We start from the raw sequence: 55,741 nt of genomic DNA, 5'->3' as shown, positions 1-55,741 counted from the left end.
GCTTCCCATTCCGGCTTCATTTGAAAATAAACCGCGCTTGGCACCGATGATGATGAGCGATCCCAAGGTACCCCCTGCGATCTGTTCGATGCCAAACGCATCCTTCACGATCATGGCAAAGACAGCCGGCAGCTGCGAAATGTTCGTCAGTACGACGTAAAGAGCCAAGGCAAGATAAATGATGGCCATGACGGGAACAATTAATTGCGTGACTGTTACAACCCGTTTCAAGCCGCCGAAAATAATAAATCCGGTCAATACCGCAAGAACAATTCCGACCGTTGTTTTATCAAGGTTGAAAGCCCCTTCCATGGAGCCGACGATCGTATTGGCTTGCACCGCATTAAAGATCAAGCCGAATGTAATCGTAATTAAAACGGCAAAGATAATGCCCATCCATCTGGCGCCGAGCGCTTTTTCCATGTAATAAGCCGGACCGCCGCGGAAATGATCGCCGTCCTTTACTTTATAGACTTGGGCCAATGTGCTCTCGACAAAGCTTGATGCCATCCCTACAAGAGCGACAACCCACATCCAAAAGACCGCTCCGGGTCCGCCGGTCGCAACAGCCAGCGCCACACCGGTCAGGTTTCCCGTTCCTACCCGCGAAGCTGCTGAGATAAAGAAAGCCTGCAAAGACGAAACGCCTTGCCCTTTCTCTTCCTTTTGGCCGACAATACGAAACATCTCAAAGAAATAACGAAATTGGACAAATCTCAGTTTAAAAGTAAAATACAGTCCTATACCTATTAATATATAGACTAAATAAGTCCAAATAAAACCGCTTGGGACATTAATAATTTCGCTTAAAATTTCTTCCATAGCACCCTCCTGCAACAAACTGATTTTGATGTTAAGTTTCCTAACATGATAGGATTATATCATAATCATGACGCAAGCAAAACTAGATAGAATTTTCTGTTTTTTAATCCTGTATATTTATGGCGTCATCATTACTTTAGTCCCGATTCTCATTATAACAGAGATACACGTGTAATCATATATAAAAAAGCGCTTTCATTGTGATGGTCCTCGAAAAACCAAGGAATTTGTCAACAAATAAAGCAAAACTGTCACAAAAAAATCATCTTTTATTATCTAATAAAATATGTTAAGATTATGAGACGTTAAGGGGATGAGATCTGATGAAAAAGACATTGTTACTGCAATTGTCTATGTTCTTTTTAGTCATTGCGAGCCTTCATTCGTTCTCAATGCCCCAGATGCCGGCAAATCATCATGTACAAAAAGCCGCAGTTTCAGGCGATGAGCTTCACGAACTGTCAATCGGCAAGCATGGTGAGGAAAAGGCTAAATCATTATGGAATTCACTCGGGTTTCGAATTGAATTCATACTGCTCTTAATCTTAGCTGCCGCTACCAGTCAAGTTTACATTCTGAACCGGCGGAAAGAACATCTGAAGGCATTTATGCTCGCAGTTTTCTATCACTCTTCTTATTTCGATAAAGCGCATGTTCTAAAACCATAACCATACTAAAACAGGAGGTTTTTAAACATGTTATTTATCATAAGAATGGTGATTATCGGGCTCTTTTCATTGACAGCTTTAAACTTGTTTGTATTTCAAGGAATTGAATTCATGCACGCGATTACAGATCTGTTTAATCGCCAGGACAGCTGAATGATATTTGCAGTGCCCCAAAAAGTTAGACAATAAAATTTCATGAAACAGTTTGATTGGCATGAGTCCGGCATTGCACGGATTCATGCCTTTTCATTTGCTCTTCATCCGTTTAGTGATTGAACTGAATCGCTGTTTTATAGTGGAACATCCCTTTTATAGTCTGACACACAGTTTTTCGCCTCCTTTAAAAACTATTAAATTTTTTCGAAAAATTTTAAACATCTTTTCGACAAATGCCGCGGCTTTACTTCAAATCTACACATATAAGATATAATACTCCTGTACCAATTACTTATAGAAAGAAGATGTTCATATGAGTAAAGTATCTGAAAAAATTGCTTTTGTTACCGGCGGCGGCCAAGGAATTGGTGAAGCAATCTGCAAACGCTTGGCAGAGGACGGATTCGCTGTTGCAGTTGCTGATTATAATGAAGAAACTGCAACACAAGTTGCTGAGGACATTAACAAGCTTAACGGCAAAGCAATCGCGGTTAAAGTAGATGTTGCTGATCGTGATGATGTTTTTAAAGCTGTCGATGAAACAGTAAAACGTCTTGGCGGTCTTGATGTGGTGATCAATAATGCAGGTCTTGGACCAACCACCCCTATTGAAAGCATTACATATGAAGATTATCGGAAAGTCTATGATGTTAATGTTGGCGGTACTTATTGGGGAATACAAGCAGCTGTAAAAGCCTTCAAAGAACTTGGACACGGCGGGAAAATCATTAATGCTTCTTCTCAAGCCGGTCAAGTCGGCAATCCGGGCTTAGCCGTTTACGGCGGAACAAAGTTCGCTGTTCGCGGTATCACCCAAACGGCAGCAAAAGATCTAGCTGAATTAGGCATTACTGTAAACGCCTTTTGTCCGGGTATCGTAAAAACGCCGATGATGATGGACATTGCACAGCAAACCGCTCATGAAGCAGGCAAGCCATTTGAATGGGGATTGGAGCAATTCTCTCAAAATATTGCATTAAAACGCTTATCCAAACCGGAAGATGTAGCGGCATGCGTTTCCTACCTTGCAGGACCAGATTCAGATTATATGACTGGTCAAGCACTTATCATCGATGGCGGGATGGTGTTCAATTAAGGTTAAAACAACCTGCACGGATCAGCTGAACGAATGTCTTCACTCTGAACCATATATTAAGTAATAACGTAAAAAGAGGCTGGGACATAACCAGCCTGAAATACTCAAAAAGAGTCGGATGATCAAAAAACGATCTCCGGCTCTTTTTGATGGTTGATTTTATTTTTTAAATTCCTCACTAAAATGCCAAGGAGGCAATGTTGTAAATCCGCGTTTTGCTGGTGATCCCCCTAGACCTTGTCTGACAATTGGAGTGCAGTTTTATCTCACTCCTGTTCATGTTTGCTAAGCCAGACATCTGTTACTTTTCCGGCTTCATCTTCGTCGATGATGAATGAACCGTTGCTGTACCGGTCATGCAGTTTGATTTCTTTGACAAGCATCTCCTCTGCGGAGCCTTTTTCAGTTTGAATCATGATCTGGTCATGATATGAGCAGGCAAGCAGTCCGGCGATGCGGTGAGGTTTTTTCTTCAGTTCCCGCAGCATGAGAACGCCTCGTTTGGCCCGCGAGGTTTTTTCGAATTCGCTGCGGTTCATTCGCTTGACTGAGCCGCGCTGTGTGACGAGGACGAGCACATCTGATTCCTCTAAAATCTGTCCTGAGACGACAAAATCGCCTTCTTTTAAGTTCACGCCTTTAACACCGGCCGCTCTGGCGCCGACAACACTGATTTCTTCCTCTGTGAACCATAAGCCATAGCCTGTATGTGTAGCGATGAATACGTCTTTCGTCCCGTCTGTGACATGGACATCGACCACTTCGTCATCGCCTTTTAAATTAAGCGCGACCAAGGCTTTTGAATAACGCTGTGCTTTATATTGAAGAAGCTGCGTTCTTTTCGTCATTCCGTTTTTCGTGAAAAACAGAAGATATTCCGACTCGGTAAATTCCCTGACAGGAATCGCTTTGACGACAGACTCATCACTGTCAATGGAAATGATGTTCGTAATATGCTGACCAAGGTCTTTCCACCTGATATCCGGCAGCTGGTGAACCGGACAATACACATAGCTTCCTTTGTTCGTAAACAAAAGCAGCACATCTGTCGTGTTCATTTCCAGTTGGCAAAGCAGACGGTCGGTATCCTTCATGCCGAAATCCTGTCCGTTTGAAGCGGCAAACGATCTTTGGCTTGTACGTTTGATATAGCCGTCTTTCGTTACGGTTACATAGACGTCCTCTGAGGCTACCATTACTTCAAGGTTGATTTTGATCTCTTCGATCTTTTCTTCGATCACAGAGAGCCTCTCGCCTGCATAGGTTTTTTTCAACTTTTGCAAGTTGTCTTTGATGACCTTCAAAAGCTTCCGATCATTAGAAAGGATCGCTTCCAGCTCCTGTATTTTCCGATTCAGCTCTTTCGCTTCTTCCTGCAAAGCGGTTATATCGGTGTTTGTCAATCTGTACAGCTGCAAGGAAACGATGGCTTCCGCCTGCGGTTCTGTGAATGCGAACTTTGCAATCAAGTTGTTTTTGGCGTCCCGCTTATCATTTGAAGAGCGGATCGTCGAGATGACTTCATCGAGGATCGACAGTGCTTTCATCAATCCTTCGACGATATGATGCCTTTCCTTCGCCTTTCTCAGCTCATACTGAGAACGATTGGTGATCACTTCTTTCTGATGCTCGATATAGGCATCTAAAATAGAAGTGAGATTCATCAGCATCGGTCTTCTGTTATGGATGGCGACCATGTTGAAGTTGTATGGAATTTGCAGATCCGCATTTTTATACAAGAAATTCAAAATACCTTGTGCATCCGCTTCTTTTTTCAGTTCGATCACGATTCTGAGACCTGTGCGATCGGTCTCATCGCGGACTTCGGAAATTCCTTCAACTTTGCGCTCAATCCGGAATTCGTCGATTTTTTTCACTAAATTTGCTTTATTGACTTCAAACGGAATTTCCGTGATAACAATTTGCTGGCGGCCGCCTCTAATCGTTTCGATCTCGGCTTTTCCTCTGATGATGATTTTGCCTTTTCCGGTTTCATAGGCCTTTTTAATGCCTTCTTTCCCCTGGATGATGCCGCCTGTCGGAAAATCGGGCCCTTTGACAAGCTCCATGAGTTCATCAACACTGCAGTTGGGCGAATCGATTCGTTTAATGACGGCGTCGATCACTTCTCCTAGGTTGTGAGGCGGGATGTCTGTCGCATATCCCGCGGATATTCCCGTCGATCCGTTCACAAGCAAATTCGGGAACATCGCCGGCAGAACAACAGGCTCCTTGCTTGTATCATCAAAGTTCGGCACAAACTCGACCGTTTCTTTATCGATGTCCCGCAAAAGCTCTGAAGCAATCGCCGAAAGCCTCGCTTCTGTATAACGCATCGCAGCGGGCGGATCGCCGTCGATGCTTCCGTTGTTTCCGTGCATTTCAATCAGCACGTTGCGAACCTTCCAATCCTGGCTCATCCTCACCATCGCTTCGTACACGGAACTGTCCCCATGCGGATGGTAGTTCCCGATCACATTCCCGACCGTTTTCGCGGCTTTGCGGAAGTTTTTGTCATGCGTGTTTCCTTCCGCGTGCATGGCGTACAGAATTCTCCTTTGCACCGGCTTCAGTCCATCGCGCGCATCAGGAAGCGCCCGGTCTTGAATGATGTATTTGCTGTATCGGCCGAAACGGTCGCCGATCACGTCTTCCAATGGTAAATCATGAAAAATCTCTGGCTGTGCCATTTATTTAAACCTCCTCAGCGACCGATAAGTTCTCATTTTCCAAAATATTGCTTTCTTCATCAAGTCCGAAAGCGACATTTTTCTCAATCCACTTTCTCCTCGGTTCAACTTTGTCCCCCATCAATGTCGTTACGCGCCGTTCAACGCGGGCCGCATCATCGATTTTGACCCTGACGAGCGTCCTTGATTCAGGGTTCATCGTCGTTTCCCAAAGCTGATCTGCATTCATTTCTCCGAGACCTTTATAGCGCTGTATCGTATATCCTTTTCCGACTTTTTTCAGAACATCGTCCATTTCTTCATCAGACCAGGCGTACTCAACGATTTCTTTTTTGCCTGAGCCCTTGCTGACCTTATAGAGCGGCGGCAGCGCGATAAACACTTTTCCGTGCTCGATCAGCGGTTTCATATAGCGGTAGAAAAAGGTTAACAGAAGCACCTGGATATGCGCACCGTCTGTATCGGCATCCGTCATGATGATGACTTTGTCATAGTTGATGTCTTCAATATCAAAATCGACGCCGACGCCCCCGCCTATCGCATGAATGATCGTATTAATTTCTTCATTTTTGAAGATATCGGCAAGCTTTGCTTTTTCTGTATTGATGACCTTTCCGCGGAGCGGCAGAACCGCCTGGAATTTCCGGTCTCTTCCCTGCTTGGCTGAACCGCCTGCAGAATCACCCTCAACAAGATACAGTTCGTTTTTAGCCGGGTTTCTTGATTGGGCAGGCGTCAGTTTACCGCTTAATGTCGCTTCCGATTTTTTTCTCTTTTTGCCGCTTCTCGCTTCTTCTCTTGCTTTTCGGGCTGCTTCCCTTGCCTGTGAAGCTTTGATGGCCTTTTTCACAAGCAAAGTCGCGGTTTCTCTATTTTCTTCAAGGAAATAGGCGAGCTGCTCGGAAACGATAGCGTCAACCGCTGATCTTGCTTCACTTGTGCCGAGCTTGCCTTTTGTCTGTCCTTCAAACTGAAGAAGCTCTTCCGGTATGCGCACAGAAACGATCGCAGACAATCCTTCTCTGATATCCGTTCCTTCCAGATTTTTGTCCTTTTCTTTTAACAGCGCAACCTTTCTCGCATACTCGTTGAATGCTCTCGTCATCGCTGTTTTGGCTCCGGACTCATGGGTCCCGCCGTCCTTCGTCCTGACATTGTTGACAAAGGACAGTATGTTTTCGGAATAGCCGTCATTAAACTGGAACGCGAAATCGACTTCGATCCCGTTATGTTCGCCTTCAAAGGAAACCACTTCGCAAAGCGCGTCTTTTTCTTCGTTCAAATAAGCGACGAAAGCTTCGATGCCGGTTTCATACAAAAAAGTTTCTTTCGTTTGATGGCGTTCATCAATCAGCTCAATTTTTAATCCTTTTAATAAAAAGGCTGATTCTCTCAGCCGTTCTGAAAGCGTTTCAAAGTTATAGGTCGTCGTGCTGAACATCTTGGGGTCCGGCTTAAAATGAATCAGGGTGCCGGTTTTTTTAGTCGTTCCGATTTTCTCAAGGGATGTTACCGGTTTACCGCCGTTTTCAAACCGCTGTTTGTAGACATTTCCGTCCCGTTCGATCGTCACCGTCAGCCATTCGGACAGAGCGTTGACGACGGATGCACCGACACCGTGCAGACCTCCGCTCGTTTTATAGCCGCCTTGGCCGAATTTACCTCCTGCGTGAAGGACGGTTAAAATAATTTCCGGAGTCGGTTTGCCGAGCTTATGCATTCCTGTTGGCATTCCCCGGCCTCTGTCTTGCACCGATATGCTGTTATCTTTATGTATTTTCACTATAATGTGATCCCCGTGGCCCGCCAGAACTTCGTCAACGGAATTATCGACGATTTCATAAACGAGATGGTGCAAGCCGCGGCTGTCCGTTGAACCGATGTACATGCCGGGGCGTTTTCTGACCGCTTCAAGGCCTTCGAGCACCTGTATGGAATCATCATTATAGTCAACCTGCTGTTTTTTAACCAAATGCATAAACCCCTTTCAAAAATCAAACATTGCTTATAAAGAATAATACACACTCTGACATGCAAATCAAAGCGATATCCGATTTTCTTTCGACCGCTTCAAAGATTTGTCATGATTTCGTTAACCTTTAGCCGATTGAATGACAGACGTCATTTTACACGAATCTTTCGGCACAATACAAGGCTGTTTAAAAGTATTTGGAAAATCATTCTTAAAAAAACTGTCCAAGACTTATTGTATCTGTTTCACAATAAATCGCAAACATAATCTCGTATAAAAAAGACAAAAACCCTTGTTTTTTCAAGGATTTTTGTCTTTTTTATGCCGATTTGGTCAGCGCATGGGCCACTTTTATGCACAAATCCATAACGACTGTATAGCCCTTTTCACTCAGCAGCTGATATGCGTCTTCATTGACAAGTCCCTGCTGCGCCCAAAACACGTCGGCATCGATCTCCAAAAACTCCTCAGCGACATCTAAAAGATGCTCAGATCTTCTAAACACATTAACGATATCCACATGTCCTTCAATATCCTTTAAAGACGCCACAGCCTTCACTCCGAGCGCTTCATCGATAGTCGGATTGACGGGGATAATATCATAGCCCGCTTCCTGCATCGCTTTTGAAACCATGTACGACGTTCTCTCCGGATTGTTTGAGAGGCCGACGACCGCGATTCGCTTGCTGTTTTCAAGAATCTTTTTAATTTCCTGTTTAGATGGGTTTTCCATACCGCTCACTCCTTTATTTATTAGTTTACACGAAAACAATCGCCGCAATCAAAATTTTCATATGATTGCATCGCATTATCCTGTATGATATATACGGGTACATACCAATAAAAATCCTCAGAGAAGGTGCCTCTCATGTTAAAATAAAGAGAAGGGATCATCTAAAAAGGAGAAATGAAATGTTTATTGCTTTATTATTTTTGTTAGCCTATCTACTCGGCAGCATTCCGTCCGGCTTGATTGTCGGAAAAGCTGCCAAAGGAATTGATATCAGAGAACACGGCAGCGGCAATCTCGGAGCCACCAACGCATTCAGGACGCTCGGCGTTAAAGCGGGCTCGATTGTCATCGCCGCGGATATCTTAAAAGGGACGCTTGCCGCTTTTTTGCCGGCCATCCTGCACGTCGGCGTTCACCCTTTATTTGCGGGAGTGGCCGCGGTGATCGGGCACATGTTCCCTGTTTTCGCAAAGTTTAAAGGCGGAAAAGCTGTCGCTACCTCAGGAGGCGTATTATTGTGCTATCAGCCTCTATTGTTTCTTACCATGGTCGCTGTGTTTTTCCTGTTTTTGTATATGACAAAGTATGTATCGCTTTCATCCATTTTAACCGGCCTGTATACCACCATCTACAGCCTGTTCACAAAAGACCTCTTTTTGGTGGCGGTCGTCGTCGTTCTTACGGTGTTTGTCATATACAGACACAGAATGAACATTAAGCGGATTATCGATAAAACCGAACCGAAAATAAAATGGATGTCCGGTAAAAGGTAGATGCCTTTCATCAATCGGTTCAATCATTATATACTATAAAGGCAGCACATATTTGAAATGAATGATAAAGGAGAGTGCTTGCTCGTGAATTTGAAAATTAATGAAGATGCGCTGATTTGGTATAAGGACGAGCTTGATTTGAAAAAAGGGGATCAGGTTCGCTTCTTTGTCCGTTACGGCGGTTGCAGCAATGTTCAAAAAGGCTTCTCCCTCGGTGTTTCAAAAGATGAGCCTCAGCAAATCGGGGCGAGCGCAGAAGCAGATGGGATTACGTTTTTTATCGAAGAAAGCGATGTCTGGTATTTCGACGGCCACGATTTGCTCGTCACGTACAATGAATCATCTGAAGAACCGGTTTTTGAATATCAGTAAAAAAAGAACGCTTAAATGCGTTCTTTTTTTATCGTTTTTCAAGCCGAAAGCGTTCGATATGGCTGAAGAGCTGTTCTTTTTTTAAAATGTCGATTTGCTTTTTCCCCAGCAAATCAAAATGGGGAAATTCGCCTCTTTTGTGAATCCACTCTTCTTTCAAACCGTACTTTTTGCCCCATGCGGCAAGCTTTTCAATGTTTTGGCAGCCCGCTTTTGTCACGGTGCGGGCCTCAGGAAACCTGTCATCGATCCAATAATGCGTCAGAAAGGCGATTTCCCCGTTTAATACCGCTTGTTTCCATTTGTTCAGCTCGCGCCTGGTGATTCCAAAGGCCATTTATTTTTTCGCCTCTTCGTACGCCTGATGCCATTTTGGATAAAGTTTACGGAATTGAAGCGGCTTGAAGCTGTCCTGGTCGACGCAAATATGGGAAGACGTTCCTTTCACAGCCGTTTCTCCGGCAGAGTTTAAAATCTCATACCCATAGACCGTTTTAAATCCATTGTAATCTTCAATCCATGTATGTACCATCGCGGTTTCTCCATAGCGCAGCGGTTTGACGTAGCGGACATTGACATCCACGACAGGAGAAAGCACACCGTCTTTTTCCATTTCGGCATAGGAAAAACCGAGTTCTTTTATTAAAGCCGTCCGGCCCACCTCCATCCAAATCAGGTAGTTGGCGTGATACACAATACCCATTTGATCTGTTTCAGCATAGCGTACTTCTATTTCTTTTTTTGAGACGTACAAATTCCTTCTACTCCCTTATCAGCAATGTATAACTCTATTTTAGCATAAGGTATAACCAAACACACGGCAGGCGGCTTATGTATGAGCCGTGCAAAAAAACCAGGTTGCCCTGGTTTATTGATCATATTCTTGTTTTTGGCTTTTAGCCTCGTCATGAATTTCATTGCGCATAGCTTCAATGCTTTCATTTCGGCGTTCGTTTTTCTCACGGATTTGCTGCTTCTCTTCACCGCTTGCAAAAGACAGCTGTTCTTCGGATTCCTCGATGTTTTCAATCGTATTCTGTACCATGTCTTGAAGCTTTTCCACGTTGTCTGATCTGTCATCCGGATGATGCTGCTGTTTTTCCATCATGCTGTATACGCCTCCTTTTCCAACATTATTCGCCTTTTGTCTGCATAATAATCGGCGTTTCTCCCGATTTATCATGCATTTTTTTGCCTTTGTTCCGCTTGTATTCAACCGGCTTTGTCCCGAGGTGGCTCGGGGCAAATTTCGCCTGTTTGTCATGCTCTCTCGGCATGTCCATCCCTCCTTTTAAGAATTAGGATTCTCAAAAAGAAGAAAAAACATGAACGTTTTCTATCGTCACTTCAGCTTGAATTTCTCTTCAAGCCTGTCCTCCAGCCGATCGAGGAACTCCTGGTTGCTTAAAAGCTCCTTCTTATTTTCTGAGACAAGTTCTTCAAATGTCCGACGTTTTGTTTTTTTCATCAGAATCACCTCCAGCTTGTATTCATTTTCGCCATTTTTAGCCCAATATAAGCAAAAAAAGCCGGGATTTTTTATAAACCCAGCTTTTCTTTCATTATTTTTTTTGTCATGGTTCCTAAAACGATGTCTTGGATGATGCCGTTTTCATCAATAATGTAGGTCGTCGGATAGGAAAAAATCTCGTACTTGGCATTGATGCCCTCTCGATCTAGAACGATCGGAAACGTTAAGCCAAGCTTTTCGGCAAATGATTCAACCGTCTCGCGGTTTTTCTCGGCTGATGTGAAATTGACGGCTAAAACGGTGATGTCTTGATGTTCGTTTTGAAGCTCTTCCATCGCAGGCATTTCCGTCTGACAAGGTTTGCACCATGTCGCCCAAAAATTGAGGATCACTTTCCGACCCTTGAAATCGGACAATGAGACGTTTTTTTCGCCTTTTAACGATGGAAGTGTAAAATCCGGTGCTTGATCCCCTTTTTCAATCCCGATTTCCGCTTTTTTTTGCATTGTGAAATTCCAGATGGCAGCACCGGCCAAGACAAGCAGGATCAGTACAGCAAGCGTTTTTTTAACCATCGACATCCTCCACATTTCCGCGTTTTACTGACAAAAAGAAGAGAAGCGCTAAGGTGCGCTCTCTTCCCCGGATATCTACTGTTTCATTTTATCGCGAAGCACCATTTGCAGAATTCCGCCGTGGCGGTAGTAGTCGATTTCCACTTCGCTGTCAAAACGGACAACGGCTTCAAACGATTTGACTGTGCCATCTTCGCCAATCGCTCTCACTTGAACAAGATCGCGAGGACGGACGGATTCGCTGACGTCGACTTCAATCGTTTCTTTGCCAGTCAAGCCCAGCGTTTCGGCGTTTTCTCCTTCTTTGAATTGCAGCGGAAGAACACCCATCAGCACAAGGTTGCTTCTGTGAATCCGTTCAAAGCTTTCGGCAATGACCGTTTTAATGCCGAGCAGGTTGGTCCCTTTGGCCGCCCAGTCACGTGAAGATCCCATTCCGTAGTCTTTTCCGGCAATGACGATGAGGCCTGTGCCGTTTTCTTTGTATTTCATGCAGGCATCATAGATCGACATGACCTCTCCGGTTGGCCAGTAGGTTGTATAGCCGCCTTCTGTGTCAGGAGCGATTTGGTTCTTGATTCTGATGTTGGCGAATGTTCCTCTCATCATGACTTCATGATTTCCGCGTCTTGAACCGTATGAGTTGAAGTCTCTTGGAGAAACGCCTTTTTCCTGAAGATATTTTCCGGCCGGTGTATCTTTGCCGATCGCTCCCGCTGGAGAAATATGGTCTGTTGTGACAGAATCTCCGAATTTGCCGACAACGCGCAAGCCTTTTAACGGTTCAACGGTTCCAGGCTCCACCGACATGTTCTCAAAGAACGGCGGATTTTGGATGTAAGTTGACTCCTCATCCCATTTATAAAGAGCTTCATCTGTTGTTTCGATCGCATTCCAGCGCTCGTTGTCATCAAAGACGCGCTCGTATTCTTTTCTGAACAGCTCAGGTGTCACCGTTTGCTTCACGACGGAGTTGATTTCGTCCATAGACGGCCAAATGTCGTTAAAGTATACGTTTTGTCCGTCTTTGCCGACACCGATCGGTTCGTTTTTCAAGTCGATGTCGACCGTACCAGCCAATGCATATGCAACGACAAGCGGCGGAGACGCCAGATAGTTTCCTTTAACAAGCGGGTGAATCCGGCCTTCAAAGTTACGGTTTCCTGAAAGGACAGACGTAATCAGGAGATCGTTTTCAGCAACCGCTTTTTCGATTTCAGGCGCAAGCGGGCCGGAGTTTCCGATACAAGTGGTACATCCGTAGCCGACAATGTTGAAGCCAAGCTTGCGCATATATGGAAGCAGTCCGGAATTGACCAGGTAGCCTGTTACGACTTTGGAACCCGGCGCCAGTGATGTTTTCACATAGTTCGGCACTTTCAAGCCCAGTTCCACCGCTTTTTTCGCGACGAGACCTGCTCCGATCAAGACATACGGATTTGATGTGTTCGTACAGCTTGTAATGGCAGCGATCGCGATCGCACCTGTTTTCATAACCGCTTCTTCGCCGTTTTCAAGTTTAAACTTGATTTCTTTGTCAGCTTCGGAGGCGTCCATGCCAAATCCCTGGTTGCCTGCAGGGCTTGTCAAATGCTTATGGAACGTATCTTTCATTTCCGTCAGCGGAATCAAGTCCTGTGGACGCTTCGGTCCGGAAAGATTCGCTTCAACTTTTGACAAGTCGATTTCAACGATATCCGTAAATACAGGATCATCCTGATCAGGCGTGTAGAACAGTCCGTTTTGACGGCAATATTCTTTGACAACCGCGATTTGCTCATCATCACGGCCTGTTAAGCGCATGTATTCCAATGCTTCTTCATCTACAGGGAAGAAGCCGCAAGTCGCACCGTATTCCGGAGCCATGTTGGCGATTGTCGCCCGGTCGGCCAGTGGAAGCTCGGCAACACCAGGTCCGAAGAATTCAACAAATTTGCCGACAACGCCTTTTTCGCGAAGCACCTGTGTCACTTTCAGCGCAAGGTCTGTCGCTGTCGTCCCGTTCGGAAGCTTTCCGACAAGCTTGGCGCCGATGACTTCCGGAACCGGGAAGTAAGAAGGCTGTCCGAGCATTCCCGCTTCAGCTTCAATTCCTCCGACACCCCAGCCGAGAACGCCGATGCCGTTGATCATCGTTGTATGAGAGTCTGTTCCGACAAGCGTATCCGGATATGTGACGATCTCGCCGTCTTCTTCAACGGCATGAACGACATTAGCCAAATACTCAAGGTTTACCTGGTGGACAATTCCGGTTGCAGGCGGAACAGCCTGGTAGTTATTAAACGCTTTCTTTGCCCAGCTTAAAAATTTATAACGCTCTGCGTTTCGTTGGAATTCAAGGTCCATGTTAACGGTCAGCGCATCTTCTGTTCCGGCTTTATCAACCTGTACGGAGTGGTCGATGACAAGGTCAACCGGAATTTCAGGATTGATTTTATCTGGATCACCGCCGACTGAAGCCATCGCTTTTCTTAATGAAGCAAGGTCGACGACGGCAGGAACACCGGTGAAATCCTGCAAAATAACTCGGGAAGGTTTAAAAGGAACATCGATATCTTTTAATTCAGCAGTGCCCCATTTTGCCAAATTTTCGACATGCTCCTCTGTAATGACTCTTCCGTCGACTTGACGAAGTACGGATTCCAGCAGGACTTTAATGGAATAAGGCAGCTTTGACACTTTTCCGATTCCTTGATCCTCTAATGCTTTTAAAGAATAATAGCTGTACGTTTTGCCTTGTACAGTAAACGTTTTTCTTGATTGAAAAGCGTCTTTTTTTGCGACTTGTTGCTGTTTCGCCATTTCTCCAAAATCCCCCTTTAAAGATCAAGATCATACGCCTGAAAATCCGGCATATTTCACCACAATTTTCTCACAATTTAATCTTAAAACAATTTTAAACATAAGTAAATATCAATGTTTTTATTAAATTCAATAAGAATGGCTTATGCACGAAAAAAAGTTTATTTTACTGGAAATACATTTTTTTATACAACTCACTGACCGGGGATATACTACAGTCTGAGGTGATCGAGATTGGCAAAACAAAAAGCAAATCATGTGATAAACGGAATGAACAATGCGAAGCGCCAAGGGAATGGAGCGGGCTATATCGAAGATGATCAACACATTCTTACAGAAGCGGAACGTCAAAACAACAAAAAACGCAAAACGAATCAATAATCCTGCTTGACAATAAGGAGGGCTTAACTTTGACAAATAAAAATGATGGCAAAGATATGCGCAAAAATGCGCCGAAGGGTGCTCAGCCTGGACAGCCTGAACCCTTAAGCGGAAGCAAAAAAGTGAAAAACCGAAACCATACAAGACAAAAGCATAATTCAAATCACGATATGTAAAGCATTGGAGCCTGCGTTCTTTGACGCAGGTTTTTCTCATTGCCCCCCCTTCCTGTCAGCGGAATCTCTTCACACGTCTTCAAAGCCTTGCATAACTTATCGTAAGGCTAAAGGTATGGAGGAATGCTTCAATGACAAATGCCAAACGGTCCGATTACCCGGAGTTCGACGAGGAATGGATGAAGCAGTTTTTTGATGATCCTTTTGCCCTTTATGACGAGACAATTCCGATTGATTTATACGAGACGAGCACCGACTATATAATTGAAGCAGATTTATCCCATTTAAATTGCGAACATCTGCACATGACATTTTCGGGCTATGATTTCAAGCTGAAAGTGAGAACCGATGAACAGCATTACGAAAAAACGCTGATGCTTCCTTTTTTTCTGAATGACAAACAGATTGAAACCAAATGCCAAAATAAAATCCTTTCCGTTAAAATAAACAAGGAAGCTAATCAAGATGAAGCTTCTGTTTCTCTCAACATTCCTTTCCTGTAATTCTTAAAGCCTTAACGAGAAACCCGGGTAAAAGCTTGCAGTCATAAGCCAATACCCGGGTTTTTTCCGTTCATTCGTCAAATATCCTCTAGCATTTCTCCATGGCCGAATAGAGAATTGCTATACGATAGAATATGTTCTAGCATCTCTTTTGACCAGGTGAATGTCCTTACCATTTCATATTATTTTTTCTATGTTCTTCTAATACGGCTTCATGTACAATAGTCTGTAGACAAAGGAGTGATGAGAGATGCTGGAAGGATGGTTTTTATGGCTGATAATCGCTTGGATCATGATCATGATCGTCCTTTTATCCATCGGCGGCTTTTTCATGTTCCGCAAATTTTTGAAGCGCCTTCCGAAAGAGGATGGAAAATCAGAGCTTGACTGGCAGGATTATTATATCGAACAGACTAAGCATTTATGGAAAGAAGAAGAAAAAGCTTTGCTAGAAGAGCTTGTTTCTCCCGTTCCCGAGCTGTTTCGCGACACAGCCAAAGCCAAAATAGCCGGAAAGATCGGCGAGCTGGCACTACAGGAAAAAGCCCGCACAATCGATCAGGATTTAATCGTCAGAGGCTACATTATGGCCACGCCGAAAAAAGATTATAAATTTCTCCTCAAGCGCCTGAGAGAAAAAAACATTGACCACTCCCCATACCAGGAGCTTTTTAAATAAAACAAAACCTTTCCGGAATGATGGAAAGGTTTTGTTTTAATTCACCTGAATATGATTTGACGCATCAAGCTGATTGGAAAGCTTTCTGAAAGAGAGATACATGGCGATTCGCCAAGGAACAATCATTCCAAAAGCCAGAATCCAAAACATTCCGCTCAAAGCTCCATAATCAATCGTTGTGCTCAATATACTCTTCATCACGATGCGAATGATGAGAAGAGCGATTAAAATAAACACAAAAGATTTCGAACGTTTAATGTAAATTTTATCATCTTTAATTTCAAATTTTGATGTTTTAATCAAGAAAATGGAAAAGATCATTCCGACCGTAATCGCTTCTAAAAATTCTGCTCCAGTCACATGGAACGCCGGAAATAGAAACATTAAGGCGCCGGTGCTCATAAAGATCGGCGGCAGTATAATTTTTTTTGCCGTAGCCGGTTTTTCCGATGACTTAATTCTGACAGCCATGACAATGACGGCCATCACAACGGCAAGTATAGATGAAATGATAATCATCATACGTATCATCCCTTTATTCAGCGAATTTTCTCTATATGTTACTATACTCTAAAACGGAGAAAAAAACCATTCTTCCGGGTTTTTGCTTCTGTTTATGCGTTTCCGAGAACGATCCGAACCGCTTCAACCACCTTGGTTTCTTCAAATGGCTTGACGATAAAGTCTTTGGCTCCGGCTTCAATTGCCTCGACGACGATCCGCTGCTGGCGCATAGCCGTGCACATGATGACCTTCACCTTTGGATCGGCCGCAATCATTTCCTTTAAAGCCTCTATCCCGTTTTTCACTGGCATTGTAATATCCATGATCACCAAATCCGGTTTCAGCTTTTGATATAAGGAGACGGCCTCTTCACCATTCTCGGCTTCCCCTGCGACTTGAACATTCTCCGTTTCAAGTATTTCCCTCAATTTATCTCTCATAAATTTTGCATCATCAACAATTAAAACCCTTGCCATACTCCCCTCCAACATCACGATTCAATTTAGCTGTGAATAAGTTCTATTTTAACAAAAAACTGAACAGAGCAGATCAAAAGTTTTTAAAAACCTTTGAAATCACCAAACAGCCCTGATAGAACGATAATGATCTTCGTCATCCAGTCAAAGAACAGGAGGATGCCGACTACAATCATGACAGCGCCGCCGATTTTCATGATCAGCAGCTGATGTTTCCGGAACCATTTCATCTTGGAAATGAAAAAAGACAGCAGCAGAAACGGCAGGCTGAACCCAAGCGCATACAGCAGCATATACGGGACAGCGGACATCGGATTGGTCCCCGCCAGTGCAATGACCGCCGCTAAAATCGGCCCGGTGCACGGCGTCCAGCCTGCAGCAAACGCCATTCCGATCCCGACAGACCCGAGCAAACCGCCCGGCCGGCTTTTCAATTGGAGGCGCCTTTCCTTCATTAGAAATTCGGGTTTAAAAACACCTAAAGTGACAAACCCGAAAAAGACAATGAAGATCGCTCCGAGCTGTCTGATGAGATTGTGGTAATCCTTAAAAAACGTGCCGATCAGCGATGTGCTGTAGCCTAAGGCGATAAAGATAATCGAAAAGCCGATCAGGAAAAAAACCGTGTGCAGCAGGCTTCTCTTTTGAAGCAGCAGTCTGTCCGAATTGATTTCACTCATACTGACGCCTGTAATGTAGGATAAAAAAGCCGGATACAGCGGAAGACAACAGGGTGAAATAAAAGATAGAAATCCGGCGCCGAAAGCCAGAATATAATTAATATCCGTCATTCTCTCTTTCTCCCTTCTATTTTTTGGGATGATATGAAGAAAATTCATCGGTTATGACAATGGCATTTCAATTTCCTTACATATCACCAAAAAAAGTGTTGGTTTCCCGAATTTCTTTATATAATCAATTTTGACAATTTCCCCTTATCACCTTCACAATTGAAAAGAAACCTATATATGGATATAATAGCATTTAGTAGGCAACAAAAAGATGATTTTTACAGAAGAAAGGATAAATTCCTGTGATGAAAGAGAACCTGCTTCATGAAATTGAGGAAAAAAGAAAAGAGCTGGTGAAAATCGTCATGACAAACGGCATGACCTCCCATGTCACGTTACAGCACAGCCAGCAGCTGGACATCCTTCTCTTGGAATATCAAAAACGATCTCTCGGCGGCAGCACACAATAATCATAAATCAAAATAAAAAACCCAGAAAACGGGTTTTTTATTTATAACCATGTTCCTTCTATGTCATAATCGCATTCGTATTATTTCGTTTGATTTTCCATGGCTTTCATCATTTGGTTGATTTTCTTTTGGGATGGTTTCATTCCCATCTGCATCATCATCATGCGTAACATTTGTTCATTAATTGGCGGATTTTTTTTCAGATAGTTCATCATATATTTACGAGCAATAAAAAATCCGAGTGCAACACCTGCGAGCAATGCCAAAATGCCCACTAGGATGACAACCCATAAATCCATTTAATTTCCTCCTTCATGTTGTCTCGTAATAAAGTGTACTAAACCAAACGCTATTATACAACATTTACACTCTAAATTCTTTTTTTTATACAAAATTTCTTTCTTTCACAGGGTTCAGCCAGCCGTACCGCTCCATGCCGAAGTCCATCGCAAGAAAACAAGGACTTACCTTCCGCAAGACTTCAAAGAAGACGGTTTCCGCATCAAATTGCCCGTTTGCTAAAATTTCGATATAGCGGTCTTTGATAATGAAAGAAGCGCTTCCCTTTGGAACGTATAATCTGTATATGCAGTCTACCTGTGTGTAATCCTCACGGTTCAGGTTCGTTTTCAGCCTGTTGTGTATATGGGCAACCGGAATCGGCTTCGTAATATATTCGATTTGTCTGGCCGCTAATTGAGACTTTTTGTTTTCGGGGCTTGTCCAATGGTAATCGTAAAAAAGCTTGAACATGACAGATTCTCTTCCAAAATAATGACTGGCAAATTCCTCTTCTATCAGATACGTATAATAATGACGTTCCATCACTGTCTCATCCCCCTTAGGATATCGATTCTGATGAATGTATGCTTTCAATTATACAAAAGGGGAATAGAAATAATTGTCTGATGGTGATAAAAGAAGCGACTAATTTTGTCGAAACGAAAAAAAGAGAATGATTCAAAGATCATTCTCTTAGATTGTTGATAAAATCCTATGACATCTTTATTGATTTAAAAGCTTTTTCACACGGGCAGCTACATTCTCAGCTGTAAAGCCGTATTCTTTCATAATTTTTTCTCCAGGAGCGGAGGCGCCAAATTGGTCGATTGCGAGAATGTCGCCTTCTGTTCCTGTATATCTGTCCCATCCCAGCGGTGAACCCATTTCAATGGCAAGGCGCTTCGTCACATCTGAAGGCAGGACGGCGTTTTTATATTCGGCCGGCTGCTTTTCAAAGCGGTCCCAAGACGGAACGCTGACGACTGATACGTCAATGCCTTCTTTCGCGAGTTCACTCTGTGCGTCGATCGCAAGTCCGACCTCTGATCCGCTTGCGAGAAGAAGCGCGGCCGGCTTTTCGCTTTGGCTCTTGGACACGACGTATGCACCTTTTTCAACACCTTCATACGCCGCCTCAGCAGACTGGTCAATTGTCGGCAAGTTTTGGCGCGTCAGTACAAGCGCTGTCGGCTGGTTTGTCGATTGAAGGGCAAGTTTCCAAGCGGCAGCCGTTTCATTTCCGTCGGCAGGTCTGATGACAGACAGGTTTGGAAGGGCGCGCAGCGATGCGAGCTGTTCAATCGGCTCATGTGTCGGTCCGTCTTCTCCCACTGCGATGCTGTCATGTGTAAACACATATGTGACCGGAAGCCCCATTAAGGCTGCAAGACGGATCGCAGGTCTCAAATAGTCAGAAAAGACGAAGAATGTGCCGCCAAATACGCGAAGGCCGCCGTGAAGAGCCATTCCGTTTAAAGCCGCTCCCATCGCAAATTCGCGGACTCCGAACCAGATGTTTCTGCCGGCATAGTCTTTCGCAGAAAAGTCTCCGCCGTCTTTGATCGTCGTCTTATTGGAACCGGCCAAATCAGCTGATCCGCCAAAGAAATATGGCACTTTTTTGGCGATTCCGTTCAGGACTTCGCCGGAAGATGCGCGTGAAGCCAGGCTGCTTCCTTTCTCATAAACGGGAACTTCCTTATCCCAACCTGCAGGAAGCTCTCCTTTCATTGCCAGTTCAAGCTGTTCTGCAAGATCCGGATGGGCTTTCTTGTATGCGGCGAACAGCTCGTTCCATTCCTGTTCTTTGCGTTTGCCGGCTTCCTTGACCGTTTCTTTAAAATGATCGTAGACTTCGGAAGGAACGTAGAAATCCTCTTCATATGTCCACTTATATGCTTCTTTTGTCAGACCGGCTTCTTCTGCACCGAGAGGAGCGCCGTGAACACCGGAAGTTCCAGCCCGGTTTGGAGAACCGTAACCGATCGTTGTTTTGACTTCAATTAGTGTCGGCTGATCTACATTCTGCTTTGCTTTTTCGATCGCAGCTGTAATTTCTTCAATGTTATTCCCGTCCTCAACATACAGCACTTCCCATTTCATCGCTTCAAAGCGCTGTTTCACATTTTCAGAGAAGGAACGGTCCAGATCTCCGTCAAGAGAAATATCGTTGGAATCATAAAGAACGATTAAACGGCCAAGCTTCAGATGTCCGGCAAGTGAAGCCGCTTCTGAGGAAATTCCTTCCATTAAATCTCCGTCACCGCAAATACTGTATGTATAATGGTCAACGACACGATATTCGTTACGGTTGTAGGTTTCCGCAAGATGGCGTTCTGCAAGCGCCATACCGACAGCCATTGCGATTCCTTGGCCAAGCGGCCCTGTCGTCGCGTCGACCCCTGGAGTATGACCGAATTCAGGATGTCCGGGAGTTTTGCTTCCCCATTGGCGGAAATTCTTCAGATCTTCCATTGATACGTCATATCCGCTTAAATGCAGCATGCTGTAAAGCAGCATTGAACCGTGTCCGGCAGATAACACAAACCGGTCTCTGTTAAACCAATTTGGGTTTTCCGGGTTCACGTTCATCATTTTTGTCCAAAGCGTATAAGCCATCGGAGCTGTACCCATTGGCATGCCCGGGTGGCCGGATTTTGCTTTTTCAATCGCATCTATGGATAGAGTCCGGATCGTTGCGACAGATTTTGATTCAATCGTTTTCATTTTAATCCCCTTCCTGTATGTACTCTACTTCCTTATCATAAATCTACCCATCAGTTTTCACAACCATTTCGTCTCAAAAGACGGCTGAAAAATGATGATTTGCAGTTATTTTAAACAACAGTAGTATATACAAAAAAGGAATACGATATTGACGTATTCCCTAAAATTAATGGAGCCCGCGCTTGTTTTTTTCTTGTTTGAGTTTTTCCGGCGTCACATCGTTGCCTTCCGGGTCAACAATGGTTACATTTTTCAGCGTGTTTTTCATAGAAGCGCGGACACCTTGCAGGTATTCCTGGCGGAGCTTCTGCTGTTCCGCTTTTTCTTTGTCTGTTAAAGAGCCGGTTTTTGATTTTTTCGCAAGCTCATTAATCCTGGCTATTTTTTCTTTGGAAATCATAACATGCTCCTTTGGTTTATTTCTCATTCATACTACTAAATTCGCTTCCATTTGACAACAAATGAACCTGTCCCTCTTTATACTCCTGATAGCGGCGGTGCACTGTTGCCTTTGAAATGCTGTAGCCGAAGCCTCTCAGCACGGCTGCAATCTCTGCAAACGTCAGCTTGTTTTCCCTGAGCCGGATGATTTCCGAAAGCGGTGCTTCGATCCGTTCTCTTCCGCTTCCCTCATGCCGGTTTTTCAAATTTCTTTCCGGACGGTAGCCGTTTTCGACCGCCTTTTTCATGCCTCTTTTAATTTTCAGGTTATGTATTTTCCGCTGATATTCCTCAACGATGCTGACAATTTCCAACACCATCGAGTCCGCCTCGGAAAGTTCCAGCCGGCCCCTGTGAGCAAGCGTATAAATTTGAACGCCTTCTTTATATAAGCAGTGAAGGAGGGCAATTTTTGCATTTCCCCTGCCAAGCCTTGTGTCATCCTGGATTAAGACCGCATCTACTCTTGAGCTTTTGAGTTCTTCCAGCAGTTCGAATACGCCGTCGCGGTCCATCTCATATCCGCTCGCCTGTTCTGAAATGACCTTTACAACGGTCATGCCGTGTTCGGCGGCAAGCGCTGCAAGCTCCTCTTCCTGCCGTTTTAAGGAGGTTTCCTGCTGCTCTTTTGACGTGCTCACCCTGGTGTATATAATCGCGTTCATAGAAATCCCCTCATCCTTATTATTCTACGACTGCAAGCTGATACCGGTGGGAGTGCTGCTTGGTTACCGGAAGGATCAAAACGTCGCCCGGCCTGATGACGGACGTCGAAAGGCCGTTTTTGTCGGCAACCCACTCAATGAACTTTTGTTTATCAGCGTTTTTCCCGCCTTCGATGCGATCGGCAAGCTCCCATAACGTATCGCCTTCCTGCACCTCTATTTTAACATATTGCTTGTTTTCCTCCATTTTCCCGGCAAGAGACAAAAACAGAATACAGCAGCTGATCACAGCAGTAAGCAGACCGACGAAAACCAACGATTCCCTTTTCAAATCCATCACCCCAAACAGAATATTTGTTCGCTTTTTGTGTTTTCAGTATACATACGAACACACGTTTCTGTCAAACGTTTTTTCGAACCTATGTTTGTACTTGGAGGTAAAACATGCTATAATCTACCTAAAATCGACGTTTTGAGGTGCAGAACATGACGAAGCTATCAAAAAGACAACTTGATATTTTGCGTTTCATTAAGGAAGAAGTGAAACGCAAAGGTTACCCGCCTTCCGTCAGGGAAATCGGCGAAGCGGTCGGCCTTGCATCAAGTTCAACCGTACACGGCCACTTGGCAAGGCTTGAAACAAAGGGACTGATCAGAAGAGACCCGACAAAGCCGAGAGCCATCGAAATACTGGATACCGAAGAAGACATTCACATTCCGCAAAACCAGGTGGTCAACGTTCCCGTTATTGGAAAGGTGACAGCCGGGACGCCGATTACAGCTGTGGAAAATATCGAGGAGTACTTTCCCCTTCCCGACCGCCTGGCACCGCCGGACGAGCATGTTTTCATGCTTGAGATCATGGGGGAAAGCATGATTGATGCGGGAATACTTGATAAAGACTATGTGATTGTCAAACAGCAGAACACAGCCAACAACGGGGATATCGTCGTGGCCATGACCGAAGAAGATGAAGCGACCGTCAAGCGGTTTTTCAAAGAAAAGACTCACATCCGCCTGCAGCCTGAAAATCCCACGATGGAGCCTATCATTCTGCAAAATGTGACCATTCTCGGAAAAGTGATCGGCGTCTTCAGAACCGTTCACTAATGATGCAGCGGCTGCCGGTTTACCGGCGGCCTTTTTGATATCAAAAAAAATCAGGTTCATCCCTTCCCGCTGTTTTGGGGGGCGAACCTGAAAAAGAGGAATTCATAATATGCTTACAAGTCCATTATCTATGATGATTTATTGATAGTCAACAAAATTTTTGCACACAGGAAACTTTCATGCATCTTCATGTTTAAAATGTTTTTCTCCTGACCGTTTTTATGGCGCCCGCTATTTGATCAAGGCGAGAGCGATTCCGTATCCTTTTTCAGGAGTGTACGGAGAAGTTATTTTGATCACCTTCCAAGAACCTTCAGTTGCTTTTGTCCCTATGCCGTCAATCGCTCCTAAATAATCTCCTTGCCGCACTGTGCCGTCAATACGTACATACTGTCTGCCCAAAAGCCCGACGACATGCCATTCATCTCTGACATCGCGTGACAGATAGCTCCCTTCCAAAGACTCGTTATAGTCCGGATTTTGTTTCGGGAGGCGAATCAGCTCCCCTGTCTCATGATCGGTTACCTCTTCATCAATCAATCCGCCGAACTCATTTGTCAAATAGCGGCGCTGCCAGACAAAGCTGGATGCCCCAGAAACAAAAGCTGTCGTTTCTGACACAACCCCCAGCAAATCATTTCCGCTTTGGGCAGGGGCTATTTTTTCTCCTTTTAAAGTGACGATGGTGCCTGTATCGATCAACTGCCCGCTTTCACTCTCAAAATACTCTCCATAGCCGGTTAATGAAGAGGTTACCGCCCCCGCAAATGCTCCATTTCCATAACGGGAGTCAAGGAGCCATTTGATTGACTGGTGACCTCCGGCCACAGTGTACGGCTCTTCAAGTGTAATGCTTTCTGATGAAAGTATCGTTCTGGATACGCCGTTGCCTGTAATATGAGAGTTGTTTGAAGCTGTGACAAATGCGCGGGAGCCCTCTGTGCTGGAACCGCCCGAAGCTCCGATGACCGCATTTCTTTCACCTTTTGCCGTAATATCCCCGGTTCCGGCAATAACGGCGCTTGTTTGATTAAATGCAAAACCGGAGGTGGTTGCAATCTGGGCTCCGCCCTTTAAATTGACGGGCATCTGCTGGTAGGTTTGACCTTTAATGGATGCAGCGGCGCTGTACCCTTCCGCCAAAACGCCGATGATGACAGCCTGACTATTCGGAGACTGGATCCCTGCTGTCCCGCCTTCTGTTATCATGGTTCCGTTCATAATATTCACGTTATAGAGTCCGCCTCCGATCGATATTCCGATTGGAGCTGAATGATAAAAATCAAAGTTTGATATTTTGATATGATCGGTTTGATTTGCCCCTCCCAATAAACGAATATCGATGCCGGCCTTTTTAAATCCGCGAATCTTAATCCCATTGATCGTAATGTTTTGACTTCGGTACTGCAATGCTACTACAGGATAGCCGCCATAGTCGTAATCCGGATTTCCGATCGCTGTGAATCCGCTTATATAAACATTTTTATAGGCTGAAACAACGAGTGCTCTTGGGGTCACACTCTCATACAGAGAATTGAAGACTGGCTCGACCGCTGTACAATCAATAAGCGTTACATCGTATGCTGTGGTGCTTTCCGGATCTGATGCCTGGTGGTGGCCGATATGCCGAAGGTCAAACGCGCGGACATCCCGGTAGGATATATGGCCGATAATATGGACATTTTGAGAAGCCGGCCACATTTCATGGGCTTTCACTTCTACCCCGCGAATGTTTCCGCTTGTCACGTTGTTTAAAAGCCAGACATGCTTTGACCCATCATCAATCTCGATACCGTTGGAGTTGGCCATGCCTTCGGCGTGCTCTGTGCCGCGAGGGGCTGCAGAATAGCAGTTTGAAATAAAGATGTATTCGCTGTAATGCGTAGTGATGCCGTCATCGCCGGCGCCATATGCGACACAGTTATCAATCCAAATATATTTGGAGCCGTCTTTTGTCCAGTCTGTATCAGGCAAATGATCATATGTCGGGGATGTAATATCAATTCCGTGGAGACCTGCATTGACGGCTTCAATATCTTTGATCCAGCCAAATTCGACTTTTGCAAACGTTAAACAGCTGGAAAACTGCCCTCCAGGATTTCTCACCCCGCATTGTCTGTCAGGATTCCAGTCTAAAGTCATTCCCTGGACAAAAATATGACGGTTTCCATTTTCATAATCGTCATTCGTGATGACCCACTCATGTGCCGGGGTATCCTCATGAAGTTTAATGACAGTGACGCCTTTGCCTTGTCCGACAAGATATGTCCAAGACGGAAGCTTGATTCCTTGAACAAAATATTCGCCCGCCGGAATGTTCACTTTAACTCGTCCATTTCCGATCGCATTGCGGAAAGCTTCAGTATTATCCCTTCCATCAGGAACAGCCCCGAAATCTGCAACATTCACTTCGCGAGTGATTTTGCCAAGCAATTTGTGATACTCCTTATCAAGCCGCTCCTTCAACAGTGAGGCCGCCTCTCCTTCGGCCGTCACCCTTGCATCTGTCACCTCAACGCTTTGAGAGGTTTCGACATGCTGAATGAGATTTTGCATCCTTGCTTTCAGTTGCTCGATTTCCGTCAAACGGTTTTGATGCTTTAAAAATTGACCTTTAGCGGTGGATCTCAATTCGGCATTTAGAGACACATCAGAAGGTTTTTGTGAATGAACCATTCTAAGGACACCTCTTTCTTTTTAATATGGGCGTTGAAATGCGGATGGGAAGGCCTGTCTCAAATTTCGAAAACGGAGCGGCCAAATCATCCATTTTACATCTATGTTATAAATTGGATATACATCACTGTAATCCTTCTAACCCCTGCAAAAAAAGGACGGATGATCAGTATTTCCGATCCCTCCATCCTTTTAAAGCCGGCTTATTATAGCTTTGTATTTTCTGCGATCAAGTGCCGCCTCTCTAATTGCAGCAAAGCTGCCACATGGCGCTCTAGCGGTTCGAGCGGATTGATGATCATTTCAGATGATGAACTTTCCGCTGCTTCAGCTGCATCAACCATGGATAACTGAGCAACGGAGAGCAGCCTGTTTTCGGTATTTGCGATTCGCTTTATATGTTTCTCAATCTCGGCATCGTACATTTCCTTATATCCACGCATGATGAGATCGAAAGTATGTTTAAGGATCATACACTCTACATTCGGGGATTTTTGTCGTTGACGCGCATATTCTTTCAGACGCTCCATTGTACTTTCAACAGTTGCAGGATTAGAAAAAAGCATCAATTGCCGCTTCTCGGTTTGACAGATCTGTTCAAAAAATGGTTCATCAATGTTAATGACCGGCACGGAAATGGAAAGTTCCGCTTTCTGTAAAACCGCAATATAATTTGTGCAGGTGATCAAGATCGCCCCTGGGCTGCAGCGTGCCATCCATTCTATTTGCTCTTTTGCTTTTTGTCCGGCATTAAAGGTTGATTCTGCCGTTAATTCATGCATCAAGCCGGGATCGACAAAGTGAATAAGCTCTATTTCATATTGAGAAAACACACGTTCAATATATCCAATATTTGAGTGGTGGGCATGAAGACAGGCCAACTTTTTCACCGGTTCGATTCCCCCTTTTTAAGAAAAACAGGCGGATTTTCCGCCTGTTTTTATACTGCTACTTCAAATGTGAGCTTGTCTCCGTGCTGATAATCAATCAATTGAAAATCGTCGATCGTGAAATCATAAAAATCTTTAATTTCCGGATTGATCCAAAGCTTCGGCGCCTCATACTGCTCCCGCGACATCTGAATGTTCAAATTGTCGATGTGGCGGGTGTAGATATGGCAATCTCCGATATTGAAGATATATTCGCCCAGTTCATAGCCAAGAACTTGGGCGATCATGCGCTGCAGCACATTATATTGAAACACATTGAACGGATTGCCCAATGCCATATCATTGCTTCTCGCCCTTACTTCCAAAGACAGTTTTCCTTCCTTGACATACCATTGCGTTTCATAAACGCAAGGCGTCAGCGCCATCTCATCCAAGTCATCGGGATTCCACAGCATTGTAATATGCCTGCGGGAAGCCGGGTTATGCTTTAATTGATGAAGCAGGTAGTCAACCTGATCGACTTTTTCGCCGTTGATCGTTCTGTTTTTCTTTGCCAGCTGATAGCCGTATGCTGAACCGATCGTTCCGTCTTTAAGCTTCCATTGGTCCCAAATGTGAACACCCATGTTCTGAAGAACCTGAACATCGTTCGATTTCAGCTGCCAAATCCAAAGCAGCTCTTTAATCGCTGTCTTCCATGCTACTTTTTTGGTTGTTAAAATCGGCACTTCAGAATTATCAAAGCGCATTTTTTCGCTCATGATGCTCAAAGTATGAGCAGCTGTACCGTCTGACTCCCATTTCGTTCGGACGCGATACTCTTCATCTGAAATCCCGGATTCAATAATTTTTTGAATAATAGCGTTGTATTGTTGATCGCAGTGGCTCATCATATCCTCTCCTATCCTCTTTCCAAATGATATGTATAAAACGAGTTTTTTTCAATAGATAAGAGAAGATATTTCTTTATCGGGATTGATAAGTCGTCAATGCACTGAGCAAAACATGTTTGTCATAGCCGGTCATTTGCTGGATTTTGTCAGCCCAGCCTTCAATCGATTTCGGCTTTGATTCCTGATCCAATCCATTGCTTGTGCTCAGATGACTGCTCCATCCGCTGAATTCCCAGTGCGCCGTTTCATTTTGATAGGGAACCCGGCATTCCACCAGCGGCTCAGGCTTCAATCTGCGCTGTGAATATTCAGCCGCCTCTAAAAATATGTTTTCGTCGACCGGCTCAGGATCGTAGGCTTGTGTCACGATTTTACCACTCGGCCGATGGTAAGTGATTTCGATTTGGTGTTGCGACGGCTTGACCTGAACTTTTGCGGCCGGAAAAAAACCGCTCAGCTTTTCCTCTGTATAGTCTTCACAGCCTGAATCTATTAAAATCGGATTCAACCATTGGTCGCCTAAATCACATAAAAATCGTCTTCCCCTCTCATCAAGTGCGATCACTGCCGCATGCGCCCTGTCTGTTTTGAAATGATGGCCAATCGGATAGGCCTCAACCCCGGCTTTTTTCAATTCGGCCAGCAGCCAAATCGCAAGATCAAAACAATTGCCTGAAATGCCGTATTGTTGATGATGCTCTTGCATTAAGGATATGTCGCGCTGCTTCCGATCACCAGCTTGGTCGTAAAACCAAGCCTTTGTCAACGTTTCCATCGGGAATTCGTCAAACTTTCTCCATACAGAAAGGATCTCGTCCGGTGCAAACATGATCTTCCTCCTTTTCTTGCGTGCATTCATCTTTCTGATAGATTTGAATCATCTGGCATTCATTAATCATGATACTCGGCAACACCGGAGACTCCTTCTTTTTGGCAAATCTCCGAATGCCGTATGAGGGGGATTTTCCATAAATATGAAGTCCGGGACACCTGGCTGATATGATGCATGTCGATTTTAGGATTGAATGGACGTCATCCGGTAAATCTAGTTTTTTAAAAAAACGTTGTTCAAAGATTTTAACCGTTCCTCAAAACGTGCTTTTGCCTGATGATACAGCTGGATATCAAGCTGGTTCGTTTTTTTGATTTCTTCAATCGTTTCCTCAGGAATCAATCTCTGCTGTTTTTGACCTTCTCTTGTTGATATTTACTTTAGAGTACTGAATGTTTTGCCCCCCTTCTGAAAGGGGGATTCGCTTAAAAACCCCCTTAATGCTAAGGGAGTTTTTAAGTGATATGTTTATTTCTGGTCTTCGTCGATCGGCAGCTGTATAAATGAATTGGATCCCGTAGCTTTTGGCATTTTTCCGTCCCATTTTTGAATCCATTGATATTTGATCATTTGATCTGACATAGACTTTTTGATGATTTCGTTGTATTCGGCAATCCCTTCAGCTTCGATCTTTTTCTTTTTCGCTTCCGCTTCGGCGATTTTAAGTTCTGTCTGTTTTCGTTCCAGTTCCTGCGAGGACTTCACGCGCGCGTCGATCGCTTCCTGTGTGGCTTTATCCGGTTTCGGAACTCCCAGGGTCAAGTCATCTATCACAAAGCCGAGCTTCTTCATATCATCGGCAAAGGCTTTTTGCACTTCTGCAGCCGCCTCCGATGACTTTTGACCGTAAGTGTCTATAACGGAATATTTGGAAATCGATTTTCTTGCAGCATCCCATAATCTCGTTTTCAGATAGCTGTTTTCAATCGATTCAATCTCAACCGCTCCGAATTTATTAAACAACTCTACGACTTTATCAGGCTGAACGACATAGTTGTAGGCGATATCCATTGAGATGTTTTTTCCGTCAGAGGTGGCCACTTGAATATCTTGATTGTTTACAGTCTGCATCCGAACCGGATATCTTGTGACTTTATCAAACAGACCGACCAAGTGCCAGCCCTGATCAAGCGTTTCCGATTTTACGCCGCCATTTGGCGAATAGACGACACCGACATAGCCGTTCGGGATTTTTTCTATGAACAGGGAAGCTGTGAATCCCCCTACGATTAAAGCGGCGGCGACAATAATTCCGCCAAGCAGTGTTTTGTTTCTGCCTTTTTTTGTTTGTTGCTCATTCATCTTGATCATCCTCCAGCGTTTTCTTGATTTTGCTTGCTCCGCTGCCGACTTTTTTAAAAAGCGGGCTTAACATCAGCCATACTCCAAACCCGATAATCAATAGAAGTATGATGGAGCCGATCATCACTTTCACTTGTTCCTGCCTCCTTATGTGTTGAAGATTCAGTATGACTTAAAAATCATTTCACTAATGTTTACGTTCATATGAACTTAAAGTTTCATTTTTCTGGGGAAATCATGATTTTGGAAGAAATTCGACGGCAGCCGAGAGAAGAACACTCAAGATTAAAGGGTTCAATATAAACTCATACGGCGTTAGGAGGGTTCTTATACCAAAAGGAAGTGATAAGTCGTTAAAAAAAAGGAATTTATATTCTGACAGGACACTCATGGCCTCTGGAAAATCGACGATTGCTCAGATGTTGTCCGAGCCATTTGAAGAAAGTGTGCATGTGCGGGGCGATCTATTTCGAAAGATGATTGTAAAAGGAAACATCGACATGTCTCCCGATGACGCGACAGGTGCAGAAGAACAACTGCAGCTCCGCTACGCTATCGCGGCAAATGTTGCAGAAATGTATGACAGAGCGGGATTCGCGTTGTCTTGCAGAACCATCTATTTGGGAAAAGCGGTCCATCCCTTTCTTAAAAGGTTTACGGAGAAGCCTCTTTATTTGATTACACTGAATCCGAACTCTGCGGCGATGGCAGGCGAAGCAAAACAGGCTAGGCTACTCCATTTGGGAAATCGAACCTCTCTTTGATATCCTGAAAAATGAAAATCCAAGAACAGGGCTTTGGATCGACTCATCTGATTTGACTCCTGAAGAGACATTAGCTGAAATCATAAAACGGGCAGAATCGGAAGCGCGCCTTGTATAAGTACGCGAAAAAAATTGGGGAGCTGCCGGTCGGCCGGCAGCTTTTTACATGATTATGTACTGATGATTTTGTGTTTGATTTTGGAATAGATTTTCGGATTGAGCAAAAAAATGATGGATTGAAGCTGTTCTTGTTTATTAATCGAGGGATCTGCAAAATGCTGGTGATTATATCCATTAAAGATCGAAATCAAGGTCGTCGCCATGACTCTTGGGTGAAGCTCGTTTTGAACGATTCCTTCATCTTGGAGCTGTTCAATCAAAATGACAAAAAACTCTCTCCACCTATCATACAGCAAGGCCACTTTCCTCTGAATTTCAGGGTATCTGTGACTATTTGCCATGAACTCCAAAAACAGAGCTGTCGAGTGCTCTTTATTTGATGTTTGAATCAGATGTTCGATACCTGTCAGCAGTCCACTTAAATTCTTCTTTCGAAAACATTTTATGCTCGTTTGAAACCGCTCTTCCATCTGCTCATTCATAATATGGAGAAACAGCATCTCCTTGGATTTGAAGTATAGGTAAAATGTAGCTTTGGAATAGCCGGCTTTTCTCATGATTTCGTCTACAGAGGTGGCCGAATATCCATATTGGGCAAACAGATGATATCCGGCGTCTACGATTTTTTGAATCGTATTCTGTGTGTTCTTTTTCATTAAGCTGTCCTGTCCTCTCTTCTCTCATTAAAATGGATCGGTATGTATTTAGAAAATTTGAAACGCCAAGGACTATTACATGTTAAAGAAAATTGGAAAAGGCGCTTAAACCCTTCAATAAGAATCCGCCAACAAAAAGGTTGGCTCTCTCACAAGCATAGCAGTGACAAGCAAATCGCGCCAAGTGACATAAGGCCGGTAACGATCAAGAATTCAACAAGGTCAAACGTTATGTAAATTTCTGCTTTGATATGTATGTACCTTCCTTTACGCAAAATGTCCAACATATATTCTAGCATTTACTGCTAAAAACTTCATATATTGAATTTATTTAATCGGATTTTTTCAGTTTTTTATAACTTTTGATAAAATGCGCCGGATCAGCATCTACTTCAAATGCGAAAACCCCTTGGTTTGTATGGAGGTAAAGCAGTCCCGCATTGGAAAAAGGCCTGAATGATACATCGTGAACATTGTCCAAAGAAAATTGACGCTTGTCCGCTAAAATCTTGTCATGATATAAATACATCTCATACCGTCTTTTCGTATAATGCTGTTGATTGAAATCGATCGTGCGCTCGGTTTTATAAAAGCTGACAGCGGACATCATCTCACCGTTTCCGTCCTTCATATGTTTCACCTCTTTTAGATCAATTTGGCCATGAAATATTCGTCAACATATGTACCATTGACCATCATCGCATGCTTTCTCGTTCCTTCTATGCTAAAGCCGATTTTTTGATATAATTTCACGGCAGTTTGGTTATGGCTCATAACAGTCAGCTCAAGCCTGTGCAGTTTTTCTTCACAGGCCCATTTCTCCAAAGCCAGAAACAGGTGCGTGCCTATCCCCTGTCCTCTATAAGCTTTGCGGATTCCGATGACAATATGGGCGCGGTGCCGTGTCCGGTTAGCTTGTCCTCTGACTGCCGTAATGTGGCCGATCAAGCTTCCGCCTGCACTCGCAACTAAGATCTGAGATGAACCGGCCAACATGGATCTGATCTGTTCCCTTTGGCGCTCTATTGTTGTCAGCCGCTCCCCTGGTTCATACATCATGAATTCGGATTCTTCATCTAAAGTTTGACACAGCTTTAGAAATTGTTCTGCATCTGATATATTGATTTTTCTAATTTCCATAAAACCCCTCTTTTCTTGCGAAATCACCGTAAGCTCTCGAATGCTCTGTGTATTCTGAATATGATAACAAAAAAACGCCGCAGTTTTCCAGCTTCACAGAAATGGTTTGTTTTAAGGGCAAAAAATAAAGCAAAACCGATGGTTTTACTTTTCTTGCAGCCTTGGCTTTGCCGGGTCGCATGCAGGCTTTTGCGTATTTGTCGATTCGGCGATTTTCATTAAATAATAGCATTCTTCCCTCATCATATGATCTGCCATAAGCGCTGAGAAAGTGCCGAGCATCTGCTCTGTCAATTCCAATTCTTCGATTTCATTTAAAAAGGTGCGGAATAATTCGATTTCAAGCTTGACATCTTTGTTCATTCTTCTAAGAGCCGGAAAGGATTCCACATTTGCTCTAAGATAACCTGTCAATTCCACAGATTTAAGGTAAAACTGTTCAAAATGCTTGACAAATCCCCTGCTTTTTTCTTTCAGCCGTTTTTCGACCGCATCAAGCTCATCAGCGATCGCTCCAGCATGCCCGGCTGCATCCATCAGCCATAGCATATGGTGGTGCAATTCATGGAAAACGGGCGGCGTCTCCCGCTTTTTCAAATATTTGATGATCAGAAGATATTCTTCAAGCTCGTTCACCATATGGTTGATAAAAGTCGGGGAAAGATGGATTTTAATATCGCTTGTAATATGCCGTTTAATAATGGACAGTTTAAATTTTCTAAACTGAAGGACGTATTCCTCCGCCTCCAATGTTAAGGAATATAAATCAGCCGATGTATTCACTTTTTTCAGCAAAACGTCAAATATTTGCTTAAACCGCTTCGCTTTCTGTATGTCTTCCCTTTCTTTTTCAGCCAAAGAATCCAAGATAAAACGGGCGTGATCCCCCATCACTTGCAGCCAAAATTTGTGTTCAAAGACCGCCGTTTCCCGATATGTTTTCAAATTTGCGCCTCCCTTTCATAACCATTCTTTAACATGGCTATTCGCTTTCAGTCCGAAATATGATTCAGGAGGCATGGAACATAAGAAACCAAAGGAAGATTACCGGGAAGTCATCCGAGAGTACGCCCGGGAAGGGTGGCGATTTGTGCAAATCTTCGCTCCTGCGACTTCAGGATATGGAATTGCATCTTATTTTGAGTTGATCTTTGAAAGAGATGCATGACGGCAAAAAGGGGCTCTGCCCCTTTTTTAAATGATCCTCCTATCATCAGGGTCTTCATAAATAAAAACCCCGCGCAGCCGGTTTCCTCCATACGATAAAAGTCCACATAAAACCTTACAAAAGTGTAATGTTCTTGTTATATGATTCAATTTTTTCTTTCAAGAAAGAAGCTTACAATCAGGACAGAACAAAAAAGAGGTGAACAACATGAAACGACATTTCGCATTGATCAGTCTCATGATCGCATTTGCTGCCGTATTGACAGGCTGCAACCTGAATCGTCTGGGAACAGACCAATATTATGTCCAGATTGCAGGTGATGGAAAAGAGGAGATTTCAAAGGCGGATGACGGCAAGGAATATCGAATATTCAACTATCAATTAGCCGGCTTTGACGAAGAAGGCAAGGAAAAAACAATGACGTTTACCGCAGACAAAAATCTCAAGAAAGGCGCATTTTTGCGCGTATACGATTCCAAGAAAAAGGGCGTAACATCCTGGGAAGAAGTTGACAAAGAGGACATCCCGGATTTGGCGAAAGAGCGATTGGATGTAAAAAAATGAACGGCAGAAATGACGGCGGCGGCCGGACAGGACGTCCGCGCATTTCACCGCCGCTTCTTTAGCACAAGGGCTGTGCTGTTTTTATTTTGTTCCATCCTGTTTGATTTTTAAAAATTCCTTCTGAAAAATACACATTCTGATGGCGTTATGGTAAAAACCGTCGACGAAAAATTCATCCTGAAGCTCGCTCTCGATAGAAAAACCGGCTTTTTTATATAGATGAATGGCTTTTTGATTATCTTCATCGACAATTAAATAAAGCTTATGCAAATTCAATACGGAAAACGCGTAGTTCATGGCCAGATAAGTCGCGATTGACGAATAGCCATTGCCTTGATGCGCCGGATCAATAATAATTTGAAACTCGGCCCTGCGGTGAATATAATCAATTTCCACCAACTCAACCAATCCGATCATCTCTGTCTCTTTTTCAACAATAAATCGACGTTCACTTTGATCGTGAATGTGTTTATCAAATAAATCCTGCAATTCCACAAACGTTTCGTAAGGCTCTTCAAACCAATAGGACATGATTTTTGCATCGTTGTTGAGACGGTGGACAAATGGCAAATCTTCTCTTTCCAACGGACGCAATTTAAGCTGATTCGACATGTAAACATCCTCCAATGTAAATCAAATATTAAGATGTAAGCCGCAGGCCGACAACTCCGACAATGATCAGGAAAAGGGATATCAGCTGCGGGAGTTGAAAGCGATCTTTAAACCAAAAAAAGCTGACGGCCGTTATGCCGATGATCCCTATCCCGGTCCAGACTGCATACGCGACTCCGGCGGAGAGAACCTGCATTGCTTTTGAAAGGCAGTAAAATGACAAAGCAAATCCAACAACCATCACAATGATCGGCCACTTCTTTTTCGTGCCGTCCACATATTTCATCGCAATGGCAGCGATCATTTCTTCAATTCCTGAAACGACAAGCAAAAACCATGCCATCAATGTTCACCTCTTGAATGTGTCTCACGTTCTTTTGTGAAAAGCTTCATGCCGATAATTCCGGCTAAGAGCACGGTTAAAAAGAAAATTTGGCCTCCTGAAAAGGGTTCCCCCAAAACAATTCCAGTAACATAAGTTCCGACGGTTCCGATGCCGACAAATACAGTGTAAGCAGACGCCATCGGAATTTTCCGGTAAGAACGAATAAGCAAAATAAAACTGACAGCGATCAATATAAAGATGACCGTCCAATCTAACAATGTCTCTGCACCTTTAAGCGCCGTGGCCCACACCACTTCCAAAAAGCCTGCAATCAAAACAAACAGCCAATACATATGCAGCATCCTTCCTATTATGAATGAATGTCAGTCATTTTTGTGGCGATAAAAAATGAACGGCATAGGCCAGTCATTTTTCACCTGACGCTTAAGCTTCTTTTCAGAAATGTGAAAATTTCCTTCTTGAACACTTCGATATCCTCTTCTTTTTCAGCGCCGATATAGTAACGTTCAGCTGTATTTTCAACAAAATTGATAATCGTTCTGGCCGTCCATCTTACATTGATATCGCGAATAATTTCATTGTTTTCCGCGGCTTTTTCAATGATTCCCTCCAGCCAGGAATAATACGGCTGATAAATGGCTTCCCATTTTTCCATGGAGTGGTCGATGGCAAGCCCTGAGTAACAAAGCACAATAATATCCTTATGAAGGCTAGTAATGTTGAATGTCTCATCGATCAGAATTTTCATGACCGTCCAAAAGGGCTCTGTTCCGTCCATTTTGCCTTTGATTTCATTCAGTGTATGTGTTAAAAGATTCTCTGCTATCGCAGGAATTAACGCATTTTTCGAGGAAAAATACAAATAAAAAGTGCCTTGCGCCGTCCCGGCCCTTTTCACAATATCTGAAATGGAAGCCTTATCAAGCCCTTTTTCAGAAATGACTTCAATGGCCGCATGCAAAATTTTTTCATATTTCCCTGAAGTTTGTTTAGGCATAAATAAAGACCTCCTTGAAAATGAATGACTATCAGTCATTTTAACGGATCGATGCATTTGTGTCAACGGTGCCGATCTCTCTTTCAGCTTAACATTCCTTTAAAATCCGAAGCATTCGCTGACATGGTGATTGCTGTCCTATATACTTTATATAACAGCAACATTGCAAACTTGCGCTCGTTTGTTTATTTATCTTGGGCCAATTGCCGCTTTTCTTTGTCTTGCCTACCGTTCAATGAACCAACGGGAAGAAAAAAGCGGCGGCCTCATGAAACGCTTATTGAAGAAGGGAGCAGCACTTGAACAATGAGGAAGGGAGAATGGCCCTTTAGAAAATTTAGTGTACTCACAGGAATCGGCCTCATGCTTTTGATCGCGCTGGCGCTTATTGCTTTTTTCATTTTCTTTCTCATCACGGGGTTTTTTAAACTCTTTGGCGTATCATATGAATCACATACATCCATCCTGCTTTTTATGTTGGGTTGTTTTTTGATCGGCGGGATCTTTGAGTTCATCGGAAAAGTCTTAAACACGATGTCCTTTCTGACTTTCGAAAACAGAAAGATATATTTATTTTTGAAGTTTATGATCGACTTTCTCATGAACCTGGTCACCTTTCGTATCGTCGATCAACTTATGACCAGTATTTTCATACCTTCAAACACTCTTTTCATAGCGGCGGCTTTTATTGCTGTTATTGAAGTTGTGTTTGATGAAACAAATTCAAAAAGCCGCAAATAGCAAAAAATGAAGGAGTGAATCCCCTCTCCTTCACATTTACCTGACATCAAATACTGCTTGCCTTTTCCGCCCACAGGGGATGTCGTCGTTAGTTTATGTATAGTTGAGAATTTCACACCATAATTTTAATGTAAAAGCACACCTCTTTGAATTTGTCTTTTTGCATCAATAGTTGCTCGATAAAATTCTAAAGCATCATGAACTTGATCCTTCGCTTCCAGAAATTGAGCTGCAATTAAACCGTATTCCTCCAAATCTGCATACTTTCCCGTTTCTTTAAAGAACTTGAAGGATTCTCTAACCATATCTAAATCGTTTAAAAAATAGAGTCCCTTAACCATGTTCAGCTTTGACAACATATCTATATCCTTATTCTTTTCTGCTAGTTCTGTTCCTTCAAGATATAAATTATAAGCCGATGAATATTCTTTTAATTTTGCTTTAACGTATGCAAGATTGAAGATTGCTTTCGGCAAATAACTGTGATTTTCCTCTTTATACAATCCTATCGCATTTTGAAAATAATCTTTTGATGTTTCGAATTCTCCTAATTGATCATAGCAAAGTCCAATGTTTAAAAGTGAAGACCCTATTAGATGGGCAGCACTTATTTGCCGGGCCTCATTTAATGCTTTATTGAAGAAGGGCATTGCTTTTTCTGGGCACATCTGATCCAGACAGTTACCAGCTAATATGAACTGGCATTGAATAATCCGCTCGCCATAAGTAGGATAATGTTTGTATATGTTATATGCTTTACTGGCATAATTCATTGAAAGTATCGTTTGTTTCATATGGTAATATACTTCAGACACTTTGAAATAAAACTCCGCTTTCTCCACTTCATCACATTCCATAGAACGAAGCTGAAATTCGGCGTTCTTATAGTAAGTTAATGCATGTAATAATTCTTTTTGTCGAAAGTGGTACATGCCAGCAAAGAAATGATAATAATATTCAAGCATCCCTTCTAAATCATTGGTCGTTCTAATTTCCCTAAACTTTTTATAACGGCTGTCCAGGTCACCTTCAGCTCCTGATCTTAAATAATCAAATTGCAGTCTATGTCGGAACTCTAGTAAAGAGTAATAAATAAGAACCTCTTGATTTTGTTCCATTTGATCTATCAATTTTTCAATTTCCTTTTTTGTTTCTTCAGCTTCATGCGGCCAATTTTGTTTTAATGTCTTATACCAAAAATTCATTTTTATTGCAACTAGATCGTATGGTATTACACTTTCATTATCCAAAAACAAAAACTCCTTCCCGCTTATTTTCGTGTAAATTTATTTTATCTTACCATATCTTTGGGATATCCAGAACCAAAAATGCAAATTTTATACAAGTATAATTGCTTAATTGGAGGAAGTTGAAAGGAAAAGAATACAGAAAGAGTTTTTTAAAAAACTTGATACGCAAGCTTTCTGAAGTTGAATCCCCGCTGTCGAAAGTATGCACTTTCCAAGAGACAGAATATGGCCTCAGGCGTCTCATTTCGTTAAATGATTCACTTCATACGCCACGCGTACCCCCGACTCAATCGCTCCTTGCATCCAGCCGTGTGTCAGTGAGGTGTGTTCTCCGGCGAAATGGACTCTTCCCTCAGGGGTTGGAATATAAGGATACAGTTCGATTTCCTGTCCGGGTTCAAAAGCGGTGAATCCCCCGACAGAATAGGGGTTCTGACTCCAGCTGAAAGAAGCGCCTGAGACAAATTCAGAATAGACGATATTTCCGTAGATTTCTGCTAAATTCCTTAACGTATAGCGGATTCTCTCTCCTTCAGGCTGACTGTCCCATGTCAGCGCCTCATCCGCCCATGTATAGCTCGCTAACATGAGAGCAGGTCCAGCCGAGCCAATTCCGTAGCTTGGATAGTACGAAAATCGAATCGGCAGGTCGGTTATCGATTTGCCGCCAAGCTGTCCAACTTTTTCCCAAAACCGGCTTTTAAACTCGATACCGATTTTGGTTGCGGCTATATAGTTGAGTTCACGGATTGCCCTTCGCTTGTAATAGGAAAAAGAATGGAACGGTTCAACCTTTACAAATCGCATGGCTGAAAAAGGAATGGTTACGATAGCGAGGTCGCCTGTCAGCGCTACATGTTCTGCTGATTGCTGATGAATGCAGTGGATCGTTACACTGTTTTGCTTTTGGGAAATTTCCACCATTTTTTGCTGAAACAGAATATGATCTTTTAATTGCGGAAGAAATGCATGCGGCAGCCGGTCCATGCCGCCGGTTATCTCATAGAACCTGGCCGGTGATGTAAAAAAAATTGATTCCCTCAAGACTTCAATAAGGGATATCCCCATATACGCTTCCATATCCAGAAGTACGCCAATCATGTCGATCGCACCCGCTGAATAATAAGCGCTTAAGAAAGAGCCTAACGAATGAAACCTGTATTTCTGCTCTACAATCCGCCAATTTCTCTCCGGGTTCTGCTCTATAAAGTTGAGGATCGGCTGCAAAACATTGAGCATCAGCTCTTCAGCCGTTTTTCCCTGTTCATGTGGGGCAACCGGGTAACACAAAATTTGCGGATTTTTTTCGAACAAGTGCAGCCGTGTTGTGATGCCATTTGCATAAATGATATCCTGATCCGTTCGGTTTATAAATACATTTATAGGCAGATTAAATTTTTTAATATATTCTAAAGTTAAAGAATGGGTGTCCGGAATGCGCATTGGTCCGGTATTGAAAAATAACCCATTGCTAAAGGGAGACCGCAAAGTGAAAACGCGCCCGCCCACTCTATCATTCGCTTCCAGAATCGTCACTTTATGCCCGGCATCTTTCAATAAAGATGCCGCAACGAGCCCGGACAAACCGGCTCCTACAATTAGAATATGCTTGGGATGCTGCGATGTTTTAAGCCCATGTTTAATGATCGTCATCATGTCTTCGCTCTTTAATTGGGAATTCAATTGTTCAGGCACCCTCTTTAATGATTTATTGCATTATATTCATTAAAAAGGACGCCTATCACCATCTCATGGATATTTTGCAGCCTTTCAAATTTACAAAAGCATTCGTACGTTTGACGGGCACTTCAAAATTTACTACTAAAAAGCTTGTCAATAAAGCCGACAAGCTGTAAAGAGTCGTTTACAGAAATCATTTTACAGGTATAAGCTTAATCTGGGCTTCGGTCCTCATGATATCCCCTTCTGAAGTATAGAAGACATACTCAGGTTCATTTCCATCTGCACTGGAGCCCAGAATCGTATTGACAGTTGCACTGCCGTCACTTCCGTAAATAAAGAAGTTGCTTCCCTGCCCAACAGGCACCGCTTTGTATCTACCCTCAGGAAAGTCTTGGCCAACAATATATTGGCCGGCCGAAAACACTTTAGGAGCTTCTTTCTTTTCTTGAATCTGTCCTGTTACTGAAGACAATTCTTTGTTTTTATCATTGATTTCGTTTTTAACCTCTTTTAATTCTTCTTTCTTGGTGCTAATTTCATTGGTTAGCTCTTCTTTTTCATTCTGGGCATCGTCTCTTTGTGCAATCATTTTTTTCGCATCTTGATACGCCTTTGATTTTTCATCTAATTTGGCAGCAGTCTCTCTTAATTTTTTATCCAATAGATCCAATTCTTTTTTCTTTTTAGAAACCTTATCAGTCATTTCTTCGTATTTCACTTTTTCTTTGCCTAGTTCTGTTGAAGCATTTGCAGAACCCCAGCTGTATGATGCCCCAACAACGCCGACTGCTGCAACAGCTCCAATTATAATCTTTTTCCTGTTTTTCTTTTCTAACACCATCAAACGCCCCTCTCAGTACGAATCATCCCATAAAAGCGAGTGATCTACACTTGCTGTCACCTTATATGTATAATATCGGCCATCTCTTTATATATTTGATGATCGCTAATGTTTTCAAACAAAGACCCGACAATAGCGGGTCGGGTCTTATGTCTAAAATAGATTTTTCAGCCTCAAAAGGTGATTATTTAAGCTGTTATTTTTCTGACGCAAAAGAGGCACGGGTGTGTTATGCTAAAATTCCTTGATCGCTAAATTTAAAACAATCGCCAGCACGATGATGCCCACTATGATCACTACTTCTATTGTATATGTTTTCTCATCTTCCTTTCCCTGTCGCTGTCTTTTCATTTCCTCTCTATATTTTTCTTGTATCGCTTTCTTTTTCTCATTCATTTTCATGACATAACTCCCCCGTCTTTTTGCGATAATGCCGCTCCAGAAAGTACATTTATCTCTTCTCCTGCTAAAACCCTTGCAGCGTGTAAAAGAAATAAATAAACAACACAATCAATGTCACGACAATGATGACTTCTTTTGTATAATGTTTTTCATCTTTTGTGAATAAGCAGGCCTTTACTCAAATTTTCTTCTGTCATACTTCATCAAAAGCAGACGCTGGAAAATGGGAAACTCCCTCGTTTGTGCAGATGTTTCCTTATTCCTCTTATAAAAAAAATACTTCAATAATGGACTTATCCTTTGCTCCTTCAACAATTTATAGAACTAATTGGGTTAAAAATAGGGAAATCTAAAGAATCAAGTGATTTTATAGAGAATTCCTGTTTCTCACCGATGCCAATCACACTGTGTGTGCTGCATTGGCTACAAATGAAATCCTCCATCCACTCAAACGAAATTGGGCTTCTTCAGTGAGAACACAGATTTACTATAGGGGCATTTAAAAAGACTTTTGTTGGAAGAATTCAGAAATTCGAGGAGGGTGTTCAAATAATACCTTGACTGTACATCATGATGAAGACAGCCAAGGCTTGCTCTTTTATTTAGTCCCTGTAGAACCATGGCCGCCACGATTCTCATTTCCTAGATGATCAACCTCGACCAGTTCAACTGCAGGCATCTTCTTCATGATTCTGAACTGGCAAATGCGGTCGCCTTTCTTGATTTCAGTGTCTCTGAGCGCATAAGCCGGGAAGAACCAGAAATCATCATCCCCTTTGTATGATTCATCAATCACACCCATTGAATTTGTCTGAATGATTCCGAAATGTTTATATGTACTTGAACGAGGAACTACATGGGCTTCATAATCTTCAGGTAATTCCATCGCTACACCGAGTGGAATCAATTTAAACTCCCCTTTTTGAATGGACACATCTTCGGCAGATCGCAAATCAATCCAATCCCCTTGTTCAATTTTTGAGATGCGTGTTTGTGTTTGATCTAAATATTTGATTTTAATTTGCAGTGGCATTTGTGCTGGCTCCTTTTTTCTTTATTGTCATTCCTTCATGATATACTCAAACCTATTGAAAGTATAACAGCTGAAGCTTTGAAAGTCAGTCACCCGTTCTGAACTTCACTCTTGTCATACCATGTCTCAATTCTGTCTGGTTTAAATCCGGTACTGCACTCGTTTTACGTGAGTTTCCTCCTTTATCCAAAGCGAGCAATCGCTAGGTGCATTTATTTCATCCGCTCTTATTCTAAGAACCACTGCCATAACAATGTCAGCTCATTCCTTAAAAGTATGTATGGGAAATCCCTTAGTGATGGTGACTGCTCTTTCGATATGATTTTTGGCTGCTACTGCTTCTTTTCCGATATGATTTTTGGTTCGAATGATAATTCTTGTGACTGCTGTTATAATATTTATGGCTGTGAAGTTCATCTTCCTCTTTATCTTTCCCGGCTCCAGGCAGGAATAGCACTCCCAAAATTAATATAGCGAAAATCATGGAGACAATTGCATATATTATTTTTTTTAAGGTTTTGAAAAGCTTCACTATCAGATTTTCTTGCTTTTTCTTTTCTAATCGCGATTTCATTTAGGATCAATTCTCTTTCATTGTTTTTGGTAATGTGACTGAGCTGCCTTTGCAAGGGTTATCAATCTTGAGACAGTTTATCAAAATTGCTTTCTTTCATATTAGGGAGCGTTTCATTAATTCCTAATATATTTAAAATTTCCTGAACATAATGACGAATAGCAAGCATATCAAAAGGAAAATCAAAATCAAATTCTTCCTCAACTTTTAACAAATTCATGTAGTGAGTACGCTTATACTTCATACCTAAAAGATCATCATTAAAGCTAACAACATCCTGATAAGAATCATCATCTAGTTCCTGAGTATAAATCAAATAAACATCGATACAATCTTGATCTGTTTGGTCATCGTGTATTAAAAGATGGGCTATGTAGTCATTCTCCGCAGATACCACCTGAAAGAATTCAAAATGACGCAGTCTTAATAAACGTTTAAATCTTGTATTCAAGGTTCTCATTATCCTTCCTTAAGCTAAATCCTGATTCAACTGAGAATTTTTTATAAAAGACTGGCTTAGTTAAATGAAAGCAAACACTCCACAGCTGATTATAATTGTAGAACAATTCATCCACACTAAGTGCATTTTCAATGGCGAGAAATTTCACCTTTTTGAATTTTCCAGCTGTAATAACATAAGCTCTAAAGGTCGTTTATTCCTGCTCAGACCCCTATCCGAAAAATTTTTCCTATGTAGCAGTCTGTATAATCGGCTTCAGTGATCAAATCAGCTTCATAAAACAAGCACAACAAAAAAGTCCTATTGAAAGGACTTAAGGAGATAACGACCGCGCCCTGGTTTTTCGATTTCAGGATAATGCTTCATCAAGCCATTCATGAAAGTCGTCATATTCTTAACCGGGAAACCCGTTTCTTTTTCAATTTCCGTACGAAGGCTTGTCCCTCTCATACCGTCTTTATGCTCATTCAATATTTTCAATGCTGCTTCCCGCTGAATTGATGTTTTAGACCTATGACGTTCTTCGGCTTCTGAGTCCAACGGGGATGTGCCGTCATCAGAAAAAGAATGTTGAGACAGATTTTTGGATTGTTTCAACTCTTGGGCCGCCGCACTTGCCAGTTCAATCAATGAAGAGTTTTTGTCAGCCTTAGGAAGCTGATTTCCTCTATCCAACTCGCGGAGCTTAATATAAATACTCTCTCGTTCTTCTCGAAGTTCCCGCATGACATGAATCTCTTTATCATTAAGCTGCTCAAGTCTCAAACGTAAAGCTTCTCTTTCATTGAACATAAGCCCCAGCTCCTAAATCAATTGTTTAATTATAGTTTATAGGACTTTTTTAACTTTCACAATTGATTTATAAGTTATTTGAAGCAAAAACAGGTTTACAAAGTGCTTGCAGCAGCATCCACTTCCCCAACTTCATCAAAGTAAAATTCTAATATCTCTGCAATCTTATTGATTTCTGTTAATTCATCAGCAGAAAATTCAACGGCTTGAGCTTTTGCTAAACCCATTGTACTTAAGGATAGTTAAGATAAAAATCAATGGTTTAAATAAATTGTTTTCTATTTTTCTCAATTCACTCAATCTCCCCTTTTATTTATATAACAAATATCCCTAAATTGGAAGTATCACTAGCTCAAATGCTACTAAAATTAACAAAAAGGTGTCCGCTTTATCATACTCAGCCGTTCGATCTTTTTGATACCGCCTTATGATAAAAAACGCCGATATCAAAATAATAATTCCGATCACGATTTTTAAAATAGTTAAAATATCGATCAAAAACTCCTTCTTTCATTTTCCATGTGGCATTTTATCCAGGTATACAAATGATTGAAATGCTAATTTTTTCTTATTTTTCTTTATGTCGTAATTAAGCCTTATCTCCTTTATTTTGGATGACAGGGAGCCGTTAAACATTAGCGGTACACCAGATTACTGTGTAATTGAATTGGGAAACGGTTTCCACAAAATAGTGTTAATAATACGACTTCCTTTCCGGGCTTAACAATACGGATGAATAACAGAACGATTAAAGCCTGAAGAGGACGGAAAACGTTCATTTGAAGGGCATTTTTAGGATTGAACCAAAATGAAGAATGGGTGCTTTTTAATCTTTGGAACAGTTACTTAAATGATATTGAGGTGTCTGAAGGAAACTTGGAAAAGAAAAGCCGGAGACAAAAAGCCATGGAGGATGCCAGTATATAATCCCTCACTGAACTACACTCCCCCATGCCGGGCGGGATTTATGTACGTTTAATATCATTTTGCCGGTAAAGATAAATTAAAGAGCTTTGATAAACTGATTTACCTCATCTATATTAAATCATCACTTATTAATATTGAGAGCATCATACAACCGAATAAAACGATTTTTAAAACCTCAAATTGGCTTACAGAGAATGATCCCTGAAATGTAAAATAAACGTCCCAAACACCAACATCTAGTCGCTTTACGGAACATTGAGTTACATTTGTAGTGAGGATCGTGATGATCTTGAAAGGAGAGAAAAATTGTTTAGACGGTGTTTTGTTGAGGGATTGAATTCTCTCCTTTCAAATCATACAAGATATGAATTTGCAGACTAAGACAACCCCTGTTCCAATGCTAAAAATCATTAAATTTTTGTTTATTTTCCACTAATCTAGAAAGGAGCTGCCTTTACTTTGTCCGTTATGCTGAAAATAAAATGATTTCCGGCTATACTCACTGTGGAATTGTTACAGCGAACAACAAAAGTAATTTTTCTTTTGAATACTCGACGGTATAATGAAAACCAGCATAACGCTTTTCTCTGCTGAAATCATCATGTGTTATTACTTGATTGGCTTCTAAGTCATCAAACAATAGTTTTCCTCTATCTTTTTTTGTCATCTCTGGATGAAAAGTATTCATTATGACGGCAGCATTTTTATAAAATTCCGTTAATCCTTCCGCCTCTATCTCACCACTTCTAAACAGCACTACATTGATCACTTTGTTTGATTTTTTCTCAATGACTGCAGTTAATGCAAGGTTATGATTAAAGTGATAGACTGCTAACTCTTTCTTTTTTCCTTCCTGGACCTTTAAACGTATGTTTTCAGAACTTACTTCCAGCTTTTTCGCTTCGTCATTGAATCGTTGTTCAAATTGTGCAAGCGTAAAATTCTTTTCATCACGTTTTTTCGTGTCTTCCGATTCTTCTGAAGCAATACTTCTCTTATTCGTATGTAACTCTTTAATCATTTCTCGTTTTACATCATGACTTATTTCCTCGTGATCATTGTTATGTATTCCATTAAAAACGATAAATCCTACCGTCACTGCTCCAATGATCCCTAAAATAATTAAATACTTCACTAATGCTTTCATGACTTTCCTCCTCGGCATTACATTTAACCATTATACTATATTTTTTGCACATTTTTACCGGTATTTCTGTTTAATGTGTGTTTCTATCGTTTTTTGGTAAATGGATGCACATCCGAGGGCTAAGATTGTTTTACAAATAAAAACGGTATAGCAGTTCAATAAATGTAACTTTGGGGAAACGCAAAAAATCAATCTGATTAATGAATATTCATAATATCAATGAGCTTTATCACTTTTACATCATCGCCGGGGTCTACGTGAACAAGCTTTTTATTTTCAATTATTCCTTTTGTGTATTCGTGCATGAAGTTTTTATCTACATCAGCAGAACGATCCCAACGTAAAGGAACATTGTATACCTTAATCGTGCCATCCCCGTTTCCACTGTAAGTTACTGATCCATCTACTAATCGAGAACCCGCTAATTGGATAACATCTTCTGGATATCTAGCACTGGTGTCATCATTAGGATTGATTGGTTCGCCAGCCGAAATATGTCGAACATTCAATTCATCTAGCTCTTGATTTGGTCCAAGTTGCAACCAAACTCTAGCGTATTCGATTTCCTCAGCAGAATATCCAGATAATGCATCGTCTTTTTCACTTTTAGATGGATGTTTTGTCTCTCTGGTTTTTGTTTCTTTGTCCTTTGAATCGTCTATTGCAGATTCTTCTGATCCCTTTTTGGCCACCGATTCATTTTCCTTCTTGTCTGTTGAATTGCTGTCTTGTTTTTCGCTGGGTGCTTCTTGAGATTCTAAAACAGAGTCATTATTTGAATGAGCTGTTTTTGCTTCTTTCGTACCGCCTGTACATCCTGCGAGCACCAGCAGAGCCAGAGCAGCATTACAATAAAAAATCTTTGTTCGTTTCTTCATCCAACCATTCCTTTCATCTATCATAAAATATCATACTGGTATTTCATGTCAAGGAACAAACGCAAAAGAGTGTATCCCCCTAGATTATCATGGTAACAGTAAAAGATTCTGCAAATCAGAAGCGAAGAGTTGAAGCCGGAAGAGAACCAGGTGAAAAATTGAAGAGACCCCACTTTTTGTGGGGGTTGCGTTTATATTTCATCTAAGAATTAATTTTTGTCGGATGAAAGAAAGCGTATCTAAAGCCAGCTTTCTGCGACAAAGAACAATCCCGGCATGGCCGCAATTGTAGAGATATCTTTCGGGTTTCCCCCAACTTTCCCACAAATCATCTGCATCTTCTAAGTGAATATACTGATCATGTTTAGCGGAAATCAGCAGAATGTTTTCTTTGTTTATTTTCGGTGTGGCTTGGCTAGGATCGGTGATGTTCCAGTATCTTACTACATCTTTATAAGTCACACCATGCTGTTCTAATTCTTCTCTTATGAATTGACCCGGAATTGTATTCCATATCGAATAGGAAAGGCGGTTGGCATAAAATATTGATACCATTACATCAATTTGAGATTCAAGGGCAGCCATTAGATTCGTAATCCATCCCCCTAAACTCACGCCCACGATAACAACTGGGCCGGTTTTATTTTCTTTTATCCAGTGTATTAATCCACGTAAATCTACAACAGCTTGTCTCGTTGATTCAACTGTACGATCAAGATTCGCACTGATCATCAATTCTCCACTATAAAGTGAATAATCCGGCTCTCTTTCAATGTGATATGGAAGGGGAAAGTAGTACATGTTCCATCCTAAATCATTCATGACGCGGTGATGAAATATCTTTTTGATTCGATCGTATGAATCCATTCGCCAGCCGTGGACAAAAATAACATTCGGTTTATCTGTATCATTTTTGTTAAAAAAAACCTCTCCTTTTAACGTATCATTGACGCGATCGCCGGATGGAATTAAGGATTGATAGCTGAATGTCCCAATCCTATAATGTTTTCTTGATTCATTCAGTCTAATTGAGACATCAGCTATATTTGATTTATAGAATTGATCTCTAGCCGTTGTATCCAACGAAAAAGCAGAAAAATGTTTATTCTTGCTTCTTTTTCTGTGTAAATCATATAAGGCCAAACGATCTATCATCTTTGGAAAAAACACGTTATGCCCTCCCGAACTTTGAAATGAGTCTGATCAAACCCTTTTATTTTATCACTTAACGGAAATGGATTGGCGGATAAGGGCAATCAACTAAAAAGACAGCCCATTCTGACTGTCTTCTTCATCACCGTATCTCATTTTCTGCTGATCTATAGAAATTCAAGCCACGCTAATGCTGCAGCAGATATCACCACATGATCATCTGCAAAATTGAATCGGCACATCATCCGTACATATCCTCCAAATCATATGGTCAGCCCCTTTTCCCCAATAATCTTTCAACAAATAATCCGGTTCACCAAATTTCTTTTTCCATATCTTCTGAGCGCTCTGATAGCCGCTGTCCAAACAAAATTCCTCGATTCCTCTGCTCAGCAGGGTGAGAAGCATTGCGTTTAAAAGCAACGTCCCTACCCCGCGATTTTGGACATCCGGATGGACAAATACAGTACCGACCTCATACTGCTCTTGCAGCACTCGATCTGTATGACGAATCAATTCACTTGCAGGTCCAAATTCAATTGTTCCGATCACTTGATTGCCATTTTTATCTGAAGCGATCAAAAAATAGCGGCCCTCCCCGCTCGTGTTCAAGTCACTTTGCAAGTACTGCTTTTTATTTTCGATTTCACTTTCGATATCCTGAATGAGCTCTGACAGACCTTCTTTGGCAAATGTATCTGTAACCACTGTTCTAAAAAATTGATTAAGCTCGTTTTGGTCCTCGAGTCGCGGTCTTCTTATCTCGATGTTATGCACTCAGGCTCACTCCTTTGTTAGTACTTTACCTTTTTTCAAATCTATCAATCGTTGCTTGAGGAGGGTTTGATTCTTTCAAATGGTTGAACCATACTTTTACTTTCTGTCTCTGTTTCAGCTCTTCTTTGTTTTTTAGTTTGCTGAGCCCTAACAAAATCACTTTGTTCCGGTATTTTTTTATGATCTCTCTTTCTGTTAGTTTGTAATCCTCATCATTTGGTTTTTGTTGACTCTCAATAAAGATTGCACTATCCTCCTTCTTGAAGAAAATGTACCCTACACTACTTTGTCCATTCTCTGAAGCAGGCATCTCTTCATTTGCTTGACAGCCGCCCCCAGCTAAAACAGCCAAAAGCGAAACAAGCCACAACACTTTTTGCAATACATCGTCCCCTTTCCTAAAAATTCGTTTTCCCGAATTTGAATCGGGGATTTTCTTTTATGTTGGAAAGAATGTCGGGGATATCTATGTTGGTTATATCATAAAGAAAACGTTCATCTATTCCTTTACGTTTGAACTCATCCGCTAATGCCAAACATCTTGCTCCCATCTGGTATTCTTTCATTCTTAAAGCGTCTCTCCGCAACAATTCATCTTTTTCAACCCATAAAACAACATAAAAAATGTCAGCATCCTTCACCGCGCCATAAACCTTTTCAGAAAGGGTTTCCACTTCCTCCGGAAAAGCGACATAATCAATTACAGTTGTCTTATTGGCCTGTATAAAATTAATGCTGACATCAGCGATATTTTCCCAAGTTAATGCCAATGATTCTTCGCTTTCCCAGGGCGGATGGTAGCCGCTGATCACCATATCACTGATGAGGTCTCCTTCAATATAAGCGCTCCCGTCAAACTGTTCAGCAAGCCTCTTTGAAATCGTGGATTTACCTGCCCCTGCCGGCCCGGATATGATATACATTTTTTTCATCGTTCCACCTGCTTTATATATGCTTTTTCATTTCGGCACAAGTGATCATGATCCTCCCGAATAATCAGAAAAAAGCCGGCATTTCACACGAAAGCGTGAAACGAACCGGCCGATAAAAAGCGTAACTCTACCCTCTTTTTTGTCCGATAAATTGAATAACATGAGACAAGCCATGATGGAATTCCCCTTCATGACGAACCACTTCCCCCATGAAAAAGTGAACAATACGCCAATCAGAGAAAATTTGTAAAAATTCTTCCGGAGAATATAAAAGTTCCAAATCCTGCGGTCCTCCGCTTTTATACGGAATTTGGTGAGTGGAATAAACCTCTGTAACAAAAAACCCGCCCGGTTTCACCGCTTCTTTCACTCCTAAAAGTGTTTGATGTCGTAATTCTTTTGGAAAATGCCCGAAAATACATACGATCTCGTCCCACTGATCTTTTATCCATGTCGCTTCATTTAAGTCAACAAGCTCAGTATGAACTGCTACGTTTCGGGATTCGGCAAGCTTTTCAGTTTTTCTCAATCCGGATTCCGCATAATCCCATGAAGTGACATTCATTCCTTGTTCGGCCAAAAAAACGGCATTGCGCCCTTCCCCTTCCGCAATCGCCAATGCGTCTCCCGTTAATTGAAGTTTCTTCTGCGAGTCGGCTAAAAACGCATTCGGTTCAGTTCCATACACATATTTCTCATCTTGAAAACGGGTATTCCAAAAAGAATTCATGATCACAGCTCTCCCTTTTCTAAAGATGGTTCCACATGAACATTTCACCTACATCAGTTTAGGCAGCTAACGGTTCACGCTTAACAATTTATTTCAAGACCCTAGATACTTCAACGTATAAGCAGATGTTTTATCAAACCATTCAGGTCAAATCTGATTTGCCTCGGATAGTACTTTTTTAAATGTTGTCTTAGAGCTGCCCCCGAAAAACACATTGATTCCCTTCCTTTCTTATCCATCGTTTGGTAAAATATTCTCAGTCATGAACCGGGAAGGAATGATCTCTTTTGCCTGTTTATAAATATAATCCTAATTTTGTGAAAGAAGTCGTAGAATGCAAAACAGAAAGGTTAACAGCTTCAATTGAAGCTAGGTACTGCTTATCAATCAAATTAAATAACAGTTTAGACTCATCCTATGTTTTTATCATGTTAAACCCAAGTAAGGCAGACAAGAAAATCTCTGACTTGACTATAGGAAAGCTGTGCAAGTTTAGTCACTCATTGAATGAAGTGGGTGCTATACATGTCGTTAACCTTTATCCTTTTTATGAAACAGATTCTAAACTGTTATCATCTTTGATTAGCTATTTACAAAATGAGAATAGTGATTTATTTAGGCAAGCAACGGAAAACAATCTCCAGATTATAAGATCGCTAGCTAAAGGTGCCAAAAAAGTCATATTAGCTTGGGGTGAATACCCAAAAAAATTCAATAAACAAGCATATAGGAAACAATGCGAGGATTGCATTGCTCTTCTTCAAGAAATAGAACAAGATCAGATTTATGCCATTAAAACTCAGCATGAAAATCTTTTAACATTAACCCGCTTCCCACGACATCCATCTAAAAATAGGCTTGTAAATCTTGAGTTATACCCTTTATCCACTTAATTTTTTCATCAAAGGGGAAATAACGGGTATCCCCTTTAGGCCAGCCAAGCTCAGTAACAATCATATCATCGTGCAACTGTACTTAACTCTACATGTAGATAAAATTGTTTACTTTCAAATTTCTCATCAATTAGTTCCCCCACGCCTTTAACAACTGTTGTAAAATCAGGTGATTTTATGTGGCCTTTTCTTTTTTTAAGTGGAGAATCAGGTAAAGACAGTTTGTTTTTCAACGTGAGATCATACGCTTTTGTAGTTACTTCTCCAACAAATACATACCATTTTTCTTCTTCAAACGATGCTTCCTTTTAGGTTATGTAAAAATGACTTGCCCTCGCGAGAGCCTGGGGTCTTTTTAAAAGAATAAGCTTGGAATATTGTTTTTGTAACCACTGCTGCAAACCTACATCCCGAAAATGAATTAACCCTAAATTATTCAGTAAATAAAAACCGTGGAATAGTTGTCTTTCTTCCCCCTGCTTATTTAAAGTCTAATCCTGAAATGTCATTTTTAGGTGAACCTGAAACTTTTTACGGGAAACAGTGAAAAGACATTGAATATATCTTTGCTTATTTTGCTAACACCTTAGCTGGGGGAAGGGTAATAGCATATGCCCTACATCTCAATAAAAAATAGACCTACCTCTTTAGTAAACACTTGAAATGGTAGATCTATATTCAATGGTAATACCTTCATTTATCAATTCCCATTTTAAATTAGCTGCGCTTGATTATCATAATGATCAAGTTTCTGCTCTAATAGCAACATTATAGCTGTCATGTTCCTGATGCAGAAAAGAAACACTAGCTACTCCTGTAAGTCCCAACACTAAAATTCCACAAATTAAAAGTTTAGCTTTCATCTAGAATCTCTCCCCTTTGAATTTGTTTTCGTGCTTCAATTGCCTTGCGATAAAATTCATTAGCAGCCAAGATTTCTCCTCTTTGGCTCAACGAGTCACCAATAGCAATTCCATACCACTCCATATCGGGATACATCTTTTTTTCCTCGAAGAACTTAAAAGCATCCCTTACAATTTCCAAATCATCTTTTAGATATACTCCCTTAATTATCTTCAGTGTTTCAAAAGTGTCCCTTATGTTGTTTTTCTTGGCGATTTCCAATGATTTTTTATAAAAAACTCTTGACGATTTTAAATCGTTTGACTTTGCTTTCACAAATGCTAAAACACATAATGTCTTTGCTTCAAAAGTAGGGTTTTTTGGTTCAGTTATATGAAGTGCTTTTAAATAAAAATCGGATGCTTTGTCAAGTTCTTCAAGATGAGTATAACATAGGCCGATGTTAAAAAGTGCTTTTCTTATCAAATAACTTTCGCCAAATTTCTCAGCATCTTCTAACGCTTGATTTGCATGTTTCAATGCCTTTGCAGTTTGCATGTTGTCAAGCCAATTACCTGTGATAACAAGCTGGCAATGTACACGTTTGTTGCCATAGGCGGGTTGATTTCGATATATGGCATAAGCACGTTTAGCATAATTCATCGAGAAGTATGTTTGTTTCATGTGATAATAAACTTCAGCCATTTTAAAATAAAATTCAGCTCTCTCTGCTTCCTCACAATCAATCGATTCTATTTCTAGTTCTGCCTTTCTGTAACAATTCAATGAGAATATAAGCTCTTTTTGTCTGAAGTAGTACATCCCCATAAAAAAATGATAATAATATTCAAGCATTCCATTGAGGTCTTGACTCCCCCGTGTTTCCTTCAACTTTTCGTATTGCAGCATAATTTTTTCGCGAGTATTTGGATAAAACTCTTCCAACATAAGCTGATGACGGAACTCTAATAACGAAAAATAAACAAGAACATCTTGATTTTCTTCCATTATTTTTATTTCTTGCTTAACTTCAGCTTTCGCCTTCTCAGCCGCAGTTCTCCTATTATTCTTTATACAGTTATACCAATAGTTCATCTTCGTTGCCACTAGATCATACGGAATCACACTTTCAGTAGACATTACTTAAACCCCTCTCATTAAGCTAAGGCAAAGCCAATTAAGTGGATATCTTATCTCTTCCACACTAAAGTTTCTCTTTGACAAGCAAAATTGACATTATCTTCGCTAAACATTGAAAAATTCCCACAAATGACAGAATATAATCTATTATATCAAATAGTCTGAATGTTTAGAATGCAAATGTGACACACTCATATTGTTACAGCTCTAAGCTATCTTCTTTGGCATTTGATAAATCTGATCGTTGAGATTTTCCGAGTTTTGTGAAAGCTAAGATACCGAGTCCTGCAAGTATTTCGACTATCCCTCCAAAAGCGATGACTTTTCCTGCCCCAAAAACAGTCGCAGCATACCCAGCCATTAAAGCACCAATAGGAATCATTACATATGAAATCATACTGATAACAGCATAGACCTGGGGCTGGTCCTCATCATCAACCGATATTTGTATGATCGTATGCTCTGGGACATTTATTGCGCTAATCGTTGCTCCTAAGACAAAGGCTGCAACAAACACCAACAGTAAAAGTGAATTCATACCTGTAATGAAGAAAGCTGTTCCTTCTACAATGCCAGCAGCAACAAACAACAACCCATAACGATTTACTTTCACTCTAGTCAAAATAAAGCCCATCAAAAAAGCCCCGCCTGTGGTTAAAACCCTCACTATAGAATGAATAATTGCCCCCTGGTTTAAATCCTCGGCTATGTAGACTGCTGCAAGCGCCTCCCATGGTGCAGATCCTAAGTTTAAAAACACACAAAAAATGGCTAATGGAAACAATATATGATGACGCCTTACAAGCATGAATCCCCTTCTTAACTTCTTTAAATATGGCTCTCGTGGTTTGGCTGCTTTCGCATTTCTCACCTCACTCACACTATACTTTATGAATAAGACTAAAATAGCTGATATTACATAGAGAGGTAATATCAGCAGCATTGTATGAGCTGCACCAATCAATACAATTAAAACACCACAGAGTGAAACCGCTCCTAATTTGATTGCTTGGCCTACAGATTGTATTGTCGCATTCGCCTTTTGAATCATTTCCTGCTTCACAATTTTCGGAATTAAAGAAACAGAAGCAGGATCATATGAAGCCCCTGTAGCAGAATGCACAAGCATAAGCAAAATAATAAACGGCAAAGGTGAAAAGCCATTGAAGTAGCAAATTGGAATAATTAACATGATTAATGCCCTCGTTAAGTCTGAAAAGAACATCCAAAACTTCAATGTACTTGTTTTCATCAAAGGAGTAATGATTGACCCCAATATAGCCTGAGGAAGAAAACTTACAGCTATTAAAAAGGCTGTTCCAACAGCCCCTTTTCCATCCAAAATAAGAAACCACAGGATTGTGTTAAATGCCAAAGAATCGGCCGTTATCTTCACCATCTTAGAGCAAAAAAGAAAGGTGAAATTTCTTTGCCACACTGTATCATTATTCATTTAAGTTCCCCCTTACAAAAATTCCTCAATTTTACAGTGTCTATTCATTAAGCATATTCTATTTTTCGTTTATGTCAATGTTGACCTGGAATAATTAAGGTAATTTTTATAAAGTGGAAAGGGCTTTTTTAAACTTTCCAACTTTCTTTTCATATGAAGCTTTAAGGCAGCCGAAAAAGGACCAAGGAAAAAACACATAAGAAACCCCACTTTTTGTGGGGTTTGCTTTTATATTTCATCTAAGAATGCTAAAAGTTCTGGGTCATTGATTTTAAAAACCATAAATTGAATGTAGTCAATTTTGTTTGTGTCAGGAAAAAGGAAGTTTGTTATCGTAAAGGTCGTGGCGGTTTTTCCTAAATGACCAGCAATGCGCAAAGCAATCTCCACATTTTCAGAATCAATATCAAAGGCTACAAACTCTTGATTCACGTAATAATTCTTTATTTTTGTATCCTTTGGATTTGCTGGGTTTGTCGCAGAATCAAGGAGTTTCTTCAATTTTTCAGGATCAAAGTTAACCAATGTTCAAGCCTCCGATATTTTGGTATATAAAGTATAGCATATTGCAGGCTTCAACAACTCCGTCTCCTTTTTGAACCTTCACCTCTGTCCCTTTAAGGTGAAGATGGCATGTGGTTGATCGAAAGATTCTGCTTTGATGGCTGTTTTCTCACATCTTGACTTTGATCCAAACCGTACTAGCTCCAATCCCCATGGCGCTTATCCCTAAACATTTGTTCAAATCTCATGTCTTTTACGAATGTTCCTTCTGTTATCCGGGCCACGCGGAGAGCTATTGATTTAACGCTTGAGCAGCTGGATCACTTGTTCTTATTTTAATGACAATATAAACAA

General features: G+C 41.7%; 69 protein-coding genes and 1 pseudogene (2 of these 70 cut by a window edge). 16 read left to right on the top strand and 54 right to left on the bottom strand.

Annotation, left to right across the window (positions count from 1 at the left end; translation table 11 throughout):
• On the bottom strand, positions 1-822 hold the 5' portion of the coding sequence (locus ACINLD_RS05425; RefSeq protein WP_026587260.1) for an alanine/glycine:cation symporter family protein. 591 nt of this gene lie to the left of the window's left edge; 822 of the gene's 1,413 nt are visible here — the first part of the coding sequence; the start codon lies at positions 820-822; its stop codon lies beyond the left edge, outside the window.
• A gap of 323 nt (positions 823-1,145) precedes the next feature.
• Between ACINLD_RS05425 and ACINLD_RS05420 the strand changes: the two genes are divergently transcribed.
• The 3 genes from ACINLD_RS05420 to ACINLD_RS05410 all read left to right on the top strand — a co-directional run bounded on the left by ACINLD_RS05420 (position 1,146) and on the right by ACINLD_RS05410 (position 2,742).
• Entirely contained in the window at positions 1,146-1,490 is a 345-nt protein-coding gene (locus tag ACINLD_RS05420) for a hypothetical protein (protein WP_026587259.1), read from the top strand.
• 27 nt (positions 1,491-1,517) lie between these two features.
• Positions 1,518-1,643 carry a hypothetical protein gene (locus tag ACINLD_RS05415; protein WP_256860391.1) on the top strand — a complete coding sequence of 42 codons (126 nt, stop codon included), beginning with the start codon at positions 1,518-1,520 and terminating at the stop codon, positions 1,641-1,643.
• Between the two features lie 316 nt (positions 1,644-1,959).
• Positions 1,960-2,742 (top strand): (S)-acetoin forming diacetyl reductase, encoded by a 783-nt coding sequence (locus ACINLD_RS05410; RefSeq protein ID WP_077736710.1) that lies wholly within the window; start codon positions 1,960-1,962, stop codon positions 2,740-2,742.
• A 266-nt stretch (positions 2,743-3,008) separates the two neighbouring features.
• Here ACINLD_RS05410 and parC read toward each other — a convergent pair whose 3' ends face one another.
• From parC to ACINLD_RS05395, 3 genes are all read right to left on the bottom strand, one after another.
• Positions 3,009-5,432 (bottom strand): DNA topoisomerase IV subunit A, encoded by a 2,424-nt coding sequence (gene parC, locus ACINLD_RS05405; RefSeq protein ID WP_077736711.1) that lies wholly within the window; start codon positions 5,430-5,432, stop codon positions 3,009-3,011.
• Between the two features lie 4 nt (positions 5,433-5,436).
• Positions 5,437-7,404: a DNA topoisomerase IV subunit B gene (gene parE, locus ACINLD_RS05400; RefSeq protein WP_026587256.1), complete on the bottom strand. Its 1,968-nt coding sequence runs from the start codon at positions 7,402-7,404 to the stop codon at positions 5,437-5,439.
• Positions 7,405-7,723: 319 nt separating this feature from the next.
• Positions 7,724-8,137: a CoA-binding protein gene (locus tag ACINLD_RS05395; protein ID WP_026587255.1), complete on the bottom strand. Its 414-nt coding sequence runs from the start codon at positions 8,135-8,137 to the stop codon at positions 7,724-7,726.
• Positions 8,138-8,316: 179 nt separating this feature from the next.
• Here ACINLD_RS05395 and plsY point away from each other — a divergent pair, with 179 nt between their 5' ends.
• Both plsY and ACINLD_RS05385 read left to right on the top strand, forming a co-directional pair.
• Positions 8,317-8,910 carry a glycerol-3-phosphate 1-O-acyltransferase PlsY gene (gene plsY / locus ACINLD_RS05390; RefSeq protein ID WP_026587254.1) on the top strand — a complete coding sequence of 198 codons (594 nt, stop codon included), beginning with the start codon at positions 8,317-8,319 and terminating at the stop codon, positions 8,908-8,910.
• An 84-nt stretch (positions 8,911-8,994) separates the two neighbouring features.
• The gene (locus ACINLD_RS05385) at positions 8,995-9,282 is read left to right on the top strand and encodes a HesB/YadR/YfhF family protein (protein ID WP_077736712.1); all 288 of its coding nucleotides are present in this window, start codon (positions 8,995-8,997) and stop codon (positions 9,280-9,282) included.
• Positions 9,283-9,310: 28 nt separating this feature from the next.
• On the opposite strand, the gene ACINLD_RS05380 is transcribed toward ACINLD_RS05385, so the two are convergent.
• From ACINLD_RS05380 to acnA, 7 genes are all read right to left on the bottom strand, one after another.
• Positions 9,311-9,619, bottom strand: coding sequence for a hypothetical protein (locus ACINLD_RS05380; protein WP_026587252.1), 309 nt, complete (start codon positions 9,617-9,619; stop codon positions 9,311-9,313).
• Positions 9,620-10,036 (bottom strand): YbgC/FadM family acyl-CoA thioesterase, encoded by a 417-nt coding sequence (locus tag ACINLD_RS05375; RefSeq protein WP_026587251.1) that lies wholly within the window; start codon positions 10,034-10,036, stop codon positions 9,620-9,622.
• A gap of 114 nt (positions 10,037-10,150) precedes the next feature.
• Positions 10,151-10,387 (bottom strand): small acid-soluble spore protein Tlp, encoded by a 237-nt coding sequence (gene tlp / locus ACINLD_RS05370; RefSeq protein ID WP_026587250.1) that lies wholly within the window; start codon positions 10,385-10,387, stop codon positions 10,151-10,153.
• A 28-nt stretch (positions 10,388-10,415) separates the two neighbouring features.
• Positions 10,416-10,559 (bottom strand): acid-soluble spore protein N, encoded by a 144-nt coding sequence (locus tag ACINLD_RS05365; protein WP_006637039.1) that lies wholly within the window; start codon positions 10,557-10,559, stop codon positions 10,416-10,418.
• Positions 10,560-10,624: 65 nt separating this feature from the next.
• A complete protein-coding gene (locus ACINLD_RS05360) occupies positions 10,625-10,750 on the bottom strand; it encodes an FbpB family small basic protein (protein WP_077736713.1) in 126 nt (41 codons plus the stop codon).
• A 71-nt stretch (positions 10,751-10,821) separates the two neighbouring features.
• Positions 10,822-11,328: a peroxiredoxin family protein gene (locus tag ACINLD_RS05355; protein WP_077736714.1), complete on the bottom strand. Its 507-nt coding sequence runs from the start codon at positions 11,326-11,328 to the stop codon at positions 10,822-10,824.
• 75 nt (positions 11,329-11,403) lie between these two features.
• On the bottom strand, positions 11,404-14,130 hold the full coding sequence (gene acnA, locus ACINLD_RS05350; RefSeq protein ID WP_077736715.1) for an aconitate hydratase AcnA: 2,727 nt from the start codon (positions 14,128-14,130) through the stop codon (positions 11,404-11,406).
• Positions 14,131-14,364: 234 nt separating this feature from the next.
• On the opposite strand from acnA, the gene sspO reads away from it, so the two are divergent.
• The 4 genes from sspO (at position 14,365) to ACINLD_RS05330 (ending at position 15,869) form a co-directional block, all read left to right on the top strand.
• Complete coding sequence (sspO, locus tag ACINLD_RS05345) at positions 14,365-14,511, top strand: small acid-soluble spore protein O (RefSeq protein ID WP_026587246.1); 147 nt, start codon at positions 14,365-14,367, stop codon at positions 14,509-14,511.
• Between the two features lie 29 nt (positions 14,512-14,540).
• Complete coding sequence (locus ACINLD_RS05340; protein ID WP_026587245.1) at positions 14,541-14,687, top strand: small acid-soluble spore protein P; 147 nt, start codon at positions 14,541-14,543, stop codon at positions 14,685-14,687.
• Between the two features lie 131 nt (positions 14,688-14,818).
• Entirely contained in the window at positions 14,819-15,190 is a 372-nt protein-coding gene (locus tag ACINLD_RS05335; RefSeq protein WP_077736716.1) for an Hsp20/alpha crystallin family protein, read from the top strand.
• Between the two features lie 250 nt (positions 15,191-15,440).
• On the top strand, positions 15,441-15,869 hold the full coding sequence (locus ACINLD_RS05330; protein ID WP_026587243.1) for a DUF2621 family protein: 429 nt from the start codon (positions 15,441-15,443) through the stop codon (positions 15,867-15,869).
• Positions 15,870-15,905: 36 nt separating this feature from the next.
• Here the strand turns inward: ACINLD_RS05330 and ACINLD_RS05325 are convergent, their stop codons facing one another.
• The 3 genes from ACINLD_RS05325 to ACINLD_RS05315 all read right to left on the bottom strand — a co-directional run bounded on the left by ACINLD_RS05325 (position 15,906) and on the right by ACINLD_RS05315 (position 17,640).
• Complete coding sequence (locus ACINLD_RS05325; RefSeq protein ID WP_142246118.1) at positions 15,906-16,400, bottom strand: CcdC family protein; 495 nt, start codon at positions 16,398-16,400, stop codon at positions 15,906-15,908.
• 83 nt (positions 16,401-16,483) lie between these two features.
• Positions 16,484-16,849: a response regulator gene (locus ACINLD_RS05320; RefSeq protein WP_026587241.1), complete on the bottom strand. Its 366-nt coding sequence runs from the start codon at positions 16,847-16,849 to the stop codon at positions 16,484-16,486.
• Positions 16,850-16,932: 83 nt separating this feature from the next.
• Positions 16,933-17,640 (bottom strand): cytochrome c biogenesis protein CcdA, encoded by a 708-nt coding sequence (locus tag ACINLD_RS05315; protein ID WP_077736717.1) that lies wholly within the window; start codon positions 17,638-17,640, stop codon positions 16,933-16,935.
• Between the two features lie 242 nt (positions 17,641-17,882).
• Between ACINLD_RS05315 and ACINLD_RS05310 the strand changes: the two genes are divergently transcribed.
• Positions 17,883-18,050, top strand: coding sequence for an aspartyl-phosphate phosphatase Spo0E family protein (locus ACINLD_RS05310; protein ID WP_026587239.1), 168 nt, complete (start codon positions 17,883-17,885; stop codon positions 18,048-18,050).
• 80 nt (positions 18,051-18,130) lie between these two features.
• On the opposite strand, the gene ACINLD_RS05305 is transcribed toward ACINLD_RS05310, so the two are convergent.
• The 6 genes from ACINLD_RS05305 to yneA form a co-directional block, all read right to left on the bottom strand.
• A complete protein-coding gene (locus ACINLD_RS05305; protein WP_026587238.1) occupies positions 18,131-18,349 on the bottom strand; it encodes a YneF family protein in 219 nt (72 codons plus the stop codon).
• Positions 18,350-18,434: 85 nt separating this feature from the next.
• Positions 18,435-18,875, bottom strand: a complete 441-nt coding sequence (gene sirA, locus ACINLD_RS05300) for a sporulation inhibitor of replication protein SirA (RefSeq protein ID WP_026587237.1) — start codon at positions 18,873-18,875, stop codon at positions 18,435-18,437.
• Between the two features lie 180 nt (positions 18,876-19,055).
• Entirely contained in the window at positions 19,056-21,059 is a 2,004-nt protein-coding gene (gene tkt / locus ACINLD_RS05295; RefSeq protein WP_026587236.1) for a transketolase, read from the bottom strand.
• Positions 21,060-21,225: 166 nt separating this feature from the next.
• Complete coding sequence (locus ACINLD_RS05290; protein WP_026587235.1) at positions 21,226-21,459, bottom strand: DUF896 domain-containing protein; 234 nt, start codon at positions 21,457-21,459, stop codon at positions 21,226-21,228.
• A 16-nt stretch (positions 21,460-21,475) separates the two neighbouring features.
• A complete protein-coding gene (locus ACINLD_RS05285) occupies positions 21,476-22,165 on the bottom strand; it encodes a recombinase family protein (protein WP_077736718.1) in 690 nt (229 codons plus the stop codon).
• Positions 22,166-22,184: 19 nt separating this feature from the next.
• Positions 22,185-22,496: a cell division suppressor protein YneA gene (yneA, locus tag ACINLD_RS05280; RefSeq protein ID WP_026587234.1), complete on the bottom strand. Its 312-nt coding sequence runs from the start codon at positions 22,494-22,496 to the stop codon at positions 22,185-22,187.
• 155 nt (positions 22,497-22,651) lie between these two features.
• Here yneA and lexA point away from each other — a divergent pair, with 155 nt between their 5' ends.
• A complete protein-coding gene (gene lexA, locus ACINLD_RS05275; protein ID WP_026587233.1) occupies positions 22,652-23,275 on the top strand; it encodes a transcriptional repressor LexA in 624 nt (207 codons plus the stop codon).
• A 231-nt stretch (positions 23,276-23,506) separates the two neighbouring features.
• Here lexA and ACINLD_RS05270 read toward each other — a convergent pair whose 3' ends face one another.
• The 6 genes from ACINLD_RS05270 to ACINLD_RS05245 all read right to left on the bottom strand — a co-directional run bounded on the left by ACINLD_RS05270 (position 23,507) and on the right by ACINLD_RS05245 (position 30,001).
• Positions 23,507-25,951, bottom strand: a complete 2,445-nt coding sequence (locus ACINLD_RS05270) for a peptidase G2 autoproteolytic cleavage domain-containing protein (protein ID WP_026587232.1) — start codon at positions 25,949-25,951, stop codon at positions 23,507-23,509.
• A gap of 206 nt (positions 25,952-26,157) precedes the next feature.
• Positions 26,158-26,850 (bottom strand): hypothetical protein, encoded by a 693-nt coding sequence (locus tag ACINLD_RS05265; RefSeq protein ID WP_077736719.1) that lies wholly within the window; start codon positions 26,848-26,850, stop codon positions 26,158-26,160.
• Positions 26,851-26,891: 41 nt separating this feature from the next.
• Positions 26,892-27,731: a thymidylate synthase gene (locus tag ACINLD_RS05260; protein ID WP_026587230.1), complete on the bottom strand. Its 840-nt coding sequence runs from the start codon at positions 27,729-27,731 to the stop codon at positions 26,892-26,894.
• A gap of 76 nt (positions 27,732-27,807) precedes the next feature.
• Entirely contained in the window at positions 27,808-28,566 is a 759-nt protein-coding gene (locus ACINLD_RS05255; protein ID WP_077737223.1) for a hypothetical protein, read from the bottom strand.
• Between the two features lie 468 nt (positions 28,567-29,034).
• Positions 29,035-29,868, bottom strand: a complete 834-nt coding sequence (locus tag ACINLD_RS05250; RefSeq protein WP_026587228.1) for a prohibitin family protein — start codon at positions 29,866-29,868, stop codon at positions 29,035-29,037.
• Complete coding sequence (locus ACINLD_RS05245; protein ID WP_179115722.1) at positions 29,861-30,001, bottom strand: hypothetical protein; 141 nt, start codon at positions 29,999-30,001, stop codon at positions 29,861-29,863. The genes ACINLD_RS05250 and ACINLD_RS05245 overlap by 8 nt, the downstream gene beginning before the upstream one ends.
• A 256-nt stretch (positions 30,002-30,257) precedes the next feature.
• Here ACINLD_RS05245 and ACINLD_RS05240 point away from each other — a divergent pair, with 256 nt between their 5' ends.
• Positions 30,258-30,632 (top strand): hypothetical protein, encoded by a 375-nt coding sequence (locus ACINLD_RS05240; protein ID WP_077736720.1) that lies wholly within the window; start codon positions 30,258-30,260, stop codon positions 30,630-30,632.
• Between the two features lie 170 nt (positions 30,633-30,802).
• Here the strand turns inward: ACINLD_RS05240 and ACINLD_RS05235 are convergent, their stop codons facing one another.
• From ACINLD_RS05235 to ACINLD_RS05220, 4 genes are all read right to left on the bottom strand, one after another.
• Complete coding sequence (locus ACINLD_RS05235; RefSeq protein WP_077736721.1) at positions 30,803-31,408, bottom strand: TetR/AcrR family transcriptional regulator; 606 nt, start codon at positions 31,406-31,408, stop codon at positions 30,803-30,805.
• Positions 31,409-31,739: 331 nt separating this feature from the next.
• Positions 31,740-32,039, bottom strand: a complete 300-nt coding sequence (locus ACINLD_RS05230) for a hypothetical protein (protein ID WP_077736722.1) — start codon at positions 32,037-32,039, stop codon at positions 31,740-31,742.
• Between the two features lie 14 nt (positions 32,040-32,053).
• Positions 32,054-32,548 (bottom strand): GNAT family N-acetyltransferase, encoded by a 495-nt coding sequence (locus ACINLD_RS05225; protein WP_077736723.1) that lies wholly within the window; start codon positions 32,546-32,548, stop codon positions 32,054-32,056.
• A gap of 144 nt (positions 32,549-32,692) precedes the next feature.
• A complete protein-coding gene (locus tag ACINLD_RS05220) occupies positions 32,693-33,493 on the bottom strand; it encodes a DUF2935 domain-containing protein (protein ID WP_026587224.1) in 801 nt (266 codons plus the stop codon).
• Positions 33,494-33,566: 73 nt separating this feature from the next.
• Here ACINLD_RS05220 and ACINLD_RS05215 point away from each other — a divergent pair, with 73 nt between their 5' ends.
• Both ACINLD_RS05215 and ACINLD_RS05210 read left to right on the top strand, forming a co-directional pair.
• On the top strand, positions 33,567-33,716 hold the full coding sequence (locus tag ACINLD_RS05215; RefSeq protein ID WP_077736724.1) for a DUF4177 domain-containing protein: 150 nt from the start codon (positions 33,567-33,569) through the stop codon (positions 33,714-33,716).
• A 207-nt stretch (positions 33,717-33,923) separates the two neighbouring features.
• Positions 33,924-34,280, top strand: coding sequence for a YxeA family protein (locus ACINLD_RS05210; protein WP_077736725.1), 357 nt, complete (start codon positions 33,924-33,926; stop codon positions 34,278-34,280).
• 81 nt (positions 34,281-34,361) lie between these two features.
• Here ACINLD_RS05210 and speG read toward each other — a convergent pair whose 3' ends face one another.
• The 4 genes from speG to ACINLD_RS05190 form a co-directional block, all read right to left on the bottom strand.
• Positions 34,362-34,892: a spermidine N1-acetyltransferase gene (speG, locus tag ACINLD_RS05205; RefSeq protein ID WP_026587221.1), complete on the bottom strand. Its 531-nt coding sequence runs from the start codon at positions 34,890-34,892 to the stop codon at positions 34,362-34,364.
• A gap of 28 nt (positions 34,893-34,920) precedes the next feature.
• The gene (locus tag ACINLD_RS05200; protein ID WP_026587220.1) at positions 34,921-35,235 is read right to left on the bottom strand and encodes a DMT family transporter; all 315 of its coding nucleotides are present in this window, start codon (positions 35,233-35,235) and stop codon (positions 34,921-34,923) included.
• Entirely contained in the window at positions 35,235-35,570 is a 336-nt protein-coding gene (locus ACINLD_RS05195) for a DMT family transporter (protein ID WP_026587219.1), read from the bottom strand. The genes ACINLD_RS05200 and ACINLD_RS05195 overlap by 1 nt, the downstream gene beginning before the upstream one ends.
• 80 nt (positions 35,571-35,650) lie before the next feature.
• On the bottom strand, positions 35,651-36,235 hold the full coding sequence (locus tag ACINLD_RS05190; protein WP_026587218.1) for a TetR family transcriptional regulator: 585 nt from the start codon (positions 36,233-36,235) through the stop codon (positions 35,651-35,653).
• Between the two features lie 306 nt (positions 36,236-36,541).
• Here ACINLD_RS05190 and ACINLD_RS05185 point away from each other — a divergent pair, with 306 nt between their 5' ends.
• On the top strand, positions 36,542-36,976 hold the full coding sequence (locus ACINLD_RS05185) for a YrvL family regulatory protein (protein WP_077736726.1): 435 nt from the start codon (positions 36,542-36,544) through the stop codon (positions 36,974-36,976).
• 125 nt (positions 36,977-37,101) lie between these two features.
• Here the strand turns inward: ACINLD_RS05185 and ACINLD_RS05180 are convergent, their stop codons facing one another.
• The 16 genes and pseudogenes from ACINLD_RS05180 to ACINLD_RS05105 form a co-directional block, all read right to left on the bottom strand.
• Positions 37,102-38,226, bottom strand: a complete 1,125-nt coding sequence (locus tag ACINLD_RS05180; protein ID WP_026587216.1) for a Rap family tetratricopeptide repeat protein — start codon at positions 38,224-38,226, stop codon at positions 37,102-37,104.
• 240 nt (positions 38,227-38,466) lie between these two features.
• Entirely contained in the window at positions 38,467-39,882 is a 1,416-nt protein-coding gene (locus ACINLD_RS05175; RefSeq protein WP_035428324.1) for a flavin monoamine oxidase family protein, read from the bottom strand.
• A gap of 217 nt (positions 39,883-40,099) precedes the next feature.
• Positions 40,100-40,747: a hypothetical protein gene (locus ACINLD_RS05170; protein ID WP_410206942.1), complete on the bottom strand. Its 648-nt coding sequence runs from the start codon at positions 40,745-40,747 to the stop codon at positions 40,100-40,102.
• Between the two features lie 237 nt (positions 40,748-40,984).
• Complete coding sequence (locus ACINLD_RS05165; protein WP_179115696.1) at positions 40,985-41,152, bottom strand: hypothetical protein; 168 nt, start codon at positions 41,150-41,152, stop codon at positions 40,985-40,987.
• Between the two features lie 64 nt (positions 41,153-41,216).
• A pseudogene (locus tag ACINLD_RS05160) lies at positions 41,217-41,300 on the bottom strand (hypothetical protein); the annotation flags it as partial.
• Positions 41,301-41,750: 450 nt separating this feature from the next.
• Positions 41,751-42,185 (bottom strand): dUTP diphosphatase, encoded by a 435-nt coding sequence (locus ACINLD_RS05155; RefSeq protein WP_077736727.1) that lies wholly within the window; start codon positions 42,183-42,185, stop codon positions 41,751-41,753.
• 635 nt (positions 42,186-42,820) lie between these two features.
• The gene (locus ACINLD_RS05150; protein WP_026587211.1) at positions 42,821-43,156 is read right to left on the bottom strand and encodes a hypothetical protein; all 336 of its coding nucleotides are present in this window, start codon (positions 43,154-43,156) and stop codon (positions 42,821-42,823) included.
• Positions 43,157-43,519: 363 nt separating this feature from the next.
• Positions 43,520-44,011 carry a hypothetical protein gene (locus ACINLD_RS05145; protein WP_410206941.1) on the bottom strand — a complete coding sequence of 164 codons (492 nt, stop codon included), beginning with the start codon at positions 44,009-44,011 and terminating at the stop codon, positions 43,520-43,522.
• A gap of 1,035 nt (positions 44,012-45,046) precedes the next feature.
• The gene (locus ACINLD_RS05140; RefSeq protein ID WP_410206962.1) at positions 45,047-45,217 is read right to left on the bottom strand and encodes a DUF3986 family protein; all 171 of its coding nucleotides are present in this window, start codon (positions 45,215-45,217) and stop codon (positions 45,047-45,049) included.
• A gap of 220 nt (positions 45,218-45,437) precedes the next feature.
• The gene (locus tag ACINLD_RS05135) at positions 45,438-46,085 is read right to left on the bottom strand and encodes a hypothetical protein (protein WP_410206940.1); all 648 of its coding nucleotides are present in this window, start codon (positions 46,083-46,085) and stop codon (positions 45,438-45,440) included.
• Positions 46,086-46,282: 197 nt separating this feature from the next.
• Entirely contained in the window at positions 46,283-46,963 is a 681-nt protein-coding gene (locus ACINLD_RS05130) for a hypothetical protein (protein ID WP_026587207.1), read from the bottom strand.
• Between the two features lie 198 nt (positions 46,964-47,161).
• Entirely contained in the window at positions 47,162-48,133 is a 972-nt protein-coding gene (locus ACINLD_RS05125; protein ID WP_410206939.1) for an alpha/beta hydrolase family protein, read from the bottom strand.
• 198 nt (positions 48,134-48,331) lie between these two features.
• Entirely contained in the window at positions 48,332-48,892 is a 561-nt protein-coding gene (locus ACINLD_RS05120) for a GNAT family N-acetyltransferase (protein WP_077736731.1), read from the bottom strand.
• 25 nt (positions 48,893-48,917) lie between these two features.
• Positions 48,918-49,265, bottom strand: coding sequence for a DUF3221 domain-containing protein (locus ACINLD_RS05115; protein ID WP_236251264.1), 348 nt, complete (start codon positions 49,263-49,265; stop codon positions 48,918-48,920).
• 25 nt (positions 49,266-49,290) lie between these two features.
• The gene (locus ACINLD_RS05110; RefSeq protein ID WP_410206961.1) at positions 49,291-49,815 is read right to left on the bottom strand and encodes an AAA family ATPase; all 525 of its coding nucleotides are present in this window, start codon (positions 49,813-49,815) and stop codon (positions 49,291-49,293) included.
• A gap of 136 nt (positions 49,816-49,951) precedes the next feature.
• Positions 49,952-50,554, bottom strand: a complete 603-nt coding sequence (locus ACINLD_RS05105; protein ID WP_077736733.1) for an SAM-dependent methyltransferase — start codon at positions 50,552-50,554, stop codon at positions 49,952-49,954.
• Positions 50,555-50,841: 287 nt separating this feature from the next.
• Here ACINLD_RS05105 and ACINLD_RS05100 point away from each other — a divergent pair, with 287 nt between their 5' ends.
• Positions 50,842-51,447 (top strand): DUF1643 domain-containing protein, encoded by a 606-nt coding sequence (locus ACINLD_RS05100; RefSeq protein ID WP_026587201.1) that lies wholly within the window; start codon positions 50,842-50,844, stop codon positions 51,445-51,447.
• 852 nt (positions 51,448-52,299) lie between these two features.
• Here the strand turns inward: ACINLD_RS05100 and ACINLD_RS05095 are convergent.
• The 4 genes from ACINLD_RS05095 to ACINLD_RS05080 all read right to left on the bottom strand — a co-directional run.
• The gene (locus ACINLD_RS05095; RefSeq protein WP_026587200.1) at positions 52,300-53,430 is read right to left on the bottom strand and encodes a Rap family tetratricopeptide repeat protein; all 1,131 of its coding nucleotides are present in this window, start codon (positions 53,428-53,430) and stop codon (positions 52,300-52,302) included.
• A gap of 199 nt (positions 53,431-53,629) precedes the next feature.
• Complete coding sequence (locus tag ACINLD_RS05090; RefSeq protein ID WP_410206938.1) at positions 53,630-54,883, bottom strand: MFS transporter; 1,254 nt, start codon at positions 54,881-54,883, stop codon at positions 53,630-53,632.
• A gap of 228 nt (positions 54,884-55,111) precedes the next feature.
• A complete protein-coding gene (locus ACINLD_RS05085) occupies positions 55,112-55,408 on the bottom strand; it encodes a class I SAM-dependent methyltransferase (RefSeq protein WP_026587198.1) in 297 nt (98 codons plus the stop codon).
• Positions 55,409-55,679: 271 nt separating this feature from the next.
• On the bottom strand, positions 55,680-55,741 hold the end of the coding sequence (locus tag ACINLD_RS05080; RefSeq protein ID WP_026587197.1) for a sulfite exporter TauE/SafE family protein. 826 nt of this gene lie beyond the right edge of the window; only the last 62 of its 888 coding nucleotides appear in the window; its start codon lies beyond the right edge, outside the window — the gene reads right to left on this strand; it ends in the stop codon at positions 55,680-55,682.

Origin of the sequence: Bacillus sp. z60-11, from assembly GCF_046464135.1 — a bacterium.
Lineage (GTDB): Bacteria > Bacillota > Bacilli > Bacillales > Bacillaceae > Bacillus > Bacillus sonorensis_A.
Note: the sequence above shows the minus strand (reverse complement) of the source record. Positions and strands in the feature narration are given on the sequence as shown.

What these genes read in the sequence shown, in the direction of transcription:
- ACINLD_RS05250 (WP_026587228.1), bottom strand. Translation starts at nt 29,868, where the DNA reads ATGAATGAGCAACAAACAAAAAAAGGCAGAAACAAAACACTGCTTGGC.
- ACINLD_RS05095 (WP_026587200.1), bottom strand. Translation starts at nt 53,430, where the DNA reads ATGTCTACTGAAAGTGTGATTCCGTATGATCTAGTGGCAACGAAGATG.
- ACINLD_RS05225 (WP_077736723.1), bottom strand. Translation starts at nt 32,548, where the DNA reads ATGGAAATTAGAAAAATCAATATATCAGATGCAGAACAATTTCTAAAG.
- ACINLD_RS05410 (WP_077736710.1), top strand. Translation starts at nt 1,960, where the DNA reads ATGAGTAAAGTATCTGAAAAAATTGCTTTTGTTACCGGCGGCGGCCAA.
- ACINLD_RS05240 (WP_077736720.1), top strand. Translation starts at nt 30,258, where the DNA reads ATGGCCTCTGGAAAATCGACGATTGCTCAGATGTTGTCCGAGCCATTT.
- ACINLD_RS05260 (WP_026587230.1), bottom strand. Translation starts at nt 27,731, where the DNA reads ATGAGCCACTGCGATCAACAATACAACGCTATTATTCAAAAAATTATT.
- ACINLD_RS05285 (WP_077736718.1), bottom strand. Translation starts at nt 22,165, where the DNA reads ATGAACGCGATTATATACACCAGGGTGAGCACGTCAAAAGAGCAGCAG.
- ACINLD_RS05135 (WP_410206940.1), bottom strand. Translation starts at nt 46,085, where the DNA reads ATGAAAGCATTAGTGAAGTATTTAATTATTTTAGGGATCATTGGAGCA.
- tlp (WP_026587250.1), bottom strand. Translation starts at nt 10,387, where the DNA reads ATGGAAAAACAGCAGCATCATCCGGATGACAGATCAGACAACGTGGAA.
- ACINLD_RS05420 (WP_026587259.1), top strand. Translation starts at nt 1,146, where the DNA reads ATGAAAAAGACATTGTTACTGCAATTGTCTATGTTCTTTTTAGTCATT.
- ACINLD_RS05130 (WP_026587207.1), bottom strand. Translation starts at nt 46,963, where the DNA reads ATGAAGAAACGAACAAAGATTTTTTATTGTAATGCTGCTCTGGCTCTG.
- ACINLD_RS05190 (WP_026587218.1), bottom strand. Translation starts at nt 36,235, where the DNA reads ATGCCTAAACAAACTTCAGGGAAATATGAAAAAATTTTGCATGCGGCC.
- ACINLD_RS05290 (WP_026587235.1), bottom strand. Translation starts at nt 21,459, where the DNA reads ATGATTTCCAAAGAAAAAATAGCCAGGATTAATGAGCTTGCGAAAAAA.
- plsY (WP_026587254.1), top strand. Translation starts at nt 8,317, where the DNA reads ATGTTTATTGCTTTATTATTTTTGTTAGCCTATCTACTCGGCAGCATT.
- ACINLD_RS05320 (WP_026587241.1), bottom strand. Translation starts at nt 16,849, where the DNA reads ATGGCAAGGGTTTTAATTGTTGATGATGCAAAATTTATGAGAGATAAA.
- ACINLD_RS05155 (WP_077736727.1), bottom strand. Translation starts at nt 42,185, where the DNA reads ATGCCACTGCAAATTAAAATCAAATATTTAGATCAAACACAAACACGC.
- ACINLD_RS05365 (WP_006637039.1), bottom strand. Translation starts at nt 10,559, where the DNA reads ATGCCGAGAGAGCATGACAAACAGGCGAAATTTGCCCCGAGCCACCTC.
- ACINLD_RS05165 (WP_179115696.1), bottom strand. Translation starts at nt 41,152, where the DNA reads ATGAAAATGAATGAGAAAAAGAAAGCGATACAAGAAAAATATAGAGAG.
- ACINLD_RS05145 (WP_410206941.1), bottom strand. Translation starts at nt 44,011, where the DNA reads ATGTTCAATGAAAGAGAAGCTTTACGTTTGAGACTTGAGCAGCTTAAT.
- ACINLD_RS05355 (WP_077736714.1), bottom strand. Translation starts at nt 11,328, where the DNA reads ATGGTTAAAAAAACGCTTGCTGTACTGATCCTGCTTGTCTTGGCCGGT.
- ACINLD_RS05360 (WP_077736713.1), bottom strand. Translation starts at nt 10,750, where the DNA reads ATGAAAAAAACAAAACGTCGGACATTTGAAGAACTTGTCTCAGAAAAT.
- lexA (WP_026587233.1), top strand. Translation starts at nt 22,652, where the DNA reads ATGACGAAGCTATCAAAAAGACAACTTGATATTTTGCGTTTCATTAAG.
- ACINLD_RS05330 (WP_026587243.1), top strand. Translation starts at nt 15,441, where the DNA reads ATGCTGGAAGGATGGTTTTTATGGCTGATAATCGCTTGGATCATGATC.
- ACINLD_RS05335 (WP_077736716.1), top strand. Translation starts at nt 14,819, where the DNA reads ATGACAAATGCCAAACGGTCCGATTACCCGGAGTTCGACGAGGAATGG.
- ACINLD_RS05230 (WP_077736722.1), bottom strand. Translation starts at nt 32,039, where the DNA reads ATGAAGGACGGAAACGGTGAGATGATGTCCGCTGTCAGCTTTTATAAA.
- ACINLD_RS05380 (WP_026587252.1), bottom strand. Translation starts at nt 9,619, where the DNA reads ATGGCCTTTGGAATCACCAGGCGCGAGCTGAACAAATGGAAACAAGCG.
- ACINLD_RS05415 (WP_256860391.1), top strand. Translation starts at nt 1,518, where the DNA reads ATGTTATTTATCATAAGAATGGTGATTATCGGGCTCTTTTCATTGACA.
- ACINLD_RS05090 (WP_410206938.1), bottom strand. Translation starts at nt 54,883, where the DNA reads ATGAATAATGATACAGTGTGGCAAAGAAATTTCACCTTTCTTTTTTGC.
- ACINLD_RS05105 (WP_077736733.1), bottom strand. Translation starts at nt 50,554, where the DNA reads ATGAATTCTTTTTGGAATACCCGTTTTCAAGATGAGAAATATGTGTAT.
- ACINLD_RS05175 (WP_035428324.1), bottom strand. Translation starts at nt 39,882, where the DNA reads ATGATGACGATCATTAAACATGGGCTTAAAACATCGCAGCATCCCAAG.
- ACINLD_RS05195 (WP_026587219.1), bottom strand. Translation starts at nt 35,570, where the DNA reads ATGTATTGGCTGTTTGTTTTGATTGCAGGCTTTTTGGAAGTGGTGTGG.
- tkt (WP_026587236.1), bottom strand. Translation starts at nt 21,059, where the DNA reads ATGAAAACGATTGAATCAAAATCTGTCGCAACGATCCGGACTCTATCC.
- ACINLD_RS05215 (WP_077736724.1), top strand. Translation starts at nt 33,567, where the DNA reads ATGGAACATAAGAAACCAAAGGAAGATTACCGGGAAGTCATCCGAGAG.
- ACINLD_RS05325 (WP_142246118.1), bottom strand. Translation starts at nt 16,400, where the DNA reads ATGATACGTATGATGATTATCATTTCATCTATACTTGCCGTTGTGATG.
- ACINLD_RS05395 (WP_026587255.1), bottom strand. Translation starts at nt 8,137, where the DNA reads ATGGAAAACCCATCTAAACAGGAAATTAAAAAGATTCTTGAAAACAGC.
- ACINLD_RS05315 (WP_077736717.1), bottom strand. Translation starts at nt 17,640, where the DNA reads ATGACGGATATTAATTATATTCTGGCTTTCGGCGCCGGATTTCTATCT.
- sirA (WP_026587237.1), bottom strand. Translation starts at nt 18,875, where the DNA reads ATGGAACGTCATTATTATACGTATCTGATAGAAGAGGAATTTGCCAGT.
- ACINLD_RS05235 (WP_077736721.1), bottom strand. Translation starts at nt 31,408, where the DNA reads ATGAAAAAGAACACACAGAATACGATTCAAAAAATCGTAGACGCCGGA.
- speG (WP_026587221.1), bottom strand. Translation starts at nt 34,892, where the DNA reads ATGTCGAATCAGCTTAAATTGCGTCCGTTGGAAAGAGAAGATTTGCCA.
- ACINLD_RS05185 (WP_077736726.1), top strand. Translation starts at nt 36,542, where the DNA reads ATGAGGAAGGGAGAATGGCCCTTTAGAAAATTTAGTGTACTCACAGGA.
- ACINLD_RS05110 (WP_410206961.1), bottom strand. Translation starts at nt 49,815, where the DNA reads ATGTATATCATATCCGGGCCGGCAGGGGCAGGTAAATCCACGATTTCA.
- acnA (WP_077736715.1), bottom strand. Translation starts at nt 14,130, where the DNA reads ATGGCGAAACAGCAACAAGTCGCAAAAAAAGACGCTTTTCAATCAAGA.
- ACINLD_RS05200 (WP_026587220.1), bottom strand. Translation starts at nt 35,235, where the DNA reads ATGGCATGGTTTTTGCTTGTCGTTTCAGGAATTGAAGAAATGATCGCT.
- parC (WP_077736711.1), bottom strand. Translation starts at nt 5,432, where the DNA reads ATGGCACAGCCAGAGATTTTTCATGATTTACCATTGGAAGACGTGATC.
- ACINLD_RS05210 (WP_077736725.1), top strand. Translation starts at nt 33,924, where the DNA reads ATGAAACGACATTTCGCATTGATCAGTCTCATGATCGCATTTGCTGCC.
- ACINLD_RS05270 (WP_026587232.1), bottom strand. Translation starts at nt 25,951, where the DNA reads ATGGTTCATTCACAAAAACCTTCTGATGTGTCTCTAAATGCCGAATTG.
- ACINLD_RS05305 (WP_026587238.1), bottom strand. Translation starts at nt 18,349, where the DNA reads ATGGATTTATGGGTTGTCATCCTAGTGGGCATTTTGGCATTGCTCGCA.